This window comes from Streptomyces sp. NPDC016469, from assembly GCF_040632905.1.
Classification (GTDB): Bacteria; Actinomycetota; Actinomycetes; order Streptomycetales; family Streptomycetaceae; genus Streptomyces.
This window is the reverse complement of the sequence record NZ_JBEYCQ010000037.1, coordinates 1-57,671: the sequence shown is the minus strand read 5'-3', so window position 1 is coordinate 57,671 and position 57,671 is coordinate 1. Positions and strand designations below refer to the sequence as shown.

The 57,671-nt window shown below is 72.2% G+C and carries 47 protein-coding genes, 1 tRNA gene and 1 other RNA gene (1 of these 49 running past the window's edge); 33 read left to right on the top strand and 16 right to left on the bottom strand.

Annotated elements, in window-relative coordinates:
* From ABZ565_RS30885 to ABZ565_RS30865, 5 genes are all read right to left on the bottom strand, one after another.
* Nucleotides 1–1,678, bottom strand: partial view of a bifunctional glycosyltransferase family 2 protein/CDP-glycerol:glycerophosphate glycerophosphotransferase gene (locus ABZ565_RS30885; RefSeq protein ID WP_361034136.1) — the 5' portion only. 479 nt of this gene lie to the left of the window's left edge; only the first 1,678 of its 2,157 coding nucleotides appear in the window; the start codon lies at nt 1,676–1,678; its stop codon lies beyond the left edge, outside the window.
* Nucleotides 1,679–1,989: 311 nt separating this feature from the next.
* On the bottom strand, nt 1,990–2,859 hold the full coding sequence (locus ABZ565_RS30880) for a carbohydrate ABC transporter permease (RefSeq protein ID WP_361034133.1): 870 nt from the start codon (nt 2,857–2,859) through the stop codon (nt 1,990–1,992).
* Nucleotides 2,856–4,271, bottom strand: a complete 1,416-nt coding sequence (locus ABZ565_RS30875; RefSeq protein WP_361034130.1) for a sugar ABC transporter permease — start codon at nt 4,269–4,271, stop codon at nt 2,856–2,858. Before ABZ565_RS30875 ends, ABZ565_RS30880 begins: the two co-directional genes overlap by 4 nt.
* Nucleotides 4,272–4,275: 4 nt before the next feature.
* Complete coding sequence (locus ABZ565_RS30870) at nt 4,276–5,643, bottom strand: ABC transporter substrate-binding protein (protein ID WP_361034127.1); 1,368 nt, start codon at nt 5,641–5,643, stop codon at nt 4,276–4,278.
* Nucleotides 5,644–5,923: 280 nt separating this feature from the next.
* Nucleotides 5,924–9,283: an FHA domain-containing protein gene (locus ABZ565_RS30865; protein WP_361034124.1), complete on the bottom strand. Its 3,360-nt coding sequence runs from the start codon at nt 9,281–9,283 to the stop codon at nt 5,924–5,926.
* Between the two features lie 468 nt (nt 9,284–9,751).
* On the opposite strand from ABZ565_RS30865, the gene ABZ565_RS30860 reads away from it, so the two are divergent.
* The 4 genes from ABZ565_RS30860 to ABZ565_RS30845 all read left to right on the top strand — a co-directional run bounded on the left by ABZ565_RS30860 (nt 9,752) and on the right by ABZ565_RS30845 (nt 14,764).
* Complete coding sequence (locus tag ABZ565_RS30860; protein ID WP_361034121.1) at nt 9,752–11,413, top strand: serine/threonine-protein kinase; 1,662 nt, start codon at nt 9,752–9,754, stop codon at nt 11,411–11,413.
* 176 nt (nt 11,414–11,589) lie between these two features.
* The gene (locus ABZ565_RS30855; protein WP_361034118.1) at nt 11,590–12,831 is read left to right on the top strand and encodes a protein kinase; all 1,242 of its coding nucleotides are present in this window, start codon (nt 11,590–11,592) and stop codon (nt 12,829–12,831) included.
* Between the two features lie 58 nt (nt 12,832–12,889).
* Entirely contained in the window at nt 12,890–13,996 is a 1,107-nt protein-coding gene (gene prfB / locus ABZ565_RS30850; RefSeq protein ID WP_361034115.1) for a peptide chain release factor 2, read from the top strand.
* Nucleotides 13,997–14,122: 126 nt separating this feature from the next.
* Complete coding sequence (locus ABZ565_RS30845; protein WP_361034112.1) at nt 14,123–14,764, top strand: LPXTG cell wall anchor domain-containing protein; 642 nt, start codon at nt 14,123–14,125, stop codon at nt 14,762–14,764.
* A gap of 69 nt (nt 14,765–14,833) precedes the next feature.
* Here the strand turns inward: ABZ565_RS30845 and ABZ565_RS30840 are convergent, their stop codons facing one another.
* Nucleotides 14,834–15,031 (bottom strand): hypothetical protein, encoded by a 198-nt coding sequence (locus ABZ565_RS30840; protein ID WP_361034109.1) that lies wholly within the window; start codon nt 15,029–15,031, stop codon nt 14,834–14,836.
* A 268-nt stretch (nt 15,032–15,299) separates the two neighbouring features.
* Between ABZ565_RS30840 and ftsE the strand changes: the two genes are divergently transcribed.
* From ftsE to ABZ565_RS30785, 11 genes are all read left to right on the top strand, one after another.
* The gene (gene ftsE / locus ABZ565_RS30835; RefSeq protein ID WP_026242629.1) at nt 15,300–15,989 is read left to right on the top strand and encodes a cell division ATP-binding protein FtsE; all 690 of its coding nucleotides are present in this window, start codon (nt 15,300–15,302) and stop codon (nt 15,987–15,989) included.
* Nucleotides 15,990–16,012: 23 nt separating this feature from the next.
* Nucleotides 16,013–16,930 carry a permease-like cell division protein FtsX gene (ftsX, locus tag ABZ565_RS30830; protein WP_361034106.1) on the top strand — a complete coding sequence of 306 codons (918 nt, stop codon included), beginning with the start codon at nt 16,013–16,015 and terminating at the stop codon, nt 16,928–16,930.
* Between the two features lie 68 nt (nt 16,931–16,998).
* On the top strand, nt 16,999–18,186 hold the full coding sequence (locus tag ABZ565_RS30825) for a S41 family peptidase (RefSeq protein ID WP_361034103.1): 1,188 nt from the start codon (nt 16,999–17,001) through the stop codon (nt 18,184–18,186).
* A gap of 18 nt (nt 18,187–18,204) precedes the next feature.
* Complete coding sequence (smpB, locus tag ABZ565_RS30820; RefSeq protein WP_361034100.1) at nt 18,205–18,693, top strand: SsrA-binding protein SmpB; 489 nt, start codon at nt 18,205–18,207, stop codon at nt 18,691–18,693.
* Between the two features lie 123 nt (nt 18,694–18,816).
* Nucleotides 18,817–19,203: a transfer-messenger RNA gene (gene ssrA, locus ABZ565_RS30815) on the top strand.
* Between the two features lie 209 nt (nt 19,204–19,412).
* Nucleotides 19,413–19,817 carry a hypothetical protein gene (locus ABZ565_RS30810; RefSeq protein WP_361034097.1) on the top strand — a complete coding sequence of 135 codons (405 nt, stop codon included), beginning with the start codon at nt 19,413–19,415 and terminating at the stop codon, nt 19,815–19,817.
* Nucleotides 19,818–22,016, top strand: coding sequence for a glycosyltransferase (locus ABZ565_RS30805; protein ID WP_361034094.1), 2,199 nt, complete (start codon nt 19,818–19,820; stop codon nt 22,014–22,016).
* The gene (locus tag ABZ565_RS30800; RefSeq protein ID WP_361034091.1) at nt 22,013–23,254 is read left to right on the top strand and encodes an acyltransferase; all 1,242 of its coding nucleotides are present in this window, start codon (nt 22,013–22,015) and stop codon (nt 23,252–23,254) included. The genes ABZ565_RS30805 and ABZ565_RS30800 overlap by 4 nt, the downstream gene beginning before the upstream one ends.
* Before the next feature lie 130 nt (nt 23,255–23,384).
* Entirely contained in the window at nt 23,385–24,716 is a 1,332-nt protein-coding gene (locus ABZ565_RS30795; protein WP_361034088.1) for a nitrate/nitrite transporter, read from the top strand.
* 129 nt (nt 24,717–24,845) lie between these two features.
* Entirely contained in the window at nt 24,846–26,015 is a 1,170-nt protein-coding gene (locus tag ABZ565_RS30790) for a uroporphyrinogen-III synthase (RefSeq protein WP_361034142.1), read from the top strand.
* Nucleotides 26,016–26,035: 20 nt separating this feature from the next.
* Entirely contained in the window at nt 26,036–26,608 is a 573-nt protein-coding gene (locus tag ABZ565_RS30785; protein WP_361034085.1) for a GNAT family protein, read from the top strand.
* Between the two features lie 3 nt (nt 26,609–26,611).
* Here the strand turns inward: ABZ565_RS30785 and ABZ565_RS30780 are convergent, their stop codons facing one another.
* Entirely contained in the window at nt 26,612–27,151 is a 540-nt protein-coding gene (locus ABZ565_RS30780; RefSeq protein ID WP_361034082.1) for a GNAT family N-acetyltransferase, read from the bottom strand.
* Between the two features lie 105 nt (nt 27,152–27,256).
* Between ABZ565_RS30780 and ABZ565_RS30775 the strand changes: the two genes are divergently transcribed.
* From ABZ565_RS30775 to ABZ565_RS30760, 4 genes are all read left to right on the top strand, one after another.
* Nucleotides 27,257–29,635 (top strand): UvrD-helicase domain-containing protein, encoded by a 2,379-nt coding sequence (locus tag ABZ565_RS30775; protein ID WP_361034079.1) that lies wholly within the window; start codon nt 27,257–27,259, stop codon nt 29,633–29,635.
* A gap of 405 nt (nt 29,636–30,040) precedes the next feature.
* The gene (locus ABZ565_RS30770) at nt 30,041–31,474 is read left to right on the top strand and encodes an NAD-dependent malic enzyme (RefSeq protein ID WP_361034077.1); all 1,434 of its coding nucleotides are present in this window, start codon (nt 30,041–30,043) and stop codon (nt 31,472–31,474) included.
* 352 nt (nt 31,475–31,826) lie between these two features.
* Nucleotides 31,827–32,108, top strand: coding sequence for an HU family DNA-binding protein (locus ABZ565_RS30765; protein ID WP_017237029.1), 282 nt, complete (start codon nt 31,827–31,829; stop codon nt 32,106–32,108).
* 206 nt (nt 32,109–32,314) lie between these two features.
* On the top strand, nt 32,315–32,827 hold the full coding sequence (locus ABZ565_RS30760) for a hypothetical protein (RefSeq protein ID WP_361034073.1): 513 nt from the start codon (nt 32,315–32,317) through the stop codon (nt 32,825–32,827).
* Nucleotides 32,828–32,891: 64 nt separating this feature from the next.
* On the opposite strand, the gene murA is transcribed toward ABZ565_RS30760, so the two are convergent.
* Nucleotides 32,892–34,232 (bottom strand): UDP-N-acetylglucosamine 1-carboxyvinyltransferase, encoded by a 1,341-nt coding sequence (gene murA / locus ABZ565_RS30755; protein ID WP_361034070.1) that lies wholly within the window; start codon nt 34,230–34,232, stop codon nt 32,892–32,894.
* A gap of 275 nt (nt 34,233–34,507) precedes the next feature.
* On the opposite strand from murA, the gene ABZ565_RS30750 reads away from it, so the two are divergent.
* The 9 genes from ABZ565_RS30750 (at nt 34,508) to ABZ565_RS30710 (ending at nt 45,403) form a co-directional block, all read left to right on the top strand.
* Nucleotides 34,508–35,068, top strand: a complete 561-nt coding sequence (locus ABZ565_RS30750) for a YqgE/AlgH family protein (protein WP_361034067.1) — start codon at nt 34,508–34,510, stop codon at nt 35,066–35,068.
* A gap of 29 nt (nt 35,069–35,097) precedes the next feature.
* Nucleotides 35,098–35,385, top strand: a complete 288-nt coding sequence (locus ABZ565_RS30745) for a DUF3039 domain-containing protein (RefSeq protein ID WP_026171211.1) — start codon at nt 35,098–35,100, stop codon at nt 35,383–35,385.
* Nucleotides 35,386–35,619: 234 nt separating this feature from the next.
* Entirely contained in the window at nt 35,620–36,924 is a 1,305-nt protein-coding gene (locus ABZ565_RS30740; protein WP_361034064.1) for an extracellular solute-binding protein, read from the top strand.
* A 2-nt stretch (nt 36,925–36,926) separates the two neighbouring features.
* A complete protein-coding gene (locus tag ABZ565_RS30735) occupies nt 36,927–37,889 on the top strand; it encodes a sugar ABC transporter permease (RefSeq protein ID WP_361034061.1) in 963 nt (320 codons plus the stop codon).
* A complete protein-coding gene (locus ABZ565_RS30730) occupies nt 37,886–38,734 on the top strand; it encodes a carbohydrate ABC transporter permease (RefSeq protein ID WP_361034058.1) in 849 nt (282 codons plus the stop codon). The genes ABZ565_RS30735 and ABZ565_RS30730 overlap by 4 nt, the downstream gene beginning before the upstream one ends.
* Nucleotides 38,735–38,738: 4 nt before the next feature.
* Nucleotides 38,739–40,373 carry a beta-N-acetylhexosaminidase gene (locus ABZ565_RS30725; RefSeq protein ID WP_361034055.1) on the top strand — a complete coding sequence of 545 codons (1,635 nt, stop codon included), beginning with the start codon at nt 38,739–38,741 and terminating at the stop codon, nt 40,371–40,373.
* Nucleotides 40,374–40,680: 307 nt separating this feature from the next.
* Nucleotides 40,681–41,577, top strand: coding sequence for an FAD binding domain-containing protein (locus ABZ565_RS30720; RefSeq protein ID WP_361034052.1), 897 nt, complete (start codon nt 40,681–40,683; stop codon nt 41,575–41,577).
* On the top strand, nt 41,574–43,070 hold the full coding sequence (locus tag ABZ565_RS30715; protein WP_361034049.1) for a (2Fe-2S)-binding protein: 1,497 nt from the start codon (nt 41,574–41,576) through the stop codon (nt 43,068–43,070). The genes ABZ565_RS30720 and ABZ565_RS30715 overlap by 4 nt, the downstream gene beginning before the upstream one ends.
* On the top strand, nt 43,067–45,403 hold the full coding sequence (locus ABZ565_RS30710; RefSeq protein ID WP_361034046.1) for a xanthine dehydrogenase family protein molybdopterin-binding subunit: 2,337 nt from the start codon (nt 43,067–43,069) through the stop codon (nt 45,401–45,403). The genes ABZ565_RS30715 and ABZ565_RS30710 overlap by 4 nt, the downstream gene beginning before the upstream one ends.
* A gap of 53 nt (nt 45,404–45,456) precedes the next feature.
* Here the strand turns inward: ABZ565_RS30710 and ABZ565_RS30705 are convergent.
* A tRNA-Cys gene (locus tag ABZ565_RS30705) sits at nt 45,457–45,531 on the bottom strand.
* A 183-nt stretch (nt 45,532–45,714) separates the two neighbouring features.
* On the opposite strand from ABZ565_RS30705, the gene ABZ565_RS30700 reads away from it, so the two are divergent.
* The 4 genes from ABZ565_RS30700 (at nt 45,715) to ABZ565_RS30685 (ending at nt 51,134) form a co-directional block, all read left to right on the top strand.
* A complete protein-coding gene (locus ABZ565_RS30700) occupies nt 45,715–47,178 on the top strand; it encodes an MFS transporter (RefSeq protein ID WP_361034043.1) in 1,464 nt (487 codons plus the stop codon).
* Nucleotides 47,179–47,369: 191 nt separating this feature from the next.
* Nucleotides 47,370–49,151 (top strand): DEAD/DEAH box helicase, encoded by a 1,782-nt coding sequence (locus tag ABZ565_RS30695; protein WP_073964968.1) that lies wholly within the window; start codon nt 47,370–47,372, stop codon nt 49,149–49,151.
* 446 nt (nt 49,152–49,597) lie between these two features.
* On the top strand, nt 49,598–50,239 hold the full coding sequence (locus tag ABZ565_RS30690) for a helix-turn-helix domain-containing protein (protein ID WP_361034040.1): 642 nt from the start codon (nt 49,598–49,600) through the stop codon (nt 50,237–50,239).
* 121 nt (nt 50,240–50,360) lie between these two features.
* Entirely contained in the window at nt 50,361–51,134 is a 774-nt protein-coding gene (locus tag ABZ565_RS30685) for a S16 family serine protease (RefSeq protein WP_361034037.1), read from the top strand.
* 11 nt (nt 51,135–51,145) lie between these two features.
* Here the strand turns inward: ABZ565_RS30685 and ABZ565_RS30680 are convergent, their stop codons facing one another.
* The 7 genes from ABZ565_RS30680 to ABZ565_RS30650 all read right to left on the bottom strand — a co-directional run bounded on the left by ABZ565_RS30680 (nt 51,146) and on the right by ABZ565_RS30650 (nt 56,287).
* Nucleotides 51,146–51,346 (bottom strand): hypothetical protein, encoded by a 201-nt coding sequence (locus ABZ565_RS30680; RefSeq protein WP_361034034.1) that lies wholly within the window; start codon nt 51,344–51,346, stop codon nt 51,146–51,148.
* Between the two features lie 14 nt (nt 51,347–51,360).
* Nucleotides 51,361–51,966, bottom strand: coding sequence for a winged helix-turn-helix domain-containing protein (locus tag ABZ565_RS30675; RefSeq protein WP_361034031.1), 606 nt, complete (start codon nt 51,964–51,966; stop codon nt 51,361–51,363).
* A gap of 78 nt (nt 51,967–52,044) precedes the next feature.
* A complete protein-coding gene (locus tag ABZ565_RS30670) occupies nt 52,045–53,010 on the bottom strand; it encodes a glycine betaine ABC transporter substrate-binding protein (RefSeq protein ID WP_361034139.1) in 966 nt (321 codons plus the stop codon).
* 11 nt (nt 53,011–53,021) lie between these two features.
* A complete protein-coding gene (locus tag ABZ565_RS30665) occupies nt 53,022–53,906 on the bottom strand; it encodes an ABC transporter permease (protein WP_361034028.1) in 885 nt (294 codons plus the stop codon).
* Nucleotides 53,903–55,159 carry a betaine/proline/choline family ABC transporter ATP-binding protein gene (locus ABZ565_RS30660; RefSeq protein WP_361034025.1) on the bottom strand — a complete coding sequence of 419 codons (1,257 nt, stop codon included), beginning with the start codon at nt 55,157–55,159 and terminating at the stop codon, nt 53,903–53,905. Before ABZ565_RS30660 ends, ABZ565_RS30665 begins: the two co-directional genes overlap by 4 nt.
* Nucleotides 55,152–55,799, bottom strand: coding sequence for an ABC transporter permease (locus ABZ565_RS30655; protein WP_018100766.1), 648 nt, complete (start codon nt 55,797–55,799; stop codon nt 55,152–55,154). Before ABZ565_RS30655 ends, ABZ565_RS30660 begins: the two co-directional genes overlap by 8 nt.
* Nucleotides 55,800–55,813: 14 nt before the next feature.
* Nucleotides 55,814–56,287 carry an Lrp/AsnC family transcriptional regulator gene (locus ABZ565_RS30650; RefSeq protein ID WP_330315234.1) on the bottom strand — a complete coding sequence of 158 codons (474 nt, stop codon included), beginning with the start codon at nt 56,285–56,287 and terminating at the stop codon, nt 55,814–55,816.
* A 130-nt stretch (nt 56,288–56,417) separates the two neighbouring features.
* Between ABZ565_RS30650 and hppD the strand changes: the two genes are divergently transcribed.
* A complete protein-coding gene (hppD, locus tag ABZ565_RS30645) occupies nt 56,418–57,563 on the top strand; it encodes a 4-hydroxyphenylpyruvate dioxygenase (RefSeq protein WP_361034021.1) in 1,146 nt (381 codons plus the stop codon).
* Nucleotides 57,564–57,671: the final 108 nt, after the last annotated feature.

Sequence of the window (57,671 nt, the reverse complement as noted above, 5' to 3'; positions counted from 1 at the left end):
GGTTGGTGAAGCCCGCTTCGTAGTCGCGGTGCGTCGGCGCGTAGAGCACGGCGCGCTGGCCGGGGCGGATGCCCAGGTCCTCGCGGATCTTGGCGATCTGCTCCTCGGTGGCCGTCGCGAAGACGTCGTTGCGCGGGTAGCCCGTCTCCAGCGGGCGCGCCGCGCTCGGGTAGGCGCGGGACCACACCTCGGTGGAGTGCGGGTTGGCGGAGACGCTCCAGTCCCAGCGGTCCACGCGCTTGAGCAGCCGGTCGAAGTTGAGCCCCTGGGCGGCGGCCGGATAGTTCTGCTGGTCCATGCCCATGATCTTCAGCGGGGTGCCGTGGTGGGTCATGACATGGATCTGGCCCGGGCGCTTGACCAGGTGGTCCGGGAAGTTGACGTTGTTGAAGAAGTACGTGGCACGGGCCAGCACCGACCAGTAGCGGCGGGTCCCGGGCACCACGTAGTCGATGCCCTTGGGCACCGAGTCCACGTTCTTCTTCGACACCACCCACACACCGTGGATATCGGGCGCCAGCTCCTTCGCCTTGCGGTAGATCGCCTCGGGGTTGCAGCTCACGCCGCGGTTCCAGTAGGCGGCGTACACGGCCAGCTTGGGGTCGAGCGGCAGCTTGCGCTGCGCCTTGTAGTAGCGCTTGGTGAACTGCTTCTTCGCCTTCGCCCGTGCCGTGGTGGGCGCGGCGCGCAGGCTGCGGCGGGTGGCGAGCGCGGTGTCCAGGGCGCCGAGGGCGGTGTACTTGCCGCCGCCCAGCAGCTGCGGGCGCAGGCCCTTGGTGCCGCCGGGGAACGTGAAGCCCTCCGGGCGGTGCGCGCTGTGGAACGCGCCGACCGCGCCGACGTACTGCCGGCGGCGCTTGGTCACCGTCGGGTACGCGGTCAGCAGCTCCTGCACGGCGCGGTCGAAGAGGAGGCCGCGCACCTCCTTCAGAGCCGGGCGCGCCTCCACGAAGGTCATCAGCGCGTCGTACGCCTCGATCAGCTCCAGCGGGGTCGAGCCCGTCCGGGGCTCCACGTCGTCCACCAGGCCGGGCAGGTAGCGCTGCTGGCGGTGCTCGACGCAGGCGGTGCCCAGCGTGGCCACCGACGCGGCGACGGCGACGGTCGCCATCGCGTACATTCGCTCGCCGTGCGGGCCCGGGCCGAAGGTCACGGTCTCGCGCTCCAGGACCGCACGGCGGACCGCGCGGTTCCAGGAGACCGGGGCGATGTCCAGCAGGTCCGGGCGGGTCGCCAGGGTGAACGGTCCCTCGGGCATGCCGTCCAGCTTCTGCAGGGACCGCGTCGTGCGGACCTTGCCGCGGAAGGGGCGCTTCTGGTGGCCGTACAGCAGGACGTCCGGGTCGCCGGTGGCGTCCAGCCGGTCCGCGACGGCCTGGAGTGCGCCGGGCAGGAGGACGTAGTAACCCTCCAGGAACAGGACGTACTCCCCGGCGGCCTCCTCTATCCCGGCGTTGCGGCGGCCGTGAGCCCCGGCGCCCGGCTCCAGGTGGACCGCCCGGACGCGGCTGTCGCGCGCGGCGAACTCGTCCAGGACCAGGCCCGAGCCGTCCGGCGCACCGTCGTCCACCCCGATGACCTCGATGTCCGTGAACGACTGGGAGAGCACCGACTCCAGGCACTCGCGCAGACTTCCTCGGGCGCGACGGACGGGGATGATGACACTCAGCCGGGGCATACGGACTCTTTCTCGGACTGTGCGTACTGGGAGAGCACACAGCGTACTGGGGCGGGCTCCGCAGGGCGGGTCAGGGGGCGGGCAGGCGTACGAAGGCCGAAGAGACGGGCGCGTCGGGCCCGTGAGCGGTCGACCGCGCGGCTGATGAAGGCCCCACTTATCATACTACCCAGGGCAGTAAGTGAACCTTGGGCGATACGGGGCGTGCGGGCCCATGACGGGCGCCCCCGAGGCGCGTGAATCCCGTGCACCGCACGGCTGCGGGGCACCCCCGCCGGCCGGCCGGAGTGCCCCGCACTGTTACGTACCCGCTACTTGACCGCCCCCGCCATCACGCCGGAGACGAACTGGCGCTGGAAGGCGAAGAACACCGCGAGCGGGATCACCATCGAGACGAAGGCGCCGGGCGCCAGCACGTCGATGTTGTTGCCGAACTGGCGCACCTGCTGCTGGAGCGCCACCGTGATCGGCGGTGACCCCGAGTCCGCGAAGATCAGCGCGACCAGCATGTCGTTCCAGACCCACAGGAACTGGAAGATCCCGAGCGAGGCGATCGCCGGACCGCCCAGCGGCATCACGACCCGGGTGAAGAGGCGTATCTCACCCGCCCCGTCCAGCCGCGCCGCCTCCAGGAGCTCCCGGGGGATCTCCGCGAAGAAGTTGCGCAGCAGGAAGATCGCGAACGGGAGCCCGAACGCGGTGTGGAAGAGGACCACACCGAGCGTCGTCTCGAAGATCCCGATCTCGCCGAACAGCTTCGACACCGGGATCAGCGCCACCTGTACGGGGACCACCAGCAACCCCACGACCAGCAGGAACCACCAGTCGCGGCCGGGGAAGTCCATCCAGGCGAACGCGTATCCCGCGAGCGAGCCGATCACCACGACCAGGACCGTGGACGGCACGGTGATCATGACCGTGGAGAGCAGCGAGTCCGTGATCGCCGAATTGTCGAGCAGCCGGGAGTAGTTGTCGACGGTCAGCTCGGAGGGGGCGGTGAAGATCTGCCACCAGCCGGTCGACGCGATCTTGTCCGGGCTGCGCAGCGAGGACAGCAGCAGCCCGATCGTCGGCATCAGCCAGAACAGGGCCACCAGGACCAGGAAGACCCGCATCACGCCGCCGGCGGCCCGTGCCGCGATCCGCGCGCCGAGCGACCGGGTCGCCGGGGGTGTCGTCATCGGCGCCCCTCCTTCCGTATCCGCCTGATGTTGAAGAGCATCACCGGGATCACCAGCAGCAGCAGGAGTACGGCGATGGCGCTGCCGACCCCGAGGTCCGCGTCCGTGCCGAACGAGGACCGGTACAGCTGGAACGCCAGCACATTGGCGTCGTCCTGGGTCGAGCCGGGCGCGATGATGAACACCAGGTCGAAGATCTTCAGCACGTTGATCATCAGCGTGACCAGCACCACCGCGAGGACCGGGGCGAGCATCGGCACCGTGATCCGGCGGAACACCTGCCACTCGTTGGCCCCGTCCACCCGGGCCGCTTCGAGGAGTTCACGCGGCAGACCGGCCAGGCCCGCCGCGATCAGCACCATCGCGAAGCCCGCCCACATCCACACGTAGCTCCCGATGATCCCGGGCGTCACGAGCGTCGGGCCGAGCCAGTTCACGCCGTTGTACGGCTCCCTGAAGTTGGAGGCGGGGAGCCGCAGTTCGGCGCCGTCCGCCGAGGCGGGCAGCGTGAACGTGCCGTCCGCCCCGGCCTTGGCGGTCGCGACCACCTCGCCGTTCCTGACGGCCTCCACCTTCAGGCCCTTGAGCCCGAGCTCCTTGGCGTCGACGACGTTGGGTTTGCCGCCGCCGCCCTTGGTGAAGTCCAGCCACGCGGTGCCGTTGATCCCGCCGTCCCCGGCCGGTGCCGGGGCCTTCGCCGGTTTCGCGTCGCCGGGCATCTTCGCCGGGAGCACCCCGACCAGGGGGAGCTGGACCGGCTGCCCGGCGTGCACGGCCGTCTTGGTCACGAACGCCCCGCCGCCCGCCGCCTTCAGCGGGGCCACGGGCAGCGGATGCGCCTTCGGGAAGCCCGAGGACTCGGCGAACGTGTCGTGCACGCCCACCCACACCGCGTTGGCGACCCCGCGCTCCGGCGCCTGGTCGTACACCAGCCGGAAGATGATGCCCGCCGCCAGCATGGAGATCGCCATCGGCATGAAGACGACCAGCTTGAACGCCGTGCCCCAGCGGATGCGCTCCGTCAGCACGGCGAAGATCAACCCGAGCGCGGTGGAGATCGTCGGCGCGAAAACCACCCAGATCGCGTTGTTCTTGACCGCCGTACGGATGGTGTCGTCCGTGAACAGCGTCTTGTAGTTGTCGATGCCGGCGAAGCCCGTACCCGCCTGGTCGAAGAACGACCGGTAGACGGAGTACACGATCGGGTACACCACCAGCGCCCCGAGCAGCACCAGCGCGGGGAGCAGGAAGAGCGCCGCGATCACCCTGCGGGTGCCGGTCACACTCCGGGGCGCGCGCCCCGGAGATCCGGCCGGAGCGGCCTTCCTGGGGGCGGGCACGCGAGGCCCGCCGGACCGTTGTCCGTCGGCGGGGAGCGCCTCGTCGGCGCCCCCCGCTGCCGCTGTCGTCATGCCGTCAGCTCTTGTACGCCTTGGCCGCGGCGGACTCCAGCTCGGCTTGAGTCCCCGCGATGTCCTTCGGGTTCTTCAGGAAGTCCTGGAGGATCTTCCACTCGCCCTTCCCGGGCGTCCCGCCGAACGACTGCGGGGCCTGGTCGGACATGTCGAACCGGACGGCGTCACCGGCCGCGATCAGCGCCTTCGCCATCGTGCGCTGCACGTCGTTCGGGTACGCCGCGGCGTCCAGGCCCTTGTTCGGCGAGATGAACCCGCCCTGCGAGGCGGCGATCTTCGCCGCGTCCGTGGAGGCGAGCCAGGTCAGCAGCGCCTGGGCGCCCTTGCCGTCCTTCAGCGCGATCGCCGCGTCGCCACCGGTCACCACGGGCGACTCGGCGCCGACCGCGGGGAACGGGAAGACCTTGGCGTCCGTGCCGATCTTCGCCTTCGTCTGCGCGATGTTGACGCCCACGAAGTCGCCCTCGTAGACCATGGCCGCCTTGGGCTGGTCACCGGTGAAGGTCTGCGTGACCGACGCGGGGAACTCGGTCTGGAGCGCGCCGTCCGCGCCGCCCGCGATCAGGGAGGGCTTGCCGAACAGCTGGGCCAGCGTGGTCAGCGCGTCCTTGACGGACGGGTCCGTCCACTTGATCTTGTGCTGGGCGAGCTGGTCGTACTTCTCCGGGCCCGCCTGCGACAGGTAGACGTTCTCGAACCAGTCGGTCAGCGTCCAGCCGTCCGCGCCGCCGACCGAGACCGGGGTGACACCCGAGGCGGACACCGTCTCGGCGGTCGCCAGGAAGTCCTTCCAGGTCTTCGGCTCGCTCGCGCCCGCGTCCTCGAACGCCTTGGTGTTGTACCAGACCAGCGACTTGTTGGCGGCCTTGAAATACACCCCGTACTGGGTGCCGTCCACCGCGCCGAGGTTCTGCCAGACCTTCGCGTAGTTCTTGCTCAGCTGGGCCTTCGCCTCGGTGCCGACCGGCTTGGCCCACTTCTTCGCCACGGCCTGCTGGATCGCCCCCACCTGCGGGATCATCGCGACGTCCGGCGGCTGCCCACCCGCGATCTTCGTACCGAGGAAGTTGACGATCGGGTCCTGCGCCGGGACGAACGTCACCGTCGCGCCGGTCCGCTTCTCGAACTCCTTGAGGACCTTGACGAAGTTGGCCTGTTCCGGACCGGTCCAGACCGCGGCGACAGAGAGCTTCTCACCGTCCAGTTTCGGTAAAGCGACACTCGGCGTCGAGCCCTTGTCCGGCGTGGAGCCGCCTTCGTCCGTCTTCTTGTCCTCGCCGTCACCGTCGCCGCCGCAGCCGGTGAGGGCCAGTGCGCCGATGGCGGTGAACACCACGGCCGCCCTGCGAATCCGTAGGGTTGTGCGCATTCTGCCCCGTCTCTCTGTCCGCGTGCGCCGACCGGGCGCCGGGTCAGGAAGCCAGCGCTGCCGGTCGAGCGTCACGTCGTCGTGTGCGCCCAGTCCTATGCCCGGGGTCCGGGGGCCGCAATACCGCCACCGGCCCCAAATCCTTGATCGTGATGCCCTCGTGACGTGAGGTCAGTACCGGTATCCGGCTATTGGGGGACGATCGGGCCGCCGTGTCCGGGCCCTGCTCGGGGCCTTCGAGCGCGGCTCCGGCGCGACTCGGGCGGGGCTCGGCGGGCTTTCAGGTGGACAGGGGCGCGAGGGGTTGTGCGTTGACGGAACGCGCCGCCCGTTCCAGGGCGCTGGCGAGCAGCGCGAGGTCCGTCGGCCCGTTGCCCAGCTCGCGGACCGGGCGGCGGGTGGGCGGATCCCCCATCCGCTCCCACTCCAGCGGGACGACCGTCGGCCGCAGCGTCGCCGTACGAGGGATGCGGCCGGTCACCCGGCCGCCCTGGAACGGCGTCACCCGCCCGTCCGGATGCCCCAGCCGCCCCCGGCCCGGCGCCGGTTCGTCCGGCGAGGGCGGGACCGCGGGCGGATCGAGCACGATGCGCAGCCGCGCGCCGCGGGCCAGCTCCGTGTCCTCCGTGCGGTCGGGGCGGGCCGAGGCGGCGACCAGGTGGATGCCCAGCCGGCCGCCGTCCCGGGCCACCGCCTCCAGCGCCCGCACCACCGAACCGGCAGCCGGCCGGCCGGGGCTCCCGAGGGCGGGGGCTATGAGCGCGTCGTAGTCGTCCACGAGCACCACCAGCCGGGGCAGCGGCGAGGGGCCCGGGTCCACGGGGCGCCCCGCCCCCGGGCGCAGGCGCAGGGTGCCGCTGAGGGGGGCCTCCACGTCGCCGCGCTGCTCGGGGATGGGCACGGCCGCGGGCCCGTCCTCGTGACGGCTGTGCCACTCGGCGAAGTCGAGTTCGCCGAGCAGCTCGGCCCGCCGCTTCACCTCGCCGCCCAGCGCCTGGGCGAACTCCCGCATCCGGACCGGGTCCGAGGCCACCAGGTGCGTGAACGCGTGCGGCAGCTCCGTACAGGGCCGCAGCGACTCGCCGCGCTCGCCGCCGGCCCCGTCGACCAGCACGATGCCCAGCCGGTCCGGCCGGGCGGCGGCCGCCAGCGACGCCGCGACGGCCCGCAGCAGCTCGGTCCGCCCGCTGCCGCCGGGGCCCTCGATGAGCAGGTGCGGCCCCTCGTCGGCGAGATCGACGCTCACCGGCCCGCGCGGCCCGGCACCGAGCACGACGACGGGCCGCCCGGCGTGGACGGCCGGCCGGCCGGCGGCACGCGTGGCCGTTTGCGTCGTTTGCGTCCCTCCGACGGCCTCGGCACCCCGCGCGGCGACCTGAGGCGCACCGGCCTGCCGGGGCCCGCTGACGCGGGCGGGAGCGGGGTACGGGGTGCGGCCGGAGCCTGTCGTGGTGGTGTCGGGGTAGGGGGTGCGGCCGGAGTCGCCCGTGCTCGCGCCGGGGTACGGGGTACGCCCCGAGTCGCCCGTGCTCGCGCCGGGGTACGGGGTGCGGCCGGAGCCCGTCGTCGTCGCGGCCGGGTACGCCGTGCGGCCCGAGTCACCGGTCCCCGGGTACGCCGTACGGCCCGAGTCGCCCGTGCCCGGGTACGCCGTACGGCCCGAGTCCGGTGCCTCGGCCGCCGTGCGTTGGGGGCCCACGCGGGGCGCCGGGCGGTCGTCCGCCGTGGACGCCCAGCGGGCCATCAGGGAGGCCGGGGTGGCGCGGGCCAGGCCCAGTTCGTCCAGGAGGCGGGCGGACGGGGGGAGCGCCACCGGCACCTGGCGGCCCGGCAGCGCGGCCGAGCCCTCCGCGCGCAGGGGGGCCAGCGCCCGGGCGAACCGCTGGGCCCAGTGCGCCGACACCGCGTCCACCGAGGCCACCGTGCCGTGGCCCGCCGCCCGGCCGCCCGCCGTGCGCAGCAGCCGCAGGGCCGTCGCCACGTCGCCGCTCAGCATTCCGACCGCCCCGCACTCGCGGAAGGCGATCGACGCGTGGCACGCCGCCTCGTACGTCGCGGCGACCGGCGAGGTGGGCGTCGCGGCCGGGGTCTCGGCCAGGCAGATCAGATGGACACCCGCCGCCGCGCCGGCCGCCGCCAGCCGCGCGGTGTTCTCGCGGAGGACCGCCGTGCCGGGGTCGCCGTCGAGGATCACCACCGTGAACGGGCCCTCGTAGCCGCGCGCGGCCTCGGCCACCGTGGCCGCGTCCTGGCTCGCCCAGCCGGGGCCGAGGGGCCCGTCGTCCAGCCGGCGGACCAGCTCGGCGGTGCGGGCGAGCGCCTGGTCGCGGTCGTACGCGAGGAGCAGCCGGCAGTCCTGGCCGTGCATCGGACGCAGATGGGGCAGCCAGCCCAGCCAGGCCCACTCGCGCCGCCGCTCCTCCGTGGTCCGCGTCCGGTCCGTGCTGATCAGCACGATCTCCAGGTCGGCGGGGGAGTGCAGCGCGGCCAGCTGGGCCACGGCGGACCGGGCCAGCCCGGACAGCCGCTCCCGGGGCCCGGCGAGCCCCAGCGAACCGGCCTCCCGCAGGCTCACGGTCACCGGCACGGCGGGCAGGTCGGCCCGGTCGGTGGTGCCCAGCCGGACCACCAGTGCCTCCGGGTGCGCGGGGTCGCGCTCCCACAGCCGGGGGCCCGGGCCGAGCGCGGTCAGCAGCACGGCGGCCGGATCGGGCCAGGTGCCTTCGGGGGCGGTGGGCGGCGAGGTGAACGTGCCGGTGACGGGCGGGACCGGCTCGGCGGGGGCGCTCGGGGGCGCCGGCTCGGTCCGGGCGCCCTTGAGCCGGCGGGCCCAGGCCCCTATGCCGCCGCGCCGGGGCGCCTCCTGCTCCGGGAAGCGGCCGGGATGCCCGGTGGAGGACCCGGGCCGGGCCCCGGCCTCGGGCTCGTCAGGGCTCGGCCGGTCGTGGTCGGGCGGGGCGGCCTCGGGGGAGGGGGCGGCCGGCGGGGCCGGGGCCCGGGCCACCCGGAGGTGGCCCTCGCCGTCCGGGGTCGTCGGCAGCACCGGCGGACGCGCGCCGGAGGCGAGCCGGAGCGTGGACTCGCCGAGTCGCAGCAGCGCCCCCGGGGCCAGCCGGACCGGGCGGTCGTGGACCTCGGCCCCGTCGAGCGAGGTGCCGTTGGTGGAGCCCAGGTCGGCCACGGAGACCCGGCCGTCCTCGGAGACCGTCACCTCGCAGTGCAGCCGGGAGACATCGGGGTCGTCCAGCGGGACATCGGCATCGGCCGAGCGGCCGACGCGGACCGTGCCGCCGTGCAGGAGATGGACCCCGCCCGCGTCGGGGCCGGCGACCACCTGGAGCTGGGCGGGGACCGCGTCGTCCGCGCTCTCGTCCTCGCCGGGCGCCTGGAGCGACAGCACCGCGCCGTCGACCAGGGGCGGCTCGCCGAGCGCGCAGCGCTGCGCGTCCAGCCGTTCCCGGCCCGCGAAGAGCACCACCGCGCCGCTGCCGAGGGAGCCGTCGGGACCGGCGACGGCCATGGCCAGGCCCGACGCGACGGCGGCCAGCGCCGTCCCCGCGGGGGCGGTGACCAGCACATCGCAGGCGCGCGCCGGGGTCTGGCCGCTGGGCGGCGCGAGGACGGTCAGCCGGATCTGCATCGCCGTCAGCGGTCCCTTCTGCGCGCGGCTCCGGCCGGGGGAACGCCCTGTGATTCCCCCCACCCGGCACCGACGCGTCGTCCGGTACAGGTTCGTCACGCACCGCGAGGCTCCCGACCCCGCAGCGGTGCTCCAGGCATCCTCGCACCTGCCACTGACAACACGCCCGGCGGTCATCAGTTAGTGATCTTGAAACGTCTGCTGTGGCCCCAAAAGTGCGGCATGACCGGTTTCCCGGCGTACGGCACTGGCAACCATCCACCCCGGGCGGGCGTCTTCCCCCGGGACCCTTCCGTGCGGGGAACGGAGTGCGCGCGCCGGAGAGCGGCGACCGCGCGTCCGGGGCCCGCAGACCGGAGAAGTCACCTCGCGGACCCGGCCGGGCTCCTCCGTACAGCCTCTAGAGTGGGCCGGAAACTCCGGGGGTACCCGGGACCGATCCACCACGACCAGCAGGGAGCGCATGACGTGCGGCCGGTAGGCAGCAAGTACCTCCTGGAGGAGCCGCTGGGACGCGGTGCCACGGGCACCGTCTGGCGCGCCAGCCAGCGCGAGGCGGCGGGCGCCGAGGCGGCCGTGGCCGGCCGGCCCGGTGAGACCGTGGCGATCAAGGTCCTCAAGGAGGAGCTGGCCAACGACGCGGACGTGGTGATGCGGTTCCTGCGGGAACGCTCCGTCCTGTTGCGGCTGACCCACCCCAACATCGTGCGCACCCGCGACCTCGTGGTGGAGGGCGACCTCCTCGCCCTCGTCATGGACCTGATCGACGGTCCCGACCTGCACCGCTACCTGCGCGACAACGGCCCGCTCACCCCGGTCGCCGCCGCGCTGCTCACCGCGCAGATCGCCGACGCGCTCGCCGCCAGCCACGCGGACGGCGTCGTGCACCGCGACCTCAAGCCCGCCAACGTGCTGCTCGCCGACCCCGACGGCGCGATGCGCCCGATGCTCACCGACTTCGGCATCGCCCGCCTCGCCGACTCGCCGGGCCTGACCCGGACCCACGAGTTCGTCGGCACCCCCGCCTACGTGGCGCCGGAGTCCGCCGAGGGCCGCCCGCAGACCTCCGCCGTCGACATCTACGGCGCCGGCATCCTGCTGTACGAGCTGGTCACCGGCCGCCCGCCGTTCGCCGGCGGCACCGCGCTCGAAGTCCTGCACCGGCACCTCAGCGAGGAGCCCCGCCGCCCCAGCACCGTCCCCGAGCCCCTGTGGACGGTCATAGAGCGCTGCCTGAGCAAGGACCCGGACCGCAGGCCGAGCGCCGAGAACCTGGCCCGTGCCCTTCGTACGGTCGCCGACGGCATCGGGGTCCACGCGAGCTCCGCGCAGATCGCCGCCGCCGACGGGGTCGCCGCCCTGCTCGCGCCCGACCCGGCGCCCACCGCCGTACCGGAGATCCCCGGCGCGGCCGACCCGACGCAGGTGCTGCCGAGCAACGCCGGCTCGTACGACCCGAACGGGGCCACCAGCGTCCTGCCCCACAGCGGCGGCCCCGGGGCCGGCCAGGCCGACCCGACCGCCGTCCTGCCGCCCGTGCCGCCGCGCCCCGACAGCGACCCGCGCCCCGAGGACCCGCACCCCTGGCAGTCCCAGCTCCGGGCCGCCCGCGACCGCAACGAGCAGACGCAGGTCCAGTACCTCGATCCGAGCCAGGACCCGCTGCGCCGCCGCCCGCAGCGCCGGCAGCAGCCGCAACCGCAGCAGCCGCGCGACCGGCAGCCCGGGTACCAGCAGCCGCAGCCCCAGCAGTACCCGCAGCAACAGCGGCAGCAGCAGTACCAGCCGCAACCGCAGCAGCAGTACCAGCCGCAACCGCAGCAGCAATACCAGCCCCAGCCGCAGCCGTACGCGCCCCCGCAGCAGCCCCAGCAGCCGCAGCGCGCGCCCCGCGAGCCGAGGCAGCGCAGCGCCAACCCCATGAAGATCCCCGGGCTCGGCTGCCTCAAGGGCTGCCTGTTCACGCTGGTGCTGCTCTTCGTGGCGAGCTGGCTGATCTGGGAGCTGACCCCGCTCAAGGACTGGATCGGACAGGGCCAGAGCTACTGGCACGCGATCACCGACGCCGTGTCCACGGTGAAGGACTGGATCTCCGACCTGGGCGGCAGCGGCAGCGGCAGCGGCGGCTGACCACGCCGGAAGGCGTGCAACTCTGTAGCTATATCGACTTCCGCGGGCCAATTCCGAGGCAATTCGCCCGCAGAAGCGAAGGTTGGCGCCAACCACGGCACGCGGGCCCCCGATCGCCGCGTAACTTTGTCGACCGGGGGTTGTTGGGTCCATCGCCAGCCGCTGAGGGAGCAGTCTTGGCACGGAAAATCGGCAGCCGGTACACCGCCCACCAGATACTGGGGCGCGGCAGCGCCGGCACGGTGTGGCTCGGGGACGGCCCCGAGGGCCCCGTGGCCATCAAACTGCTCCGCGAGGACCTGGCATCCGACCAGGAGCTCGTCGGCCGGTTCGTCCAGGAGCGCACCGCGCTGCTCGGACTCGACCACCCGCACGTCGTCGCCGTCCGCGACCTCGTGGTGGACGGCAACGACCTCGCCCTCGTCATGGACCTGGTCCGGGGCACCGACCTGCGCACCCGGCTCGACCGCGAACGCCGGCTGGCCCCCGAGGCGGCCGTCGCGGTGGTCGCGGACGTCGCCGACGGCCTCGCCGCCGCGCACGCCGCCGGGATCGTCCACCGCGACGTCAAGCCCGAGAACATCCTGCTGGACATGGAGGGGCCGCTCGGTCCCGGCAACGCCCACCCCGCGCTGCTCACCGACTTCGGCGTCGCCAAGCTCATCGACACCCCGCGCCGGACCCGCACCACCAAGATCATCGGCACGCCGGACTACCTGGCCCCCGAGATCGTCGAAGGCCTGCCGCCGCGCGCCGCCGTCGACATCTACGCCCTGGCCACGGTGCTGTACGAGCTCCTCGCGGGCTTCACGCCCTTCGGCGGCGGCCACCCCGGCGCCGTGCTGCGCCGCCATGTCACCGAGACCGTCGTCCCGCTCCCCGGCATCCCCGACGAGCTGTGGCAGCTGCTCGTCCAGTGCCTGGCCAAGGCCCCCGCCTCCCGGCTGCGCGCCTCCGAGCTGGCGGCCCGGCTGCGCGAACAGCTGCCGCACCTGGCCGGCATCCCGCCGCTGGAGGTGGACGAGCCGGACGAGGAGCCGGAGGCCCCGCAGGGCTACGACGAGCAGCAGTACACCCCGGCCGGCGACGAGCCCCGCAGGCGCGGCGCGGTCCCGCTGGTGCCCGGCTCGACCCCGGACTCCAACCGCGACACCCACACGAGCATGCGCGTCCCGGCCCCCGACGAGCTGTCCGGCGGCCCCCGGGGCACCGCCCGCGCCCCGCGCGCCCCCGGCCGGCCCCGACCCGGCTCGGCCCGCAACAAGTCGGCGGCCGTCCGCAAGCGCCGCCTGACCCTGGGCGCCGCGGCCCTCGTGCTGGTGGCCGGGCTCGGCGCGGCCGGCTGGCTCGCGCTGAGCAGCGACGACCCGGACCCGGGCCCGCAGGACACCAGGAACTCGGCCCCGGCACAGCCCTAGGAAGCGGTGATCCGACAGCCCGAGGAACGTACGCGCCGACAGCCGTTACGCTGGACCCGTGGCAGTCGTCGATATTTCCGAAGAGCTGAAGTCCCTCTCCTCGACCATGGGGTCGATCGAGGCCGTCCTGGACCTGGATGCGCTGAGGGGGGACATCGCCGTGCTCGAGGAGCAGGCGGCCGCCCCGTCCCTGTGGGACGACCCCGAGGCGGCGCAGAAGATCACCAGCAAGCTTTCCCACCTCCAGGCCGAGGTCCGCAAGGCCGAGGGCCTGCGCGGCCGGATCGACGACCTCGAAGTCCTCTTCGAGCTCGCCGAGTCCGAGGGCGACGCCGACGCGCTCGCCGAGGCGGAGGCCGAGCTGGAGTCCGTCCGCAAGGCGCTGGACGAGATGGAGGTCCGCACCCTCCTCTCCGGCGAGTACGACGCCCGGGAGGCGCTGGTCACCATCCGCGCCGAGGCCGGCGGCGTCGACGCGGCGGACTTCGCGGAGCGGCTCCAGCGGATGTACCTGCGCTGGGCCGAGCGGCACAACTACAAGACCGAGGTCTACGAGACGGCGTACGCGGAAGAGGCCGGCATCAAGTCGACCACCTTCGCCGTCGAGGTGCCGTACGCCTACGGCACGCTCTCCGTCGAGCAGGGCACCCACCGCCTGGTGCGCGTCTCGCCCTTCGACAACCAGGGCCGCCGCCAGACCTCCTTCGCGGGCGTCGAGGTGCTGCCCGTGGTCGAGCAGACGGACCACGTCGAGATCGACGAGTCCGACCTGCGCGTCGACGTGTACCGCTCCTCCGGCCCCGGTGGCCAGGGCGTCAACACCACGGACTCCGCGGTGCGCCTGACCCACCTGCCGACCGGCATCGTCGTCTCCTGCCAGAACGAGCGCTCGCAGATCCAGAACAAGGCGTCCGCGATGAACGTCCTCCAGGCGAAGCTGCTCGAACGCCGCCGCCAGGAGGAGCAGGCCAAGATGAACGCCCTCAAGGGCGACGGCGGCAACTCCTGGGGCAACCAGATGCGCTCCTACGTCCTGCACCCGTACCAGATGGTCAAGGACCTGCGTACGGAGTTCGAGATGGGCAACCCGGAGGCGGTCTTCAACGGCGAGATCGACGGCTTCATCGAGGCCGGCATCCGCTGGCGCAAGCAGAACGAGAAGTAGTCCGAGAAGCGACGCAACTCCCCCTGTAGCAAGGCACATGGGCCCGGAACGGCCTTGACGTTCTCGGTGGCTCCCGCGAGGGTGCTGGGGCAGCCCGACGAGAACGGCTACTGGGGGTAGCGGTACATGACGAAGAGGACGCGCATACGCGTCGCGCGGACGGCGGCGGGCGCGGTGATCGCCGCCGGCGCCTCGCTGACCGCCGCGGGCGCAGCGCAGGCCGCCGGCATCGGCGTCGACGTCGCGGGTGTGGAGATCGGCGTGCGGCCCACCGCCGAGCCGGGGGACGAGGACCCGGGCGAGGACGGCGACCCGTGCAGCCCGCTCGACCCGCGCTGCGAGCCGCCCGAGCCGCCCGAGCCGCAGGCCACACCACCGCACCCCTCCGTCCCGCCGACCGGCCGGGCGGACCCGAGCGAGCCGCCCACCGGCCCGGACGACCCGCCCGCGCAGCCCTCAGAGCCCTCGGCGGAGCCCACCAAGGGCCCGACCAGGTCCGCGGACCCGGGCGGGGGGACGGGCAACGGGACGGGCGACACCGGTGACGACGGCGGCGTGGGGCAGATCGGGGTCTCGGGCGGCGGTGGCAACACCGACACCGACTCGGTCGGCAACCAGCCCGTGGAGCAGGGCAAGGGCAAGGACGAGCTGGCCGAGACCGGAGCGGGCCGGACCGTGTTTCTGCTGGTCGGCGCCGCGACGATGATCGCCGGCGGCATCGGCTTCCGCGTCCTGCCGCGCCTGATGGGCAACCGGACGGCCGCGTAGAGCGGGGGGAAGGGCCCGGACCGCGTTCGGCGGTCCGGGCCCTTCCCGTACGTCGGGCGGTGGCGGGCGCTACACGGTCTGGTGGGCCAGCAGGGCCAGGGCGCCCAGGAGCACCACCAGCAGGGCCGCCAGCATCGCCGGACTGATCCCCGCGAAGGGCCCCTGCTCCTGCTCCCGCATCCGCTCGCGGCTCGCCCGGCACACGGGGCAGCGGCCCTCGGTGACGGGCGCCGCGCAGTTCGCGCACACCAGTCGGTCGTAGGTCATGCGCTTTCCTCCTCCCGCGCGGCGGAGCCGCACAAGCCATCTCTCCGCACAACGCTCACGGAAACGCGACCGTTCCCCCTACCACTGTGCCAGCTCGTGGCCCATTCGGCCCGCCCCGCTGCCACACCCGGGCCCCTTCCCCGCCGCACCGCCCCGGAATCGGTGCCGTTTCACCGTAAATCACCCATCCCGGTATGCGTGCCTGCACGGCTCAGCCCGGTTCGCGTATGGTCACGCTCACCTACTCCCGGCCGACCGTGGTGCATCCGTGATCCGATTCGACAACGTCTCCAAGACCTACCCGAAGCAGAGCCGTCCCGCTCTCCGGGATGTGTCGCTCGACATCGAGAAGGGCGAGTTCGTCTTCCTGGTCGGCTCGTCCGGCTCCGGCAAGTCCACCTTCATGCGGCTCATCCTGCGCGAGGAGCGCGCCAGTACGGGCGCCGTCCACGTCCTGGGCAAGGACCTCGCGCGCATGTCCAACTGGAAGGTGCCGCACATGCGCCGCCAGCTGGGCACCGTCTTCCAGGACTTCCGGCTGCTGCCCAACAAGACCGTCGCGCAGAACGTGGCGTTCGCCCAGGAAGTGATCGGCAAGCCGCGCGGCGAGATCCGCAAGGCCGTGCCGCAGGTCCTCGACCTCGTCGGGCTCGGCGGCAAGGAGGACCGGATGCCCGGCGAGCTGTCCGGTGGTGAGCAGCAGCGCGTGGCGATCGCGCGGGCCTTCGTCAACCGGCCCATGCTGCTGATCGCGGACGAGCCGACCGGCAACCTCGACCCGCAGACCTCCGTCGGCATCATGAAGCTGCTGGACCGGATCAACCGGACCGGCACCACCGTGATCATGGCGACCCACGACCAGAACATCGTCGACCAGATGCGCAAACGCGTCATCGAGCTCGAGAAGGGCCGTCTCGTGCGCGACCAGGCGCGCGGCGTCTACGGCTATCAGCACTGAGCACCCAGCACTGAAAGGACGCCATGCGCGCCCAGTTCGTCCTGTCGGAGATCGGCGTCGGCCTCCGTCGCAACCTCACGATGACCTTCGCCGTCGTCGTCTCCGTCGCCCTCTCGCTCGCCCTGTTCGGCGGCGCGCTGCTCATGCGCGAGCAGGTCAGCACGATGAAGGACTACTGGTACGACAAGGTCAACGTCTCCATCTACCTCTGCGGCAAGGGCGACGCGGAGACGGTGGTCCAGTGCGCCAAGGGTGCGGTCACCAAGCAGCAGAAGGACGAGATCGAGAGCGATCTCAACAAGATGGACGTCGTGGAGAAGGTGATCTACGAGTCCTCCGACGAGGCGTACAAGCACTACCAGGAGGAGTTCGGCGACTCCCCGATGGCCGGCAACATCACGCCGGACCAGATGCCGGAGTCCTTCCGGGTCAAGCTCAAGGACCCCACCAAGTACAAGGTCGTCGCCACCGCCTTCGCCGGGCGGGACGGGGTCCAGTCCGTCCAGGACCAGCGCAGCATCCTGGACAACCTCTTCGGACTGATGAACGGCATGAACGTCGCCGCGCTCTTCGTGATGGCGCTGATGCTCGTCATCGCGCTGATGCTGATCGTCAACACCGTGCGCGTCTCCGCGTTCAGCCGGCGCCGGGAGACCGGGATCATGCGGCTCGTCGGCGCCTCCGGTTTCTACATCCAGGCGCCGTTCATCATGGAGGCGGCGTTCGCCGGTCTCATCGGCGGGGTGCTGGCCTGCGTGATGCTGCTGGCCGGGCGCTACTTCCTGATCGACGGCGGCCTCGCGCTCAAGGACAAGCTCAACCTGATCGACTTCATCGGCTGGGACGCGGTCCTCACCAAGCTGCCGCTGGTACTGGCGATCGGCCTGCTGATGCCCGCCGTTGCCGCTCTCTTCGCGCTGCGCAAGTACCTGAAGGTGTGATGTGCGCCCCGTGAGGCGCACACCCAACGTCCCATGCGCCTCCGGGGCGTTGTCCTAGAATCGGCGCCATGTCGGACCCCGAATGTCGCGTCGGGCCCCGCGGTCTGCGCCGCGGGGCGGCCCTGACGCTGGTCTTCGCCGGCGTCCTCGCCACCGGGGCCGCGACCGGCGCGCTGCCCCACGGCGAGGCGAAGGAACCCCCGGTGCACGCCCGGTCCGTCGCCGCCACCGCCGACCGCGACAAGGTCGAGGAGGCCGCCGCCGACGCGGTCGCCGACGGCAAGTCCGGTACGGAGGCGGCCGAGGAGGTCGTCAGCCGCAGCGGCGACCGCTGGGGCGCGGTCTACGACGAGCGCGAGTACCAGGAGTTCGAGGAGGCCCTCGGCGGCACGTACACCGGGGTCGGCCTCGCCGCCCGGCGCTCCGCCGAAGGCCGGGTCGCCGTCGCCCGTGTCCAGCCCGGCAGCCCCGCCGACCGCGCGGGCATCCGCTCCGGCGACCTGCTCCGCACCGTGGACGGCCGCCGTGTCGACCGGCTGCCCGTCTCCGACGTGGTGGCCATGCTGCGCGGCGACCGCACCGGCGCGAAGGCCGGGAGCACGGTCAGCCTCGGCGTCCGCCGGGGGGCCGCCACCCGGACCGAGACGCTGCGCCGGGCCCGGCTCACGGTCGAGTCGGTGACCGTGCGGCGGATCGGGCCCCAGCGGTCGGGTCCGTCCGGGGCGGTGCGCATCGCGGTCGCCTCGTTCACCAAGGGCTCCGGGGAGGCCGTGCGCGAAGCGGTCCGGGACGCGCCCGCGGGCGCCGGGGTGCTGCTGGACCTGCGGGGCAATCCGGGCGGCCTGGTCACCGAGGCGGTCACCGCGGCCTCCGCCTTCCTGGACGGCGGCTTGGTCGCCACGTACGACGTGCACGGAGAGCAGCACGCCCTGTACGCGCGGTCGGGCGGGGACACCGAGCGCCCCGTCGTCGTGCTGGTCGACGGGGGGACGATGAGCGCGGCCGAGTTGGTGACGGGGGCGCTCCAGGACCGGGGCCGGGCGGTCACGGTCGGCTCGCGGACCTTCGGCAAGGGGTCCGTGCAGATGCCGAGCAAGCTGGCGGGCGGCTCGGTGGCCGAGCTGACCGTGGGCCACTACCGGACACCGGCGGGCCACGGGGTCGACGGCAAGGGCATCACGCCGGACCTGGCGGTGAGCGCGCGGGCCCAGGAACGGGCCGAGACGGTATTGAGTGGCCTCGGGGGCGGGTCGTAGTGCGAAAATGGCCGCACTATGGCTAAGGAAAAGGACACCGGGCGCAAGCTCATCGCGCAGAACAAGAAGGCGCGCCACGACTACACCATCCTCGACACCTACGAGTGCGGCCTCGTGCTCATGGGGACCGAGGTCAAATCGCTCCGCCTGGGCCGGGCGTCCCTGGTCGACGGCTTCGTCCAGATCGACGGCGGCGAGGCGTGGCTGCACAACATCCACGTCCCGGAGTACGTCCAGGGCACCTGGACCAACCACTCCGCCAAGCGCAAGCGCAAGCTGCTGATGCACCGGGCCGAGATCGACAAGCTGGAGTCGAAGTCGCAGGAGACCGGCCACACCATCGTGCCGCTCTCGCTGTACTTCGTGAACGGCCGCGTCAAGGCCGAGATCGCGCTCGCGAAGGGCAAGAAGGAGTACGACAAGCGGCAGACGCTGCGCGAGAAGCAGGACACCAGGGAGACGAACCGCGCCGTCGCGGCGGCCCGCCGCCGCCAGCGGAGCGCCTGATCCGGAGGCCGGCACCCGCCGTCGGCCCCTCCGGCAGGAATACGCTGGCATCGGCCCGCGTTGGTCACGTACGATGGCAGCACACCCCACGGAGGGTGTGGCACCACCTTGAAAAATCAACATGGGGATGATCGGTTTCGACAGCGGATGTCGAAGCAGGGGAAGCGAGTCGAGGAAGCGGCAATGATCTCGTAAACCATATGTCGCAACCAATAATCGCCAATTCCAAGCGCGATTCCTCCGCCTTCGCCCTCGCTGCCTAATTAGCAGCTAGCGAAGACTCTGCGGAGTGTCAGCCCGGGGGTGATCCCGACCCGGATCCTGGCATCATCAAGGGATCTAAACTTCTGAGTCCGGTCACGGGTCTCAGAAGGAAATCAAACAGTGACTGGGCCTGTCGGAGGCTTGTCCGCGTGACCTCCGAGGCCGAGAAAAGCGTAGCGGACTGCACTCGGAGAAGCCCTGGTTCCGCACCGTTGGACGCGGGTTCGATTCCCGCCATCTCCACAAATTCCCATGTGGGCGAGGACCCCGCTGCCACCCGGCAGCGGGGTCCTCGTCGTTTCTGCGTCCGGGTGTGCCGGGAGGCCGGGCGTGCGCTACATTCATGGCCCGGGTGCACTGTGGTAGGGGGCGCGGACAGGGTGGGGGCCCGTCCGGCGACGTACGACGGATCAGTTGCGCGCACCCGTTCCTGAGTGGGGGAAGTGCGTACAACAGTGGAAACTTGGCGTGAAGGTGCCCATGCGGGGCACACCCACGAGCCGAACGAAGTCACCATCCAGCTGGACGGAATCGGACGGCAGCTCTCCGAGCTGCTACCGGAACCATCCGCTCCGGACGACTCCGACGGCCCCGTCTTCGTGGACGAGAGCGGCCGGCGCGGCAAGACGCTGCGCCGCCTCGGCTGGGTCCTGGCCGCGGTCTTCGTCTGTTACGCGACGACCCTGGTCGTCGCGGTGCTCGGCGGCAACTCCAGCGCCCCCTTCCTCCCGCTCACCAACCAGGAGCAGCAGGACACGGGCAGCACCGACACGGGCACCACCGATTCGACGGTGACGGATGCCGGCCTTCCCACCGGCACCACCCCGGACCCCGCGCAAGAACAAGAAGGCGCCCACTAGATGACCACCCCTGCCCCCCGGGGCAGGCGCAACTCCCACAGGAAGAAGCAGACCCGCCGGCGCAGACTTCCCATGCGCTACATGCTGCCGCTCCTGTTTCTCGTTGCCCTGCTCGCCATGCTGATGCTGCGTGGCTACGTGCACAGCGAAATCCTCGCCGACCACCGCATCCGGCCCCCCGTCGCGACCGACCGGGTACCCGACCAGGTGCTGGAGGGCGGGCCGGTCATCGACGCCCGGTCCACCACCGAGCCCGCGAAGACCCTGCGCATCCCGGATCACCGGATCGTGCTGACCTTCGACGACGGCCCGGACCCGGAGTGGACGCCGAAGGTGCTGGACAAGCTGAAGGAGTACGACGCCCACGGCGTCTTCTTCGTCACCGGCACCATGGCCTCGCGCTACCCGGACCTGGTCGAGCGCATGGTCGAGGAGGGGCACGAGGTCGGGCTGCACACCTTCAACCACCCCGACCTCTCCTACCAGTCCACCAGCCGCATCGACTGGGAGCTGTCCCAGAACCAGCTGGTCCTCGCCGGTGCGGCGGGCATCCGCACCTCGCTCTTCCGGCCGCCCTACTCCTCGTTCGCCGACGCCATGGACAACAAGTCCTGGCCGGTCACGCAGTACATCGGCAGCCGCGGCTACCTCACCGTCGTCAACAACACGGACAGCGAGGACTGGAAGCGGCCGGGCGTCGGTGTCATCTCCAAGAACGCCACGCCCAAGCACGGCAAGGGCGCCATCGTCCTGATGCACGACTCCGGCGGGGACCGGTCCCAGACCGTGGCCGCGCTCGGCCACTTCCTGCCCAAGATGCAGGACAAGGGCTACGAGTTCACCAACCTCACCGACGCGCTCGGCGCCCCCAGCGCGCACACCCCGGTCACCGGGTTCGCGCTGTGGAAGGGCAAGGCGTTCGTCTGGGCGGTGGGCGTCTCGGAGCACATCACCGATGTGATGGTGGCCGGGCTCGCGGTGATCGGGGTGCTGGTCTTCGCCCGCTTCGGGCTGATGCTGGTGCTGTCCTTCATCCACGCCCGCCGGGTGCGCGGACGCGGCTTCCGCTGGGGCGAACCCGTCACCCGCACGGTGACCGTCCTGGTGCCCGCGTACAACGAGAAGAAGTGCATCGCGAACACGGTGCGCTCGCTGCTGGCAAGTGACTATCCGGTCGAAGTCATCGTGATCGACGACGGCTCCACGGACGGCACCGCGGACATCGTCCAGCGGATGCGGCTGCCCAACGTCCGGGTGGTGCGCCAGCGCAACGCGGGCAAGCCCGCTGCCCTGAACAACGGCATCGCGCACGCCCGCAACGACATCATCGTGATGATGGACGGCGACACGGTCTTCGAACCGACCACCGTCCGCGAGCTGGTGCAGCCCTTCGGCGACCCGCGTGTCGGGGCCGTCGCCGGCAACGCCAAGGTCGGCAACCGCGACTCGCTGATCGGCGCCTGGCAGCACATCGAGTACGTGATGGGCTTCAACCTCGACCGCCGCATGTACGACGTGCTGCGCTGCATGCCCACCATCCCCGGCGCGGTCGGCGCCTTCCGGCGCGAGGCGCTGGAGCGGGTCGGCGGCATCAGCGAGGACACCCTCGCCGAGGACACCGACGTCACGATGGCCCTGCACCGGGACGGCTGGCGCGTCGTCTACGCGGAGAACGCCCGCGCCTGGACCGAGGCACCGGAGACCGTGCAGCAGCTCTGGTCGCAGCGCTACCGGTGGTCGTACGGCACCATGCAGGCGATCTGGAAGCACCGCCGGGCGGTCATCGAACGCGGGCCCTCGGGCCGGTTCGGCCGTGTCGGACTGCCGTTCGTCTCGCTGTTCATGGTCGTCGCCCCGCTCCTCGCCCCGCTCATCGACGTCTTCCTGCTGTACGGGCTCGTGTTCGGGCCCACCGAGAAGACCGTCGGCGCGTGGCTCGGCGTCCTCGCGGTGCAGCTGGTGTGTGCCGCGTACGCCTTCCGGCTCGACCGGGAGCGCATGACCCATCTGCTCTCGCTCCCCCTCCAGCAGGTCCTCTACCGGCAGCTCATGTACGTGGTGCTGCTCCAGTCCTGGATCACCGCTCTCACCGGTGGCCGGCTGCGCTGGCAGAAGCTGCGTCGTACGGGGGTCGTGGACGCCCCCGGTGCGACGCCGTCCCAGCGTGCGCGCACCCACGAGCGGAGGCCCGTCGCATGACGCACCCACAGCAGTCCTACGGAAAGCCGCACGAGGACGAGCGGACCATGGCCCTGCGCGTGGTGCTGCCCGCCCCCGCCGGGCCCGTCCCGGCCGACGCGCCGGCCCCCGCCCCCGCCAAGGCGGGCCGGGACCGCTATCTCGACCTGCTGCGGGCGATCGCGCTCGTCCGGGTCGTCGTCTTCCACCTCTTCGGCTGGGCCTGGCTGACCGTCGTGTTCCCGTCCATGGGCGTCATGTTCGCCCTGGCCGGATCGCTGATGGCCCGGTCGCTCGCCCGGCCCGCGTGGGGCGTGATCCGCTCCCGCGTACGCAGGCTGCTGCCGCCCATGTGGGCGTTCGCCGCGGTCGTCGTGCCCGTGGTCTTCCTGCTCGGCTGGAAGCCTGTGCGCGAGGAGGGCGTCTGGTGGTTCCTCAAGCTGGGCTGCTACATCCTGCCGATCGGCACCCCGCCCTTCCCCTGGGAGAACGGCTCCGAGGGCGGCTGGCTGGAAACCTCCTGGGCCGAGCAGGGCATCGGGCCGCTCTGGTACATCCGCGCCTACCTGTGGTTCGTGCTGGCCTCCCCGCTGCTGCTCAAGGCCTTCCGGAAGCTGCCCTGGGTCACCCTGCTCGCCCCGATCGGGCTCACCGCCGTCATCGGCACCGGACTGGTCACCGTGCCCGGTGCGACCGGTGAGGGCCTGGTGGACTTCGCGGTGTTCGGCTCCTGCTGGGTCCTCGGCTTCGCGCACAACGACGGGCTGCTGAAGACCGTCCCCCGCTACCTCGCGGTCTCGCTGGCCGCGATGCTGATGGCCTTCGCGCTGTGGTGGGGCGCCCACCACCTCACCGAGGAGGGCTGGAACCTGGACGAGATCCCGCTCGCCCAGGCCACCTGGTCGCTCGGGTTCTGCATGATCCTGCTCCAGTACGCGCCCTCCTGGCGGGAACTGCCGGGCCGGCTGGCCGGGTGGGACAGCCTGGTCACGCTCGCCAACAACCGGGCGGTGACCATCTACCTGTGGCACAACATGCTGCTGATGGCCACCTTCCCGATCATCGACCTGCTCTGGGACGTGCCCTGGGTCGGCGACCACCTCGGCACGTACATCGACCGCGCGAACAACGCCTTGGCGCTGATCATCGTCTGGCCGCTGATCGGGCTGATGATCCTCGCCGTCGGCTGGGTCGAGGACCTCGCCGCCCGGCGCCGCCCGAGGCTCTGGCCCAACGGCGCCGCCCGCGCCCGTACGTGACCACCCGCTCACCGGGCCCGGCCCGGCCCGGTGAGCGCAAGGTTGCCCACAGGTTCACCTCGCGGCACGGCACCGAAACGCGCGCTTCCTAGGTTCGGGACGACACCCCGACCACCCGTGGAGGCGCGTGATGGCAGGCCGTTGGATCGAGCACTGGGACCCCGAGGACGAGACCTTCTGGCGGGAGACCGGCGAGCGCGTCGCCCGCCGCAACCTCTGGTTCTCCGTCCTCTCCGAGCACATCGGCTTCTCCATCTGGACCCTGTGGTCGGTGATGGTGCTCTTCATGGGGCCCGAGTACGGGGTCGACCCGGCCGGGAAGTTCTTCCTGATCTCCACCGCGACGCTCGTCGGGGCCGTCGTCCGGGTGCCGTACACCTTCGCGGTCGCCCGCTTCGGTGGCCGGAACTGGACGGTGTTCAGCGCGCTCACCCTGCTCGTGCCGACGATCGCCGCCCTCGTCGTGATGGAGCCGGGCACCTCGTACGGCACCTTCCTCGCCGTGTCCGCGCTCACCGGCATCGGGGGCGGCAACTTCGCCTCGTCCATGACGAACATCAACGCCTTCTTCCCGCTGCGCAGGAAGGGCTGGGCGCTCGGGCTCAACGCGGGTGGCGGCAACATCGGGGTGCCCGTGGTGCAGCTGGCCGGACTCCTGGTCATCGGCACGGCGGGGGCCACGCACCCCCGGATCGTGCTCGCCGCGTACATCCCGCTGATCCTGCTCGCCGCCGGATGCGCCGCGCGTTACATGGACAACCTGGCGCCCGTACGCAACGACACCGGGGCCGCGCGGGAGGCGGTGCGCGACCGGCACACCTGGATCATGGCGGTCCTCTACGTCGGCACCTTCGGCTCCTTCATCGGCTACAGCTTCGCCTTCGGGCTCGTCCTCCAGACCCAGTTCGGGCGGACCCCGCTCCAGGCGGCCTCGCTCACCTTCATCGGCCCGCTGCTCGGCTCGCTGATCCGGCCGGCCGGCGGGTGGCTGGCCGACCGGTACGGCGGGGCGCGCATCACCCTCGTCAACTTCGCCGCCATGGCCGCCGCGACGGGCGTCGTCGTGTACGCCTCCCGGATCGCCTCGCTGACCGTGTTCCTCGTCGGCTTCACCGCCCTGTTCGCGCTGTCCGGGCTCGGCAACGGGTCGACGTACAAGATGATCCCGGGCATCTTCCACGCCCGGGCGATCGCCCAGGGGCTGCGCGGCGAGGAGGCGGCGGCCCGGGGGCGGCGGATCTCCGGCGCCGCGATGGGACTGATCGGCGCGGTCGGCGCGCTCGGCGGGCTCGCCATCAACCTGGCCTTCCGCCAGTCCTTCCAGACCTCGGGCGCGGGCACGGCGGCCTTCTGGTCCTTCCTCGCCTACTACGCGGTGTGCTCCGCGCTCACCTGGTCGGTATACCTTCGCCGGGCCGCGGCCGTACCGGCGCAGCCCCGGCTCGGCCACGCCGGGGTGTGATGATGGACGGGCGGTGCCGGGCGACGTAACGAGCGGGAAATACAGCTGAACCGGGTCTGTCACGCGGCGTTGGCAGGCTCGGTCCTCCGCACCATCGAGCAGCAGCGGGACGAGAGCCGGGTAGACCTCATGCACGACGGACAGCACGACGACCGACAGCGCGACGACGCACCGCACGGACCCCTCGCGGGCTTCACGGTCGGGGTCACCGCCGCACGCCGGGCGGAGGAGCTGGGCACCCTGCTGCGGCGCCGGGGCGCCACCGTGGTCCACGCGCCCGCCCTGCGGATCGTGCCGCTCGCCGACGACGGCGAACTGCTCGCCGCGACCGAGCAACTGGTCGCCGAGACGCCCGACGTGGTCGTCGCCACCACCGCCATCGGCTTCCGCGGCTGGATCGAGGCGGCCGACGGCTGGGGCATCGGCGACCGGCTCCTGGACACCCTGCGCGGGGTCGAACTCCTGGCGCGCGGCCCCAAGGTGAAGGGCGCGGTCCGCGCCGCCGGGCTGACCGAGGCGTGGTCCCCGGCCTCCGAGTCCATGGCAGAGGTCCTGGAACGGCTCCTGGAAGAGGGCGTACGGGGCCGCCGTGTCGCGCTCCAGCTGCACGGCGAACCCCTCCCCGGCTTCGTGGAGTCGCTGCGCGAGGCCGGCGCCGAGGTGGTCGGTGTCCCCGTCTACCGCTGGATGCCGCCCGAGGACCTCGCCCCCCTGGACCGGCTCCTCGACCTGACCGCCGCCCGCGCCCTGGACGCGCTGACCTTCACCAGCGCCCCGGCGGCGGCCTCGCTGCTCGGCCGCGCCGAGGAACGCGGACTGCTCACCGAGGTCGTCACCGCCCTGCGCGGCGACATCGTGCCGGCCTGCGTCGGGCCGGTCACCGCCGTGCCGTTGCAGGCGCGCGGGATCGACACCGTCCAGCCGGAGCGCTTCCGGCTCGGCCCGCTCGTCCAGCTCATCTGCCGCGAACTGCCCGCCCGCGCCCGTACGCTGCCGGTCGCCGGACACCGCGTCGAGATCCGGGGCCACGCCGTCCTGGTGGACGAGGAGCTGCGCGCGGTCCCGCCCGCCGGGATGGCCCTGCTGCACGCCCTGGCCCGGCGCCCCGGCTGGGTGGTCTCGCGCGCCGACCTGCTGCGCGTCCTGCCCGGCAGCGGCACCGACGAGCACGCGGTCGAGACCGCCATGGCCAGGCTCCGCACCGCGCTCGGCGTGCCCCGGCTGATCCACACGGTCGTCAAACGCGGCTACCGGCTGGCGCTGGACCCGGCGGCGGACGCCAAGTACGCGGGGGCCTGAGGGCCCGATAGCGTGCGGGCATGATCGATGAAGCCCATCCGCTCGACGCGGACATACGGCTGCGCCCGACCACCCTGGCCGACGCCGCCTCCCGCGCCGAGGCGCTGACCCGCAGCCGTGCGCACATGCGGCCCTGGGAGCCCGTGCGCCCCGAGTCCTTCTACACCGAGGAGGGGCAGCGCGAGCGGCTGGCCGGACTGCTGGCGGACCGGGACGCGGGGCGTGCGATGCCCTGGGTGCTGAGCGACGCCGAGGACCGGGTGGTCGGCGGGTTCGACCTCAACGCCATCGTGCTCGGCCCGTTCCGCAGCGCCACCCTGGGCTACTGGGTGGACGTGGAGTACGCGGGCCGGGGCCTGGCCACGGCGGCGGTGCGCCGGATCTGCGAGCTGGCCCGCGACGAGCTGCGGCTGCACCGGATCGAGGCGTGCACGCTCCCGTACAACACCGCGTCCCAGCGGGTCCTCGCCAAGTGCGGGTTCGAGCAGATCGGCCTGGCGCCGCGCTACCTCCACATCGACGGCGAGTGGCGCGACCACCGCCTCTTCCAGCGCATCCTGCACGACGGCCCGATGGCCGGGGCCGAGGACTGACCTTCAGAGCCCGCGCGTGTGGCGGTGGCCCTCGCGCGGCCACGGCGGGGACGGCGGCAGCACCTCGGTGAGCGCGTACCCGGCCTTCTCCGCGACCCGGCACGACGCCGCGTTGTCCACCTGGTGCAGCAGTTCGAGCCGTACGAGACCGGCGGCGGCGAACGCCTCGGACGCCCAGCCGGAGAGCGCTTCGAGGGCGCGCGGCGCGATGCCCCGGCCCCGGGCGGGCGCGACCGTCCAGTACCCCACCTCCGCCGAGGGCGCGCCGGGCTCCGGGAACGACAGGGCGACGTTGCCCACCGGGCCGGACCCGAGCTCCGCGTCCACCACCGCGAAGCTGTGCCGCAACCCGGTCGCCCGGCCCTCCTCCTGGGCCCGCAGCCAGTGTGCGGCCGCCTCCTCGTCCGCCACCGGCGCCCGCGAACCGGCCTGCACGGCGGGGTCGCGGTACGCCTCCAGGAGCACTCCCAGGTCGCCCGGCTGCCAGGGGCGCAGCACCAGGGAACCGGCCGACAGACGGGCAGTGCGCGAACGGGCGTTCATCCGCTCATCGTACGAGGCGGGTTCGAACGGACCCCGGCAGGTGCGCGAAGGCCCCCCGTCGCATAGGGTTGACGGCTGCCCAATGCACGTCAGAAGGGGGCCTCGGTGGCCGCGCAGGATGCCGCTGTCGATTCGTTGCGGGACCGGGAAATCGGTGTCGAGCAGGAACATCTCGACCGGGTGTACCACCGCCTTGAGGAGAAGATCCACGAGGCGGAATTTCTCATGGACGACGCCCTCAAGCGCGGCCAGGTCGGAACGCCGGGGGCGCTCGCCGAGCGGGACGCCCAGGTGTTCCGCGCCGGAATCCACCTCAACCGGCTGAACAGCGAGTTCGAGGACTTCCTCTTCGGGAGGATCGACCTCCTGCTCGGCAAGGACGGCGAACGCGGCCCGGACGGCGCCTACACCTCCGTGGAGCCCGCCGACGACGTCGTGCGCGAGGACGACACCGCGGACATCGCCGAGACGCTGCACATCGGCCGGATCGGGGTCCTCGACGCCGACTACGCGCCGCTCGTCATCGACTGGCGGGCCCCGGCCGCGGCCCCGTTCTACCGCTCCACGCCCAAGGAGCCGGGCCGGGTGGTCCGCCGCCGCGTCATCCGCTCCAAGGGCCGCCGGGTCCTCGGCGTCGAGGACGACCTGATGCGCCCCGAGCTGACCGCCTACCTGGACGGCGAGAAGCTCCCGGTCGTCGGCGACGGCGCCCTGATGGCCGCGCTCGGCCAGGCCCGCAGCCACACCATGCGGGACATCGTCTCGTCCATCCAGGCCGAGCAGGACCTCGTCATCCGGGCGCCCGCCGCCTCCGTCACCGAGGTCTCCGGCGGCCCCGGCACCGGCAAGACCGCGGTCGCCCTGCACCGCGCCGCGTACCTGCTCTACCAGGACCGGCGGCGGTACGCGGGCGGCATCCTCATCGTCTCGCCGACGCCCCTGCTGGTGGCGTACACCGAGGGCGTGCTGCCCTCGCTCGGCGAGGAGGGCCAGGTCGCGATCCGCGCGGTCGGCTCGCTCTCCGACGACGCGGCGGGCCCCGAGGGCGCCACCGCCTACGACGAACCCGCCGTCGCCCGGATCAAGGGCTCCTCGCGGATGCTCCCCGTGCTCCGCAAGGCGGCCCGGGGCGCGCTGGAACAGCCCGCGCCCCGGACCGCCCCCGCCGGCGGGCAGCTGGAGTTCGGTGAGGCCGAGGAGGCCCCGCGGCCCGCCGGCACGCCGACCCGGCTGCGCGTGGTCGCCTTCGGCGCCCGGGTCGAGCTCCAGGAGGACGAGCTGCGGCGCATCCGCAACAACGTCCTCGGCGGGACCGCCCCGGTCAACCTGCTGCGGCCGCGCGCCCGCCGGCTGCTGCTCGACGCGCTGTGGAACCGCTCCTCCGGCCGGGGCCGCTACACCGACCCGGAGCTGGCGGCGGAGCTGCGCAGCTCGTTCGACGAGGACGTGTCCACGGAGACCCCGTTCATCGAGTTCCTGAACGCCTGGTGGCCCGAGCTGACCCCGCGCGGGGTACTCGCCGCGATGGCCGACGAGAAGCGGCTCGCCCGGTGGGCGCGGCGCACGCTCAACCAGGGCGAGGTGCGCCGGCTCGCGCGCTCCCTCAAGCGCCTGGACGCCGCCGGACGGGGGCCGCTCTCCGTGCACGACGTGGCGATCCTGGACGAGCTGCACACGCTGCTCGGCACCCCGAGCCGCCCCAGGCGCAAGCGCGAGGCGGACCCGCTGGACCAGCTCACCGGCCTGGAGGAGCTGATGCCCCGGCGCGAGGAGACCCAGTGGGAGCGGGCCGAACGGCTCGCCGCCGAGCGCACCGAGTACGCCCACGTCATCGTGGACGAGGCGCAGGACCTCACGCCCATGCAGTGGCGGATGGTCGGCCGGCGCGGCCGGCACGCCACCTGGACGATCGTCGGGGACCCGGCGCAGTCCTCCTGGTCCGACCCGGACGAGGCGGCGGCCGCCCGCGACGAGGCGCTGGGCAGCCGCCCGCGCCGGAACTTCACGCTGACCGTCAACTACCGCAACCCGGCGGAGATCGCCGAGCTGGCCGCGAAGGTGCTGGCCCTCGCCATGCCCGGCATGGAGTCCCCGGCCGCCGTCCGCTCCACGGGCGTGGTCCCGCGCTTCGAGAACGTACGGGGCGACGACCTGGCCGGGACCGTGCGCGAGGAGGTGCGGCGGCTGCTCGCCGAGGTGGACGGCACCGTCGGGGTGGTCGTGGCGATGAACCGGCGCGCTCAGGCCCGTGCGTGGCTGGCGGAGCTGGGCGAGCGGGTGGTGGCGCTCGGCAGCCTGGAGGCCAAGGGGCTGGAGTACGACGCGACGGTGGTCGTCTCGCCGGCCGAGATCGCGGACGAGTCCCCGGCCGGGCTGCGCGTGCTGTACGTGGCGCTGACCCGGGCGACCCAGCAGCTGACCGTGGTGTCGGGGGAGCGGGACCTGCCGGACGAGAACGGGGTGCCGGACCTGCTCAGGGACTGAGGCGGGGGGCGCGCGGGGGCCGTTTCCGGTCAACCCGCGCCGCGGGAATCGCTTTTCCAGGTGATTTGTTAGCCTGGGGGTGGCACCGGCTCGATCCAAGCCCCCGGGCCCAACCTTAGTCGCTTCGAGCGACCACTTGCCGCGAGGCGAGCATGGCGGGCCGGTGTCGTCAACTGAAGAAGAGGCCCGCGTCACCTTCCGGTGGCGCGGGCCTCTTCGCGTTCCCGGAGAGGGGTTCCGCTGCGCCGCACTCTCTCGTATGGTGGAAAACAGTTTCCGCGCTGCGACAGTCATTAACGGCTACTCGTCGGTAGGTGCGAATATCGGAAGGCGTGTCCGCTGCCGGGCCTGCTCGGGCTTCGGACGCGCATAGCAATGAAGCTAAGGAAAGCGAAGGACTCGGCCATGGCAACGGCGCCCAGCGTCTCGTACTCGATGACGGTCAGGCTGGAGGTGCCCGCGAGCGGCACCGCGGTCTCCCAGCTCACCACGGCCGTGGAGTCCTCCGGAGGTTCGGTCACCGGCCTCGACGTGACCGCTTCCGGCCACGAGAAGCTGCGGATCGACGTCACGATCGCCGCCTCGTCCACCGCGCACGCCGACGAAATCGTCGAGGGGCTGCGCGGTATCGACGGCGTCGTGCTCGGCAAGGTCTCCGACCGTACGTTCCTCATGCACCTCGGTGGCAAGATCGAGATGGCGTCCAAGCACCCCATCCGCAACCGCGACGACCTCTCGATGATCTACACGCCCGGTGTGGCCCGGGTCTGCATGGCGATCGCCGAGAATCCCGAGGACGCCCGCCGCCTCACCATCAAGCGCAACTCCGTCGCAGTCGTGACGGACGGCTCCGCGGTGCTCGGCCTCGGCAACATCGGCCCGAAGGCCGCGCTGCCCGTCATGGAGGGCAAGGCGGCCCTCTTCAAGCGCTTCGCCGGCATCGACGCGTGGCCGATCTGCCTGGACACCCAGGACACCGACGCCATCGTCGAGATCGTCAAGGCCATCGCGCCCGGCTTCGCGGGGATCAACCTGGAGGACATCTCCGCGCCGCGCTGCTTCGAGATCGAGGCCCGGCTGCGCGAGGCCCTGGACATCCCCGTCTTCCACGACGACCAGCACGGCACGGCGATCGTCGTCCTGGCCTCGCTGACCAACGCGCTGCGCGTGGTGGGCAAGGCGATCGGGGACGTGCGGGTCGTCATGTCCGGCGCCGGAGCGGCCGGTACGGCCATCCTGAAGCTCCTCATCGCCGCGGGCGTCAAGCACGCCGTCGTCGCCGACATCCACGGCGTGGTGCACTCCGGCCGCGAGGACCTGCGGTCCGCCGACCCGGACTCGCCGCTGTGCTGGATCGCCGACAACACCAACCCGGAGAACATCACCGGCACCCTCAAGGAGGCCGTGGTCGGCGCCGACGTCTTCATCGGCGTCTCCGCCCCCAACGTGCTGGACGGGGACGACGTGGCGGCCATGGCGGACGGCGCGATCGTGTTCGCGCTCGCGAATCCTGACCCCGAGGTGGACCCGGCGATCGCCCGCCGCACCGCCGCCGTCGTGGCCACCGGCCGCTCGGACTTCCCGAACCAGATCAACAACGTGCTGGTCTTCCCCGGCGTCTTCCGCGGCCTGCTCGACGCCCAGTCCCGCACGGTCAACACGGACATGATGCTCGCCGCCGCGCGCGCCCTGGCCGGCGTGGTCGCCGAGGACGAGGTGAACGCGAACTACATCATCCCGTCGGTCTTCAACGACAAGGTCGCCGGTGCGGTCGCCGGGGCCGTCCGGGACGCCGCGCGGGCCGCCGGAGCCACTGTGACGGCGCCCACGTCCGTCTGACTACGGCGCGTCGCGGGTCGCGGCGCCCCAAACGCCCCTTTAGGGTGGGCGGGCGACGCGTCCCGCAGAGCCCCGCACCCGGTGCGGACGGCTCTGGGGGAGTCGACGGGACGTCACCACGACGAGGCAGTGGTGCTGTTCGCGCGGCTCGCGGAGGGGGCCGGATTGGCTTTCCCGCCGCAGGTGGGGGCAGGATGCTTTCCAAGGACTACGTCCAGGGGAGACCCCACAGGGCGCGAGGTCTACCGGACCCTCTGAAGGGCGGACCCGGGTACGGGGACTGTCCGAGGGCCCTGGCAGCATCGGCTTCGATCTCACGCCTCACAGGCAAGAAGAACACGGGAGTAACAACATGAACCGCAGTGAGCTGGTGGCCGCCCTGGCCGACCGTGCCGAGGTGACCCGCAAGGACGCCGACGCCGTGCTGGCCGCGCTCGCCGAGACCGTCGGTGAGGTCGTCGCCAAGGGCGACGAGAAGGTCACCATCCCCGGTTTCCTGACCTTCGAGCGCACCCACCGTGCCGCTCGCACCGCTCGTAACCCGCAGACCGGCGACCCGATCAACATCCCGGCCGGCTACAGCGTGAAGGTCTCCGCGGGCTCCAAGCTCAAGGAAGCCGCCAAGGGCAAGTAAGACCCCTGGGTACGACGAAGGGCGGCCTCCCCATCCCGGGGTAGGCCGTCCTTCGGCATTCGGCCCGCAGAAGGGCCGCTCCGCGCCTCGTGGGAGGCACACAGGCCGGTTCCGGGCTACCCGCCCGGCGGGCGGCGCCCCTGGATTGGACCGCCGGCCCGGGACAGAGGCCGCCGACCGCTGACGAACCAGCACCCGGGGGGACCGTGCCCAGACACGCCACGCTGCACATCAGGCGCCGGACAGCGCTGCGCTACCTGGCCGTGGGGGCCGCCGCGTCATTCGTTTCGGCCTGCGGGGGCAACGGCGCGGGCGGCGGGCCGAAGCAACAGGCGATCAGGGCCTTCGTCGTCGGCAAGTGGCGCTACCGGGCGGAGGGCACGAGCGCCGACGCCACCCTCACCGTCCACAAGGACGGGACCTGGGAGAGCGACCAATGGGACGGCATCACTGGGACGTGGCGGTCCGACGGCGACGGCGTGTCCGTGGACGCCCCGAACGGCTTCGGGGCCAGCGGTGAGGAGGAGGGGTCCGCGCTGTCGGTCAGCGGCTTCCCCGCGGCGATCCCGTCGGACTACGACGGCGACTGCGCGTACACGCCCGGCTGGGACGGGCTGCCGGTGGACACCCTCCACCTGCGCGTGACGGGACGCGATGTCCGGCTGACGCTGTCCCGGGGCGCGGAGAAGGGTGCCGTGATCAACTGCAAGCGCCTCTGAGAGGGCGGAGCCCCCGACGCCCCGGAGTCCCGCCCGCGAGAGGGGCGGGGACCGGACGCCCCGCTCAGACCAGCGAGCCGCCCGGCAGCTCGACCTTCGCGCCCAGCTTCTCCAGCTTGTCCATGAAGTTCTCGTAGCCCCGGTTGATCAGGTCGATGCCGTGCACCCGGGAGGTGCCCTGGGCCGCGAGGGCGGCGATCAGGTACGAGAAGCCGCCGCGCAGGTCCGGGATGACCAGGTCCGCGCCCTGGAGCTTCGTGGGGCCCGACACGACCGCCGAGTGCAGGAAGTTGCGCTGGCCGAAGCGGCAGTCCGAGCCGCCCAGGCACTCGCGGTAGAGCTGGATGTGCGCGCCCATCTGGTTCAGCGCGGAGGTGAAGCCGAGCCGGGACTCGTACACCGTCTCGTGGACGATGGAGAGGCCCGCGGCCTGCGTCAGCGCGACCACCAGCGGCTGCTGCCAGTCCGTCTGGAAGCCGGGGTGCACGTCCGTCTCCAGCGCGATCGCGCTGAGCGCGCCGCCCGGGTGCCAGAAGCGGATGCCCTCGTCGTCGATCTCGAAGGCACCGCCCACCTTGCGGTAGGTGTTCAGGAACGTCATCATCGAGCGCTGCTGGGCGCCCCGGACGTAGATGTTGCCCTCGGTCGCCAGCGCGGCGGACGCCCAGGAGGCGGCCTCCAGGCGGTCCGGGAGGGCGCGGTGGGTGTAACCGTCGAGGCGGTCCACACCGGTGATCCGGATGGTCCGGTCGGTGTCCATCGAGATGATCGCGCCCATTTTCTGCAGGACGCAGATCAGGTCCTCGATCTCCGGCTCCACGGCCGCGTTGGACAGCTCCGTGACGCCCTCGGCCAGCACCGCGGTCAGCAGCACCTGCTCGGTGGAGCCCACCGACGGGTACGGCAGCCGGATCTTGGTGCCGCGCAGCCGCTGCGGGGCCTCCAGGTACTGCCCGTCCGCCCGCTTCTCGATGGTCGCGCCGAACCGGCGCAGCACGTCGAAGTGGAAGTCGATCGGCCGGCCGCCGATGTCGCAGCCGCCGAGCCCCGGGATGAACGCGTGGCCCAGGCGGTGCAGCAGCGGCCCGCAGAACAGGATCGGGATGCGCGAGGAGCCCGCGTGGGCGTCGATGTCGGCGACGTTGGCGCTCTCGACGTGCGTGGGGTCCAGGACCAGCTCGCCCGGCTCCTCGCCGGGGCGGACCGTCACACCGTGCAGCTGGAGCAGCCCGCGCACCACGCGTACGTCGCGGATGTCGGGCACGTTGCGCAGCCGGCTGGGCCCGCTGCCGAGCAGCGCGGCGACCATCGCCTTGGGCACCAGGTTCTTGGCGCCTCGGACGCGGATCTCGCCCTCCAGCGGGGTTCCGCCGTGGACAAGCAGGACATCGTCTGTGCCGGTCATGAATCTCGCGTTCCGGAGTGGTCGGGCAGGGGGCCAAACGAAAGAGTAATGGCCCCGCACCCCCGTTCCGTAGGGGAACGGGTGGTGTACGAACATCATGAATCCGCCACAACACGCTCTGCTGTACGGGACTTGCGGAGGGTCACCGTCCGGATCGCCGGTCCGGCCGTGCGCTCCTCATGCACCCGTGCGCCCTGAGCTGCGCTCGGGCACCCAGCGCGACGACCGCGTCACTTGGCCCCCGCCGGGGCCCGGAATGCGGGATCATTTCTGCCATGACCGAGGTGTCCTCGCTCACAGGGCGGCTGCTCGTGGCCGCGCCCGCCCTGGCGGACCCGAACTTCGACCGCGCGGTCGTGCTGCTCCTCGACCACGACGAGGAGGGCTCCCTCGGCGTGGTCCTCAACCGGCCCACCCCGGTCGGCGTCGTGGACATCCTGGCGGGCTGGGCCGGGCTGACCGGTGAGCCGGAGGTCGTCTTCCAGGGCGGACCGGTCTCGCTGGACTCCGCCCTCGGGGTCGCGGTGATCCCGGGCGCCGAGGGGCCCCTCGGCTGGCGCCGGGTGTACGGGGCGATCGGGCTGGTGGACCTGGAGGCGCCGCCCGAGCTGCTGGCGGCGGCCGTGGGCTCGCTGCGGATCTTCGCGGGGTACGCGGGCTGGGGGCCGGGACAGCTGGAGCGCGAGCTGTCCGAGGGGGCCTGGTACGTGGTGGAATCGGAGCCCGGTGACGTGTCCTCGCCGCGCCCGGAGGGCCTGTGGCGTGCGGTCCTGCGCCGGCAGCGCAGCGAACTGGCCATGATCGCCACGTATCCGGACGACCCTTCGCTGAACTGATGTCCCGTTCTTCAGTACGCTTGGCGGTTATGAGCACTCTTGAGCCCGAGCGCGGGGCAGGTACCGGAACCCTCGTGGAGCCGACGCCGCAGGTGTCGAACGGCGACGGCGACCACGAGCGCTACGCCCATTACGTCCAGAAGGACAAGATCATGGCGAGCGCCCTGGAGGGCACTCCCGTGGTCGCGCTGTGCGGCAAGGTCTGGGTACCGGGGCGCGACCCCAAGAAGTACCCGGTCTGCCCGATGTGCAAGGAGATCTACGAGTCCATGGGCGCCGGCGGCGACAAGGGCAAGGGCGGCAAGGACAAGAAGTAGCGGCCACCGGTACGGCCCACAGCTGAAGGTCCGGGAGACCCCCGGGGCGCGCATCCGCGTGCCCCGGGGGTTTTTCGTGTGCCGTTGCACGGGCTGCTCCGCCAGGTCACGGAGTGGTGCAGACGTGGTGCAGACCACTTGTCGCCGCCCCGGAGCCCACCTACTCTCCTGCCTGTTGTGCAGAACGAAACACGCGTTGCGTATGTTGCAACGCTGACCGGTAGGGGTTCCCGGATGAAGTTCTCTGCCCGAATCGCCGCGCCGGCCGCGGCGCTCGTCCTGGCGGGCCTCACCGCCACCGCCTGCGCGCCGCAGACCTCCGACACCGGAGCCAAGGGCGACGAGAAGTCCGGCACGCTGCGTGTCTGGCTGTTCCAGGAGGTCGGCAACAAGCCGAAGGAGAAAGTGGTCGACACCGCGGTCGCCGCCTTCGAGAAGGCTCACAAGGGCGCCGAGGTCAAGATCGAGTACATCCCGGTCGAGACCCGCGCCCAGCGCGTCAAGGCCGCCTTCAACGACCCGAAGAGCGCCCCCGACCTCATCGAGTACGGCAACACCGACACCGCCGGGTACGTCAAGGACGGCGGTCTCGCCGACATCACGCCCGAGTTCGGAGCCTGGGCGGACGCCAAGGACACCGACCCGGCCGCCAGGCAGTCCGTGACGGTCGACGGCAAGGTCTACGGGGCCCCGCTCTTCGTCGGCGTACGCGCGCTGTACTACCGCACCGACGTCTTCGCGGACCTGGGCATCGAACCGCCCACGTCACAGGCCGAACTGATATCCACCGCCAAGAAGATCCACAAGAAGAAGCCGGACCTGTACGGGCTCGCGGTCGGCGGCGCCTACACCTACGGCGCGATGCCGTTCATCTGGGCCAACGGCGGCGAACTGGCCGACCAGGACGGCTCCTCGTACAAGGCGGCCATCAACAGCGCGAAGGCCCGCAAGGGCATCGAGGCGTACACCTCGCTGTTCGGCGCCACCAACTGCCCGCCCGCCAAGTGCGCCGCGATGGGCGGCAACGCGACCGTCACCGCCTTCGCGTCCGGCAAGGCCGCCATGGCCATCGGCGGCGACTTCAGCCACGCGGCCGTCGAGGCCGGCAGCGTCAAGGGCAGGTACGCGGTGGTGCCGCTCCCCGGCGTCACCGAGGGATCCGTCGCGCCCGCGTTCGCCGGCGGCAACAACATCGGCGTACTGAAGAGCAGCGAGCACCGCACCCTGGCCGTCGGCCTGATGAAGGAGCTGACCGGCAAGGCGTCCCAGGCCCGCATGTTCGACGCGATGGGCTTCCTGCCGACCTTCACCGACGTCCGCGCCGCCGCGGCGAAGCGCGAGCCGTTCGTCGAGCCCTTCGTCAAGACGCTCGGCGCCGGCGCCAAGTTCGTCCCCGCCTCCCCGGCCTGGGGGCAGATCGACTCCTCGCTGATCCTGCCCACGATGTTCCAGGAGATCGTCAGCGGCCGTAAGGACGTGGCGAAGGCGGCCGACGACGCCGCGAAGAAGATGGACACGGCGTTCGCCGAAGCGGGCTGACGATGACCGCGAACAGCACGGCGTACAAAGCACGCCCCGCACCCACGCCCCCCGCGCGCGGCCCGCGCCGCCGCCCCGCCTCCCCGGCCCGGCGGCCGGGCTGGACCCCCTGGCTCTACCTGCTGCCCGCGCTCGTCCTGCTCGGCGGGCTGCTGGTCTACCCGATCTACCAGCTCGGCCTGATCTCCTTCCTGGAGTACACCCAGGCCCAGGTCAGCGGCGGCGAACCGGCCACCTTCCAGGGGTTCGGCAACTACTCGGCCCTCTTCGGCGACGGCCAGTTCTGGCAGGTCCTGCTCGCCACTGTGGTCTTCGCCGCCCTCTGCGTCCTGGCCACCCTGCTCGCCGGCTGCGCGCTGGCCGTCCTGCTGACCCGCATCCGGGCGGTGCCCCGGCTCGCCCTCATGCTGGCCGCGCTCGGCGCCTGGGCGACGCCCGCCATCACCGGTTCGACCGTCTGGGTCTTCCTCTTCGACGCCGATTTCGGGCCGGTCAACCGGATCCTGGGGCTCGGTGACCACTCATGGACGTACGGGCGCTACAGCGCCTTCACGCTGGTGCTCCTCGAAGTCCTGTGGTGCTCCTTCCCGTTCGTCATGGTGACCGTGTACGCGGGCATCCGGGCGATCCCCACCGAGGTGCTTGAGGCGGCCGCGCTGGACGGGGCCTCGCAGTGGCGGATCTGGCGTTCCGTCACGGCCCCGATGCTGCGGCCGATCCTGACCGTCGTCACCATCCAGTCGGTCATCTGGGACTTCAAGGTGTTCACCCAGATCTACGTCATGACCAACGGCGGCGGGATCGCCGGGCAGAACCTGGTGCTCAACGTGTACGCGTACCAGAAGGCGTTCGCCTCCTCGCAGTACAGCCTCGGCTCCGCGATCGGCGTCGTGATGCTGCTGATCCTGCTCGCCGTCACGCTCGTGTACCTGCGCCTCGTACGCCGTCAGGGGGAGGAACTGTGAGCCTGCCCGTCCGCTCGCTCGTCCGCCGGCCCGGCCGGCTCGCCGCCGAGGCGGCGGCCCTGCTCATCGCCGCCGCCGTCGCCTTCCCGCTCTACTGGATGGTGCTCTCCGCCCTCAAACCGGCGGGCGAGATCCAGTCCGCGCACCCCAGGCCCTGGACCCTGTCGCCGTCCCTGGACTCCTTCCGGCGGGTCTTCCAGCAGCAGGACTTCGGGCGCTACTTCCTGAACAGCCTGCTCGTCGCCGGTACCGTCGTCGTCGCCTCCGCGCTCATCGCGTTCCTGGCGGCCACGGCGGTCACCCGGTTCCGGTTCCGCTTCCGGACCACGCTGCTGATCATGTTCCTGGTCGCGCAGATGGTGCCGGTCGAGGCGCTGACGATCCCGCTGTTCTTCCTGATGCGGGACTTCGGCCAGCTGAACACGCTCGGCTCGCTGATCCTGCCGCACCTGGCGTTCTCGCTGCCGTTCGCGATCTGGATGCTGCGCGGCTTCGTCCGGGCCGTGCCGGAGGCCCTGGAGGAGGCCGCGTACATCGACGGGGCGAGCCGCACCCGCTTCCTGTGGCAGATCCTCTTCCCACTGGTCTTCCCCGGCCTCGTGGCGACGAGCGTCTTCTCGTTCATCTCCACCTGGAACGACTTCCTGTTCGCGAAGTCGTTCATCATCAGCGACACCTCCCAGTCGACGCTCCCGATGGCGCTGCTGGTCTTCTTCAAACCCGACGAGAACGACTGGGGCGGGATCATGGCAGCCTCGACGGTGATGACCGTTCCCGTGCTGGTCTTCTTCGTACTCGTACAGCGACGCCTGGTCTCCGGACTCGGCGGAGCGGTTAAGGACTGACGTCATGGCCATGGAACTGATCCCGGCGCCCCTGCGCGCCGACGACCGGGGGCGCTGTGGATTCGTCCTCGACGCGTCCACCACCATCGCGGCGGCCCCCGGCACCGAGACCACCGAACGCTGGCTGCGCACCACCCTGGGCGCCGCCTTCGGCCTGCCCCTCGCCCCCGGCCCCGAGGACGCCCCGCGCGCCCTCGTGCTGCGCACCGACGACACCCTGCCCCCCGAGGGCTACCGGCTCACCACCCGGCCCGACGAGGGCGTCGTCCTCACCGGCGGCAGCCCCGCCGGGGTGTTCTGGGGCGCCCAGACCCTGCGCCAGCTGCTGGGCGCCGAGGCGTTCCGCCGGGCGCCCGTGGGCGGGGCCGCCGTCCACGGCTTCGGGGCCACCGACATCGAGGACGCGCCCCGCTTCGGCTGGCGCGGCCTGATGCTCGACGTGGCACGGCACTTCATGCCCAAGGACGACGTCCTGCGCTACCTCGACCTGCTCGCCGCCCACAAGCTGAACGTCTTCCACTTCCACCTCAGCGACGACCAGGGCTGGCGCGTCGAGATCAAGCGGTACCCCCGCCTCACCGAGGTCGGCGCCTGGCGCCCGCGTACCAAGTACGGGCACCGCGCCTCCGAGCTGTGGGACGAGACCCCGCACGGCGGCTACTACACCCAGGACGACATCCGCGAGATCGTCGCCTACGCCGCGGCCCGGCACATCCGGGTCGTCCCCGAGATCGACATCCCCGGCCACTCGCAGGCCGCCATCAGCGCCTACCCGGAGCTGGGCAACACCGATGTCGTCGACACCTCGGCGCTCGGCGTCTGGGACAACTGGGGCGTCAACCCGAATGTCCTGGCCCCCACCGACCACGTCCTGCGGTTCTACGAGGGCGTCTTCGAGGAACTCCTCGCGCTCTTCCCGCCGGAGACCTCGCCGTTCGTCCACGTCGGCGGCGACGAGTGCCCCAAGGACCAGTGGAAGCGGTCGCCCGCCGCGCAGGCCCGCATCAAGGAACTCGGCCTGGCCGACGAGGACCAGCTCCAGTCCTGGTTCATCCGCCACTTCGACACCTGGCTCACGGAACGCGGCCGCCGCCTCATCGGCTGGGACGAGATCCTGGAGGGCGGCCTCGCGCCCGGCGCCGCCGTGTCCTCCTGGCGCGGTTACGCGGGCGGCATCGCGGCCGCCGAGGCCGGGCACGACGTGGTCATGTGCCCGGAGCAGCAGGTCTATCTGGACCACCGTCAGCACGGCGGCCCCGACGAGCCGATGCCCATCGGATACGTCCGCACCCTGGAGGACGTCTACCGCTTCGAACCCGTGCCGCCGTCCCTGAGCGAGGAGGCGGCCCGGCACGTCATCGGCACCCAGGCCAACGCCTGGTCCGAGGTCATGCAGAACCGGGGCCGCGTCGACTACCAGGTCTTCCCCCGCCTCGCCGCCTTCGCCGAGGTCGCCTGGTCGGCCCTGCCCGCCCCGGACGAACGGGACTTCGCCGGATTCGAGCGCCGCATGACCGCCCACTACGCCCGGCTCGACGCCCTCGGCGTCGGCTACCGGCCGCCGTCCGGAGCGCTGCCCTGGCAGAAGCGCCCCGGCATCCTCGGACGCCCGATCGAGGGGGCACCCCCGAACGTGTGAGCCCGGCCCCAACCCGCTCTCCCGCCACCACGGCCCCTGCGACCGTGGTGGCGGCGGCCGTTCGGAGGGGCGCCGCACCGGCAACGGAGAAAGCCGTACGGAGATGCGTAAGACCGGCAAAGGGTGCTCACCGGCGAACCGGCGCGAAAACGGGACCATTACCCTGGTCGTGGACGGATACACCCTTCGCGGACCTGCGCGTCGGGCCGGTCCGAAGATGTGCCAGAGTTGCCACGTCCGGGCTTCGAGCACGTACCGTACGGCGAAACAGGCGGGAGCGCCGGGACACCGGGAAGGGGCAGCTGGGTTGACCACGCACGCACCGCAGGCGACGCAGTCCGTAACGCTGCCTGCCTCGCTGGACGAGGCGGTGGCGGCACTCGGCGCCATGCCGGCCGCCGTCCCCGTGGCAGGCGGCACGGACCTGATGTCGGCCGTCAACAAGGGGCTCCTGCGCCCCTCCGGTCTGGTCGGACTCGGCCGGATCAGCGAGCTGCGCGGCTGGCACTACCAGGACGGGCACGCCCTGCTGGGCGCCGGCCTGACCCACGCCCGCATGGGGCGGCCCGACTTCGCCGCCCTGATCCCCGCGCTCGCCGCCTCCGCCCGCGCCGCGGGCCCCCCGCAGATCCGCAACGCCGGCACGCTCGGCGGCAACATCGCGACCGCCGCCCCGACCGGGGACGCGCTGCCGGTGCTCGCCGCCCTGGAGGCCGAGCTCGTCATCGCCGGACCCGGCGGAGCCCGCCGCGAGATCCCCGTCTCCCACCTGCTGGCCGGCCGCGAGATGCTGGAGCCCGCCGAGCTGATCGGCTTCGTCCGGGTGCCCCTGCTGCACGCCCCGCAGGTGTTCCTCAAGGCCACCGGCCGCACCGGCCCCGGCCGCGCCACCGCCTCCGTCGCGATCGTCCTCGACCCGGCCAGGCGCGGAGTGCGCTGCGCGGTCGGTGCCATCGCGCCGATGCCGCTGCGCCCGCTGGAGGCGGAGCGCTGGATCGCCTCGCTGATCGACTGGGACGGGGCGCGCGGCCTCGCACCCGACGCTCTGGCCGCCTTCGGCGAGTACGTCGCGGCCGCCTGCATCCCGGACCCCGAACCACCCGCCGACGGGGGAGAGGCGCCACCGCTGTCCCCCGCCGTACTGCACCTGCGGCGCACCGTCGCCGCGCTCGCCCGACGCGCGCTGGGGAGGGCACTGTCGTGAGCAAGGAGAACCCCGCCGAGCAGCACGGGGGCTGGCAGCCGACCCCGCAGGGCGACTACGACGGCGACGCGACGGCCTTCGTCCAGCTGCCGCCGGAGGACCTGGCGGACATCCCGCTGGCGGCGCCCGGCCACGGCTACACCCCGCCGATGATCCTGCCGCTGACCCCGGCCGCCGGCCTCGACCCGGCGGCCACCGGCAACTGGACCGCCCGGACGCCGGACCAGCAGCCCGCGCCGGACGCGGTGCACTGGCCCGACCCGAACCAGCAGTCCGGCTACGGCTACCCGTACCCGGAGGCCGAGCAGCACACCGGCTCGTACCAGGAGCCGTACGGTACGGACCCGGCCGCCACGGGCCAGTGGCCGGTGGACACCTCGTCCTGGCCGGCCCCGGCCGCCGCGCTCTCGGACGACTCAGGCGAGCTGTACACCCCGCCCCCCGCCGCCGACTGGTACGCGGACCGCCCGGCCACGCTGCCGGGGGGCGCACCGGCGCCCTGGGCGGTGCCGGACGCGGCCGAGGCCGCGGAGCCGGAGGCGCCGGCGGGTGACCCCGCCGATGCCGCGGCCGACGCACGGACGGGCGCCCCGGCCGACGGGCCGTCGGGAGCCCCGGGCGACACCCTGGCCGGAGGCCCCGCCGACACGCGGACCGGCGTCCCCGCCGAGAGCGCTCCCGAGGCGGCGGAGCCCGCCGAAGCCGAGCAGCCCGAGCCGGAGGCCGACGCCCTCGCGGACGCGCCCGGCGCGGTCCCGGACCCCGTCGCGGACGCGCCCGCCGCCGAGCCGGCCGCGGACGCGGTGCCGGGCCCGGAGGAACCCGGGGCGGAGGACGCCGCCGCCCTGCCCGTGGGGGGCCCGGAGGCCCCGGCCCCGGAGGGGCCCCCGTCGCCCAGCGAGCACCCCGCCGCCTCGTACACGCTGCACGTCAACGGCGTCGACCGGCCCGTCACGGACGCCTGGATCGGCGAGTCCCTGCTCTACGTGCTGCGCGAACGCCTCGGCCTCGCGGGCGCCAAGGACGGCTGCTCGCAGGGCGAGTGCGGGGCGTGCAACGTCCAGGTGGACGGCCGGCTCGTCGCCTCCTGCCTGGTCCCCGCCGCCACGACCGCCGGCAGCGAGGTCCGTACGGTCGAGGGCCTGGCCGTCGACGGCGAACCGTCCGACGTGCAGCGGGCGCTGGCGGACTGCGGCGCCGTCCAGTGCGGCTTCTGCATCCCCGGCATGGCGATGACCGTCCACGACCTCCTGGAGGGCAACCACCGCCCCAGCGAGCTGGAGACCCGGCGCGCGCTGTGCGGCAACCTCTGCCGCTGCTCCGGCTACCGGGGCGTCCTGGACGCGGTCAACGAGGTCATCGCGGGCCGCGAGGCCGCCGCCGAGGCCGAGGAGGCCGGGTCCGGCGAGCCGCAGGAGCCCCGCATCCCGCACCAGGCGGCACCGGGCGCCGGTAGTGTGCAGGCCCACCAGCAGGACGGAGGCATGGCGTGAGCAACGACGCGGCCGGCGCCACCCCCACGACGATCAGCATCCCGTCGCCGGCCGGACCGGGCGGACCCGAGGCCGAGCAGCCGCGGCTCGGCATCGGCGCCTCGCTGCCGCCGGCCGACGCCCGCGCCAAGACCGAGGGCACCTTCCCGTACGCCGCCGACCTGTGGGCCGAGGGCCTGCTCTGGGCGGCCGTCCTGCGCTCCCCGCACGCGCACGCCCGCATCGTCTCCATCGACACCTCGGCCGCCGTCGAGATGCCCGGGGTGCGCGCGGTCGTCACCCACGAGGACGTCCCGGGCGAGGCCCTGTACGGCCGCAAGGTCGTGGACCGCCCCGTTTTCGCCTCCGACCTGGTCCGCCACCACGGCGAGCCGATCGCCGCCGTCGCCGCCGACCACCCCGACACCGCCCGGCTCGCCGCCGCCGCGATCGCCGTCGAGTACGAGGTGCTGGACCCGGTCACCGACCCGGAGAAGGCGTTCGAGGCCGAGCCCCTGCACCCCGACGGCAACCTCATCCGCCACATCCCGCTGCGCTACGGCGACCCGGAGGCGGCCGGCGAGGTCGTCGTGGACGGGCTGTACCGCATCGGACGCCAGGACCCCGCCCCGATCGGCGCGGAGGCCGGGCTCGCCGTGCCCCGCCCGGACGGCGGCGTCGAGTTGTACACCGCGTCCACGGACCCGCACACCGACCGCGACCTGGCCGCCGCCTGCTTCGGCCTCGAACCGGAGCGGGTCAAGGTCGTCGTCACCGGCGTCCCCGGCGCGACCGGCGACCGCGAGGACCCCGCGTTCCAGCTGCCGCTGGGCCTGCTCGCCCTGCGCACCGGCTGCCCGGTCAAGCTGGCCGCCACCCGTGAGGAGTCCTTCCTCGGCCACGCCCACCGACACCCGACCCTGCTGCGCTACCGCCACCACGCGGACGCGGAGGGGCGCCTGGTCAAGGTGGAGGCCCAGATCCTGCTGGACGCGGGCGCCTACGCGGACGCGTCATCGGAGTCGCTGGCCGCCGCGGTCGCCTTCGCCTGCGGCCCGTACGTCGTCCCGCACGCCTTCATCGAGGGCTGGGCCGTCCGTACGAACAACCCGCCCTCCGGCCATGTCCGGGGCGAGGGCGCGATGCAGGTCTGCGCCGCCTACGAGGGCCAGATGGACAAGCTGGCCGCGAAGCTGGGGATCGACCCGGCCGAGCTGCGCATGCGCAACGTGCTGGCCACCGGCGACATCCTGCCGACCGGGCAGACCGTGACCTGCCCCGCGCCCGTCGCCGAACTGCTCACCGCCGTCCGGGACCACCCGCTGCCCGCCCTGCCCAAGGACGCCCCGGAGGACGACTGGCTGCTGCCGGGCGGCCCCGAGGGCGCGGGCGAACCGGGCGCGGTGCGGCGCGGCGTCGGGTACGCGCTGGGCATGGTCCACATGCTCGGCGCGGAGGGCGCCGACGAGGTGTCCACGGCCACGGTCCGGGTCCACGACTCGGTCGCCACCGTCATCTGCGCGGCCGTCGAGACGGGCCAGGGCTTCTCCACGCTGGCCCGGCAGGTCGTCCAGGAGACCCTGGGCGTCGAGGAGGTGCACGTCGCCTCCGTCGACACCGACCAGCCCCCGGCGGGCGCGGCCACGCACGGCCGCCACACCTGGGTCTCCGCCGGAGCGGTCGAACGCGCCGCGAAGATGGTCCGCACCCAGCTCCTCCAGCCCCTGGCGCACAAGTTCGGGATGTCCACGGAGCTGCTCCAGATCGCGGACGGCAAGATCACCTCGTACGACGGGGTGCTCTCCACGACCGTGTCGGAGGCGCTGGACGGCAAGGAGCTGTGGGCCACCGCCCAGTGCCGCCCGCACCCCACCGAGCCGCTCGACGAGTCCGGGCAGGGCGACGCCTTCGTGGGCATGGCCTTCTGCGCGGTCCGCGCGGTGGTGGACGTCGACATCGAACTGGGCTCGGTCCGGGTGGTCGAGATGGCCGTCGCCCAGGACGTCGGCCGCGTCCTCAACCCGTCCCAGCTGGCGACCCGCATCGAGGCGGGCGTCACCCAGGGCATCGGCGCCGCCCTCACCGAGAACCTCCGCACCGCCCGCGGCCTGGTCCGCCACCCGGACCTCACCGGTTACGCCCTGCCGACCTCGCTGGACGCGCCGGAGATCCGCATCGTGAAGCTGGTCGAGGAGCGGGACGTGGTCGCCCCGTTCGGCGCGAAGCCCGCATCGGCGGTCCCGGTCGTGACCTCCCCGGCCGCGGTGGCGGCGGCGGTCCGCGCGGCGACCGGCCGCCCGGTCAACCGCCTCCCGATCCGCCCCCAGGCGGCGGTCGCGGCACCGAAGGGCTGAGACGCCCCGCACACGGAAACCGCCCGCCCCCGAAGCGGGGGGCGGGCGGTGCGTGGAGACCGTGACCGGATTCGAACCGGTGTAACTCGAGTTGCAGTCGAGCCCCTGAGCCTCTCGGGCACACGGTCCTGCGTGGTGTCGCTGTACCGACCGTAGGACCGGGCGGAAGGGCGTTCAAGGGTTCCGGTGACCGTGCAACGCGACTGCCACACGCCGTTCACGTTCGCCGCGGCGGGCCTAGGTCCAACGGCCGAGGGCAGGGCCGACCACCGACAGGGTTCATCAGGTGTTTCGCCCCTTACCCTTGGCTCATGACCGCCCTGGAACCGCGCGACGCCGATGTCCCGCGCCTCATCGAAGACGTCGACGCCCCGGCCCCGGCCGGGCCCGTGCTGCCGGAGGGCATTCTCGGGCGGACGTACCGGGCGCTCAGCATCGGCATCGTCTCCGTGGTGTTCCTGATCGCCTTCGAGGCCACCGCCGTCGGGACCGCGATGCCGGTCGCCGCGCGTGAGCTGCACGGCATCCCGCTGTACGCGTACGCGTTCTCGGCGTACTTCACCACCAGCCTCTTCGCCATGGTGCTGTCCGGGCAGTGGGCGGACCGGCGCGGACCGCTCGCTCCGCTGGCCGCCGGGATCAGCGCCTTCGCGGCGGGGCTCCTGCTGTCCGGGACCGCGGGCTCCATGTGGATGTTCATCGCGGGCCGCGCCGTGCAGGGACTCGGCGGCGGGCTGGTGATCGTCGCGCTGTACGTGGTGATCAGCCGCGCCTACCCGGAGCACCTCCGGCCGGCGATCCTGGCCGCGTTCGCCGCGAGCTGGGTGATCCCGTCGGTCGTCGGGCCGCTCGCCGCCGGAAGCGTCACCGAGCACCTGGGCTGGCGCTGGGTCTTCATCGGCATCCCGGTCCTGATCGTCTTCCCCCTCGCGCTCGCGCTGCCCGAGATCCGGCGCATGGCGTCAGGACCGGCGGACCCGGAGGCGCCGGTGGAGGCGTACGACCGCCGGCGCATCGCCCTCGCGCTGGGCATCTCGCTGGGCGCCGGGCTGCTCCAGTACGCCGGCCAGGAGCGGAACTGGTTCTCGCTGCTGCCGGCCGCCGCCGGTGCCGCGCTGCTCGTCCCCGCGATCCGGGGCCTGCTGCCCGGGGGCACGTGGCGCGCGGCGCGCGGGCTGCCCGCGGTGGTGCTGCTGCGCGGGGTCGCTGCCGGGTCCTTCATCGCCGCCGAATCGTTCGTCCCGCTGATGCTGGTCACCCAGCGCGGCATGTCCCCGACCCTCGCGGGCCTTTCCCTGGCGGCAGGCGGCGGCACCTGGGCACTGGGCTCGTACGTGCAGTCCCGGCCCCGCCTCGAACCGCACCGCGAGCCCCTGATGGTCGGCGCCATGGTCCTGGTCGCCCTCTCCATCGCGGCGGCCCCGGCCGTGCTGATCACCTCCGTGCCGGTCTGGACCGTGGCCGTCGCCTGGGCGTTCGGCTGTTTCGGCATGGGGGTGGTGATCGCCTCCACCAGCGTGCTGCTCCTGAAGCTGTCCGCCCCCGAGGAGGCCGGCGCCAACTCGGCCGCCCTCCAGATCTCCGACGGCCTCTCGAACGTCCTCCTGCTCGCCGCGGGCGGCGCCGCCTTCGCGGCCCTGGGCGGCGGCACGATGGACGCCACGGAGACGGCCGCCTCCACCTCCCACCCGGCCGCCTTCGCGGTCGTCTTCTTCCCGATGGCGGTGGTGGCCCTGGCGGGGGCGTGGGTGGCGGGGCGAGTGCGGGAGCGGTGAGCGGGGCGCCGGCCCGGCGCCGTGGGGCAGCCGTTGTGTGAGAGCCGTCGCACTTCCGTGTGGGGCGGCGCGGAACGCGGCGGTGCGGGGCAGCCGCCCCGGTAGGGTGGCCCGGTTGTCGTATCGCGTGCGGAGCCGGTCCGGCCCGCGCGGACAGCGCCCACGTACCCGAGAGACCCGAACCGGAGACCGTGACTACTACCGCCTCCCACCACCTCTCACCCGCCTTCCCCGGCCGCGCCCCCTGGGGCACGGCCGGAAAGCTGCGAGCCTGGCAGCAGGGCGCCATGGAGAAGTACATCCAGGAGCAGCCGCGCGACTTCCTCGCCGTCGCCACCCCCGGCGCCGGGAAGACCACTTTCGCGCTGACCCTCGCGTCCTGGCTGCTGCACCACCACGTCGTGCAGCAGGTCACCGTCGTCGCGCCCACCGAGCACCTGAAGAAACAGTGGGCCGAGGCGGCCGCCCGGATAGGGATCAAGCTGGACCCCGACTACAGCGCCGGTCCGCTGAGCAAGGAGTACCACGGGGTCGCCGTCACCTACGCGGGCGTCGGCGTCCGCCCGATGCTGCACCGCAACCGGTGCGAGCAGCGCAAGACCCTGGTCATCCTGGACGAGATCCACCACGCCGGCGACTCCAAGTCCTGGGGCGAGGCGTGCCAGGAGGCGTTCGATCCCGCGACCCGGCGGCTCGCGCTCACCGGCACGCCCTTCCGGTCGGACACCAACCCGATCCCGTTCGTCGTGTACGAGGAGGGCAACGACGGCATCCGGCGCTCCTCCGCCGACTACACCTACGGCTACGGCAACGCCCTGGCCGACGGCGTCGTGCGCCCCGTGATCTTCCTCAGCTACAGCGGCAACATGCGCTGGCGCACCAAGGCGGGCGACGAGATCGCGGCCCGGCTCGGCGAGCCGATGACCAAGGACGCCATCGGGCAGGCGTGGCGCACCGCCCTGTCGCCCACCGGCGACTGGATCCCCAATGTGCTGAGCGCCGCCGACAAGCGCCTCACCGAGGTCCGCAAGGGCATCCCGGACGCGGGCGGGCTCGTCATCGCCACGGACCAGGAGTCGGCCCGCGCGTACGCCAAGATCCTGAAGAAGGTCACCGGCGAGTCGGCCACCGTCGTGCTCTCCGACGAGAAGGCCGCCTCGAAGAAGATCGACAAGTTCAGCCAGGACGACTCACGCTGGATGGTCGCCGTCCGCATGGTGTCCGAGGGCGTCGACGTGCCGCGCCTGGCCGTCGGGGTGTACGCGACCACCATCTCGACCCCGCTCTTCTTCGCCCAGGCCGTCGGCCGCTTCGTACGCTCCCGCCGGCGCGGCGAGACCGCGTCCGTCTTCGTCCCCACCATCCCGATGCTCCTCGAGTTCGCCAACGAGATGGAGGTCGAGCGGGACCACGTCCTCGACAAGCCCAAGAAGGGCAGCGACGAGGAGAACCCGTTCGCCGAGGAGGACAAGCTCCTCGCCGACGCGGAGAAACTGGAGGACGAGGAGACCGAGGAGCAGCTGCCCTTCGAGGCCCTGGAGTCCGACGCGGTCTTCGACCGGGTGCTCTACGACGGCGCCGAGTTCGGCATGCAGGCGCACCCCGGCAGCGAGGAGGAGCAGGACTACCTCGGCATCCCCGGGCTCCTCGAACCCGACCAGGTCCAGCTGCTGCTCCAGAAGCGGCAGACCCGGCAGATCGCGCACAGCCGGCAGAAGCCCGCCTCCGAGGCCGACCTCCTGGAGAAGCCCGCCCAGGACCGCCCGGTCGTTACGCACAAGCAACTCCTCGGCCTGCGCAAGCAGTTGAACACCATGGTCTCCGCCTACACCCACCAGAGCGGCAAGCCGCACGGCGTCATCCACACCGAGCTGCGCCGGGTCTGCGGCGGACCGCCGAGCGCGGAGGCCACCGCCGGACAGATCGAGCAGCGGATCAAGAAGGTCCAGGAGTGGGCCACCCGCATGCGCTGACCCGCATGCGCCGGCCCGCGTACGGCCCAACAGGCCCCGGAACCCCCGCACAAGGGTCCCGGGGCCTTGTCGATCAATGAATCGGCCGAAAAAAATTTTTACGGTGAGTTAACCGTGGTTCACCTCCCGTCTACGGAGCGTCGCCGGAGAGTCGCCCGACCTGGACGCGCGTAGATCCGCGGTGAACCGCTCGCGCGCCGCTGACCGGCACTTATGCTCGTACGCCGCAACCGGGTTTTCGAGGGCGACCGGATTCTGGACGAGGGCTTCCGCTGAGCGGACTCCCTCGCTACTGTCCAAAAAATGTGAACGCCCCGTGGCAGTGTGGCCGCGGAGCGCAGCCGGTGCCTTGGCCAGGCCGGCGGCCTCTCCGTGCGTCGCCCCGGGACGGGTGGCGCACATCCCACGGGACAGCCGCGGCCGCTCACCACGGAGGAGAGGGCGTCGTGACCGCGGAGACCTCCCAGACGCTCGACAGGGGACTGCGTGTCCTCAAACTGCTCGCCGACACCGACCACGGCCTGACGGTCACCGAGTTGTCCAACAAACTCGGCGTCAACCGCACCGTGGTCTACCGTCTGCTCGCCACGCTGGAGCAACACGCCCTGATCCGCCGCGACTTGGGCGGCCGGGCGCGGGTCGGACTCGGCGTCCTGCGCCTGGGCCGCCAGGTCCACCCCCTGGTCCGGGAGGCGGCGCTTCCGGCGCTGCGCTCGCTGGCCGAGGACATCGGGGCCACCGCCCACCTCACCCTGGTCGACGGCTCCGACGCGCTGGCGGTCGCGGTCGTCGAACCGACCTGGACCGACTACCACGTCGCCTACCGGGCGGGCTTCCGCCACCCGCTGGACCGGGGCGCCGCCGGCCGGGCGATCCTCGCCGCCCGCCAGAAGCCGGTGGGCGAGACCGCCTTCACCCTCACCCACGGCGAACTCGAAGCGGGTGCGAGCGGTGCGGCGGCGGCGCTCATGGGCGTGACCGGGGTCGAGGGAAGCGTCGGCGTCGTCATGCTGGCGGACTGCGTCCCCGAGCGGGTGGGCCCACGGGTGGTGGACGCGGCCCGCGAGGTGGCGGACGCCCTTCGCTGACGGGCCCGGTGCGCCCCGGCGGACCCAGCCCGTCCGGCGTTCGAGGACGGAACCGGTTGGCCGGGGTCCGACGCCCTCGGTGGCCCGAAGCGGCGGGCGGGCCGCACGTTAGATTGGACCGGTGTCCACACAGCGCCTCGCCCTCGCCGCCCTCCCCGTAGTCGCCCTCCTGGGCGTAGCCGCCTTCGCGCCGCTGCCGTTCACGCTGGCGCAGCCCGGGACGACCGCGGACGTGCTCGGTGACGACCACGGCACTCCGGTGATCAGTATCGAGGGCACGCCCACCCGGCCCACCAAGGGCGAGCTGCGGATGACGACGATCGTGGCGACGGGCCCCAAGGCGGACGTCGGCATCAAGGACGTCGTGGACAGCTGGTTCCGTACGGACCGGGCCGTGCTGCCCCGTGACTCCGTCTACCCGACGGGCGGCTCCGAGAAGGAGATCGAGAAGCACAACCTGGACGACATGGCGGAGTCCCAGGACGCCGCCGTCGACGCCGCGCTCAACTTTCTGGGCCGCAAGCCCGGCTCGGTCGACGTCACCCTGCACCTGGCGGACATCGGAGGCCCCAGCGCCGGACTCTTCTTCGCCCTCGGCATCGTGGACAAGCTGGACGGCGACGGCTCGGGCGGCGACCTCACCGGCGGCCGCACCGTCGCGGGCACGGGCACGATCGACGCGGACGGAGAGGTCGGCGCGGTCGGCGGGGTCTCGCTCAAGACGCAGGCGGCCCGGCGGGACGGGGCGACCGTCTTCCTCGTACCGAAGGCGGAGTGCTCCGAGGCGAAGTCCGAGCTGCCGAAGGGGCTGCGGCTGATCCCGGTCACGACGCTGAAGAACGCGGTGAACTCACTGCGGGCCCTGGACCACGGCGGCACGGTCCCCAGCTGCTGAGCTCCGGGACGCTAGGCGGGACGCGGGGCGCGGGCCGGACGGCCGGCGCCCGCGGGGAGGATGCGCAGGCCCATCCCGACGATGGTCCACCCCAGCCTGCTCCGCAGCTTCCGGCGCAGGGCGGCGCGGCGGGCGACGCGGAGGTCGCGGACGTGGAGGCGCATCTCGGGGGAGTGGACGCGGTACGGGGCGAGGTAGGTCTCGGGGTCCATGGCGGTCGGTCCCTTCAGTCGGTGCGGCGTGGGAAGACGTGCAGATGGGTGCGGACGACGGCGGAGCCCTCCGTGCCCTCGGGCACGCGGCCGCGGTAGCTGTTGATCAGTTCGCTGACCTTCTCGGCGAGTTCGAGGGAGAGCTCGGGCGTGAGCCGGACCTTGTAGTCGCGGATGCCGGAGCCCTCGTACCACTCGCGGGGCCACTCGTGCATCGTCCCGAGCCAGGTGCTCAGCTCCTGCGCGTGCATGGTGGCGACCTCGTGCAGGACGACGCCCATGGCACCCCGGACCTCGGGGTCGGCGTGATGCATGAGCTCGGAGTCGAAGGCGGTGCCGGCATGCGCGGCCCGCCACCAGCGTTCGCGGCCCTTGCCGCGCGACGGGTCGTCCTCGACGAACCCGTACGTGGCCAGCTGGCGCAGGTGGTAACTGGTGGCTCCGCTCGACTCGCCGAGCCGTTCGGCGAGGCCGGAGGCGGTGGCGGGGCCGTGCTCCCGCAGCGCGCTGAGCAGCCGCAGCCGCAGCGGGTGGGCGAGGCCGCGCAGGGCGCGGGCGTCGATCTGGAGGAGATCGGGGTCCGTCGCGCTGCGGTCGTCGTTCGGTTCGGTGGGTGCCATGGCTCCACCGTAAAAGAGCAAAGCATCCTTTGCAACGGGTCTTTGCAAAGAATCTTTGTAACTCTTCGCTCCCTGCTCTCAGCCCTCCTTGATGAACCCCTCCTCGATCAGCCAGTCCTTCGCCACGTCGTGCGGGTCCTGGCCGTCCACGTCCACCCTGGCGTTCAGGTCCTGGGCGACCTCCGTGTTCAGGCGCTTGCTGAGCGGGTCCAGCAGGCCCGCGATCTCCGGGTACTTCTCCAGCGTCGGCGTGTGCACCACGGGCGCCGCGTTGTAGTTGGGGAAGAAGTGCTTGTTGTCCTCCAGCACCTCCAGGTTCATCGCCTTGATGCGGCCGTCGGTGGTGAAGACCTCGCCGAGCAGGCAGGAGTCGGACTTGGAGACCTGGGTGTAGATGATGCCCGCGTCCATCTTCTTGATGTTGGACGCCGGCAGGGACATCCCGTACGCCTTCTCCATGCCGGGCAGCCCGTCGTCGCGCGAGGCGAACTCGTTCTCGACGCAGACCGTCACCGCCGACGGGTTCTTCTTCGCCAGGGCCGCCACGTCGGAGAGCGTCTTCAGGTGGTACCTGGCGTTGTTCTTGGCGCTGATGGCGAGCGCGTACGTGTTGTTGAGGGTGGACGGCCGCAGCCAGGTGACCCCGTTCTTCAGGTCCGCGTCGCGCACCGCCTTCCACTGCTCCATCGGGTCGGTGATCGGCTTCGCGTGCCCGAGGTACGTGATCCAGCCGGTGCCCGTGTACTCGTACTCGGCGTCCGCGTCGCCCTGGATGACCGCCTCGCGGGCGCTGATCGAGCTCGGCAGGTTCGTCCTGTCCAGGACCTCCGCCCCGGCCGCCTTGAAGATCAGCCCGATCATCTGGCCCAGGATGATGTTCTCGCTGAAGTTCTTCGAGGTGACGGTCAGCGACGCACCGTCCAGCGGCTGCCCCTGCCCGACCGAACCGGGCACCACGTCGTCCACCATCGGCGACCCGCTCTTCAGCCCGCACCCGGCCAGCACCAGGGAGAGCGCGGCCCCGCCCGCCAGGGCCGTACGCATCCGTCGCGTCCTCATCGCCCCACCTCCAGGCCGCGCGGGGTCAGCGCCACCTCGGCCAGCGAGGCCAGCCAGTCCACCAGGAGCGCCAGCACCACCGTCAGGACCGAGCCGAGCACCAGAACCGGCATGCGCTGGGTCTGGATGCCCGAGGTGATCAGGTCGCCCAGCCCGCCGCCGCCCCCGAAGGTCGCCAGGGTCGCCGTGCCCACGTTCAGGACGAGCGCGGTCCGGACCCCTGCCAGGATCAGCGGCACGGCGAGGGGGAGTTCGACCTTGGTCAGGGTGCCCATCGCCGACATGCCGATGCCCCGCGCGGCCTCCACCATGTTCGGCTCGATCGCCTTGAGACCGGCGACCGTGTTGGACAGCACCGGCAGCACCGCGTAGATCACCATGCCGGTGATGGCGGTGGACGGGCCGATGCCGAGCCAGATCACCAGCAGCGCCAGCAGACCGATCGCCGGGGTCGCCTGCCCGATGTTGGCGATCGCCGTCACCACGGGCGCCGCCTTGGTCAGGCCGCGCCGGGTCAGCGCGATGCCCAGCGGAATGGCGATGATCAGCACCCAGAACGTGGAGATCGCGGTCAGCCTCACATGCTGCCACCAGCGCACCTCGACCGTGTCCCCGGCGATCGAGTTCTCCGCGATCGAGTCCAGGTGCACGTTCTCGATCCAGACGTACGTGAGGACCAGCACGACCGCGAGGACCGCCGGGAGCACCACCAGCTTCTGCCAGGTGATCCGCCGCGCCGGCTTCCTCGCCTGCGGGGCGGGCCGCTGCTCCTCCTCTTCCGCCTCCTCGTCGCGGAAGGCGTGCCCCTTCACCTCGTGCTCGCCCGGCGGCCGGTCGCGGCCCGGTGCGCGGGAGGAGCCGGAGGGGGAGTCGGGGGTCATGCGCCCGCACCGCCCTCCAGCTCCTCGGCGGTCTGGTGGACCCGCAGCTCCTCCAGGTCGTGCTGGTGCTCGATGGCGGCGAGCCGGTCCGCCTCCAGGAGCTCGTGCACCGAGTTCATCAGGGTGTGCATGTCCACGACCCCGGTGAACTCGCCGCGCCGCCCGGTCACCGCGACCCGCCCGCCGCTGTCGGTGAGCACCGCCTCCAGCGCGTCGTGCAGCGTCGCGTCCCGGGTCACCGTGTCGTGGACCAGCTGCCCGGCGCGCGCCAGGGAGCCCCGGGCCCGCATCAGGTCGCCGCGCCGCAGCCACTTGTAGGGGCGGTTGCGTCGGTCCAGCATCAGCAGCTCGTTGTGCGAGCCGCTGCGCAGCTTGTTGAAGATCGACTGGAGCGGGTCGTCCACGGTCACGGTCGGGAAGTCGGCGATCTCCACCTCGCGCACCCGGGTCAGGTTGAGCCGCTTCAGCGCCGCGCCCGCGCCGACGAAACCGGAGACGAAGTCGTCCGTCGGGTTGGTGAGGATGGCCTCCGGGGTGTCGAACTGCGCGATGTGCGAGCGCTCGCGCAGCACGGCGATCCGGTCGCCCAGCTTGATCGCCTCGTCGAAGTCGTGGGTGACGAAGACGATCGTCTTGTGCAGCTCGTGCTGGAGCCGGATCAGCTCGTCCTGGAGGTGGTCGCGGGTGATCGGGTCCACCGCGCCGAACGGCTCGTCCATCAGCAGCACCGGCGGGTCGGCGGCCAGCGCCCGGGCCACGCCCACGCGTTGCTGCTGCCCGCCGGAGAGGGCACGTGGATAGCGGCCGTGGAACTCGCGCGGGTCGAGCCCGACCAGGTCCAGCATCTCCTCGACCCGGTCCTTCACCCGGGACTTGGACCAGCCCACCATCTTCGGCACCAGGGCGATGTTCTCGGCGACCGTCATGTGGGGGAAGAGCCCGGAGGACTGGATCGCGTACCCGATCTTCCGGCGCAGCTTCACCGGGTCGATGTCGGTGACGTCCTCGTCGTCGATCCGGATCCGGCCCGAGGTGGGCTCGATCAGCCGGTTGATCATCTTCAGCGTGGTGGACTTCCCGCAGCCGGACGGGCCCACGAAGATGACGGTCTCGCCGGCCTTGATCTCCATGGAGACGTTCTCCACGGCGGGGTTCGGGTTGCCCGGGTAGCGCTTGGACAGGTTCTCCAGCTGGATGGCGGCGCCGGAGGTGGCCACCGGCTCCGGCACGGTCTCGGTCGCGGTCTCAGACACGGATCCCCCTCGGGATGGTGAGCCGGCCCAGCAGGACGTACGCGGCGTCGAACAGCAGGGCGAGGATGACGATGCCGAGGGTGCCCGCGAGCACCTGGTTGATCGCGTTGGCGCTGCCCAGCGAGGCGATGCCCCGGAAGATCTCGTTGCCGAGGCCGGGCCCGGAGGCGTACGCGGCGATGGCGGCGATCCCCATCAGCATCTGCGTGGAGACCCGGATGCCGGTCAGGATCGGCGGCCAGGCCAGCGGCAGCTCCACCTTGAACAGCCGGGCGGTCCGCGACATCCCGATGCCCTTCGCCGCGTCCACCAGGGCGGGGTCGACACCGCGCAGGCCCACGATCGCGTTGCGGACGACGGGGAGCAGCCCGTACAGCGTCAGCGTGATCACCGTGGGCGCGACGCCCAGGCCGACCAGCGGGATGAGCAGGCCGATGGCGGCCAGGGACGGGATGGTGAGCACGGTCGCCGTCGAGGTGATCGCCACCGAGGAGCCCCAGCCGCTGCGGTAGCTGACGACCCCGATCAGGACACCGAGCACGGTGGCGATGACCATGCACTGGAAGACCGCGCTGACGTGCTGGAAGGCGTCGGTGAGCAACTGCTGATGACGGTTGGCCACGTACTCCCAGAAGCTCACCCGTCCTCCTCGGCTCAGTCGGTGTCCCGCGCCGCCTGTTCCACGAGCGGGATGACGCGCAGCGGTACGGGGTTCTCCATGACGATGGCCGTGGAGGCCCGGACGATGCCATCAAATCCGACAACCCGGTCGATCACCCGCTGGAGATCCGCGTTGGACCGGGCCACGAGCCGGCACAGCATGTCCCCGTGCCCGGTGGTGGTGTGCAGCTCCAGCACCTCCGGTACGCCGCTCAAGTGCGCCCGTACGTCGGCGCCTTGGCCCTGTTTGATCTCCAGCGTCGCGAACGCGGTGACCGGATAGCCGAGGGCCGCCGGATCGACGTCCGGGCCGAAACCGCGGATGACGCCATTGGACTGAAGGCGGTCCAGCCGCGCCTGCACCGTCCCGCGTGCCACGCCCAGCCTGCGCGACGCCTCCAGGACCCCGATCCTGGGTTCACGCGCGAGCAGCACGATGAGCCGCCCGTCGAGTCGGTCGATCGCCATGCCCCGGCCTCCGTCGGTGTGATGGGCACCATGCACAGATGTACCGGCCATCATGGCCAACCGGTGTACAGGTTGACCAGTGAACATGCGAACTGTTGCGCACCTTGCGGAGTGGCGGGAACCTCTGGGCATGACAGAGACGATGCACAGCACCCCCGAGACGTCCCGGCAGGCCGACCCCTTCCCCGTCAAGGGGATGGACGCCGTCGTCTTCGCCGTCGGCAACGCCAAGCAGGCCGCGCACTACTACTCGACGGCCTTCGGCATGAAGCTGGTGGCCTACTCCGGCCCCGAGACCGGCAGCCGCGAGACCGCCAGCTACGTGCTGACCAGCGGCTCCGCCCGCTTCGTCCTCACCTCCGTCGTGAAGGCGTCCACCGACTGGGGCCACTTCCTGGAGGACCACGTCGCGGCCCACGGTGACGGCGTGATCGACCTCGCCATCGAGGTCCCGGACGCCCGCAAGGCGTACGCCTACGCCGTCGAGCACGGCGCCACCGGCATCGAGGAGCCGTACGAGACGAAGGACGAGCACGGCACCGTCGTGCGCGCCGCCATCGCCACGTACGGCAAGACCCGCCACACCCTCGTCGAGCGCTCCGGCTACGACGGCCCGTACCTGCCCGGCTACGTCGCCGCCGACCCGATCGTCGAGCCGCCGGCCAAGCGCTTCTTCCAGGCCATCGACCACTGCGTGGGCAACGTCGAACTCGGCCGGATGAACGAGTGGGTCGCGTTCTACAACAAGGTCATGGGCTTCACGAACATGAAGGAGTTCGTGGGCGACGACATCGCCACCGAGTACTCCGCGCTCATGTCCAAGGTCGTCGCCGACGGCACGCTCAAGGTCAAGTTCCCGATCAACGAGCCGGCCATCGCGAAGAAGAAGTCGCAGATCGACGAGTACCTGGAGTTCTACGGCGCCGCCGGCGTCCAGCACATGGCGCTCGCGACGAACGACATCGTCGCCTCCGTGAAGGCGATGCGCGCCGCCGGTGTGCAGTTCCTCAACACCCCGGACTCCTACTACGACACGCTCGGCGAGTGGGCCGGCGAGACCCGCGTGCCGGTCGAGACCCTGCGCGAGCTGAAGATCCTCGTGGACCGCGACGAGGACGGCTACCTGCTGCAGATCTTCACCAAGCCGGTCCAGGACCGCCCGACCGTCTTCTTCGAGATGATCGAGCGCCACGGCTCCATGGGCTTCGGCAAGGGCAACTTCAAGGCCCTGTTCGAGGCGATCGAGCGCGAGCAGGAGAAGCGCGGCAACCTCTGACGCGTCAGGCATGAGTGAGGGGCGGGCCGCTCGGCGGCCCCGCTTCCCGCAGGGCGTCCAGCACGTCGAACGCGGCCCGGCTGACGCCGTGGCGCGCAGGGCCCGGCC

Excerpts from the sequence above, each read along its gene's own strand:
- ABZ565_RS30880 (WP_361034133.1), bottom strand. The coding sequence starts at position 2,859 with ATGACGACACCCCCGGCGACCCGGTCGCTCGGCGCGCGGATCGCGGCA.
- ABZ565_RS30875 (WP_361034130.1), bottom strand. The coding sequence starts at position 4,271 with ATGACGACAGCGGCAGCGGGGGGCGCCGACGAGGCGCTCCCCGCCGAC.
- ABZ565_RS30870 (WP_361034127.1), bottom strand. The coding sequence starts at position 5,643 with ATGCGCACAACCCTACGGATTCGCAGGGCGGCCGTGGTGTTCACCGCC.
- ABZ565_RS30865 (WP_361034124.1), bottom strand. The coding sequence starts at position 9,283 with ATGCAGATCCGGCTGACCGTCCTCGCGCCGCCCAGCGGCCAGACCCCG.
- ABZ565_RS30845 (WP_361034112.1), top strand. The coding sequence starts at position 14,123 with ATGACGAAGAGGACGCGCATACGCGTCGCGCGGACGGCGGCGGGCGCG.
- ABZ565_RS30840 (WP_361034109.1), bottom strand. The coding sequence starts at position 15,031 with ATGACCTACGACCGACTGGTGTGCGCGAACTGCGCGGCGCCCGTCACC.
- ftsX (WP_361034106.1), top strand. The coding sequence starts at position 16,013 with ATGCGCGCCCAGTTCGTCCTGTCGGAGATCGGCGTCGGCCTCCGTCGC.
- ABZ565_RS30825 (WP_361034103.1), top strand. The coding sequence starts at position 16,999 with ATGTCGGACCCCGAATGTCGCGTCGGGCCCCGCGGTCTGCGCCGCGGG.
- smpB (WP_361034100.1), top strand. The coding sequence starts at position 18,205 with ATGGCTAAGGAAAAGGACACCGGGCGCAAGCTCATCGCGCAGAACAAG.
- ABZ565_RS30805 (WP_361034094.1), top strand. The coding sequence starts at position 19,818 with ATGACCACCCCTGCCCCCCGGGGCAGGCGCAACTCCCACAGGAAGAAG.
- ABZ565_RS30800 (WP_361034091.1), top strand. The coding sequence starts at position 22,013 with ATGACGCACCCACAGCAGTCCTACGGAAAGCCGCACGAGGACGAGCGG.
- ABZ565_RS30795 (WP_361034088.1), top strand. The coding sequence starts at position 23,385 with ATGGCAGGCCGTTGGATCGAGCACTGGGACCCCGAGGACGAGACCTTC.
- ABZ565_RS30790 (WP_361034142.1), top strand. The coding sequence starts at position 24,846 with ATGCACGACGGACAGCACGACGACCGACAGCGCGACGACGCACCGCAC.
- ABZ565_RS30785 (WP_361034085.1), top strand. The coding sequence starts at position 26,036 with ATGATCGATGAAGCCCATCCGCTCGACGCGGACATACGGCTGCGCCCG.
- ABZ565_RS30780 (WP_361034082.1), bottom strand. The coding sequence starts at position 27,151 with ATGAACGCCCGTTCGCGCACTGCCCGTCTGTCGGCCGGTTCCCTGGTG.
- ABZ565_RS30770 (WP_361034077.1), top strand. The coding sequence starts at position 30,041 with ATGGCAACGGCGCCCAGCGTCTCGTACTCGATGACGGTCAGGCTGGAG.
- ABZ565_RS30765 (WP_017237029.1), top strand. The coding sequence starts at position 31,827 with ATGAACCGCAGTGAGCTGGTGGCCGCCCTGGCCGACCGTGCCGAGGTG.
- murA (WP_361034070.1), bottom strand. The coding sequence starts at position 34,232 with ATGACCGGCACAGACGATGTCCTGCTTGTCCACGGCGGAACCCCGCTG.
- ABZ565_RS30750 (WP_361034067.1), top strand. The coding sequence starts at position 34,508 with ATGACCGAGGTGTCCTCGCTCACAGGGCGGCTGCTCGTGGCCGCGCCC.
- ABZ565_RS30745 (WP_026171211.1), top strand. The coding sequence starts at position 35,098 with ATGAGCACTCTTGAGCCCGAGCGCGGGGCAGGTACCGGAACCCTCGTG.
- ABZ565_RS30740 (WP_361034064.1), top strand. The coding sequence starts at position 35,620 with ATGAAGTTCTCTGCCCGAATCGCCGCGCCGGCCGCGGCGCTCGTCCTG.
- ABZ565_RS30735 (WP_361034061.1), top strand. The coding sequence starts at position 36,927 with ATGACCGCGAACAGCACGGCGTACAAAGCACGCCCCGCACCCACGCCC.
- ABZ565_RS30725 (WP_361034055.1), top strand. The coding sequence starts at position 38,739 with ATGGCCATGGAACTGATCCCGGCGCCCCTGCGCGCCGACGACCGGGGG.
- ABZ565_RS30700 (WP_361034043.1), top strand. The coding sequence starts at position 45,715 with ATGACCGCCCTGGAACCGCGCGACGCCGATGTCCCGCGCCTCATCGAA.
- ABZ565_RS30680 (WP_361034034.1), bottom strand. The coding sequence starts at position 51,346 with ATGGACCCCGAGACCTACCTCGCCCCGTACCGCGTCCACTCCCCCGAG.
- ABZ565_RS30675 (WP_361034031.1), bottom strand. The coding sequence starts at position 51,966 with ATGGCACCCACCGAACCGAACGACGACCGCAGCGCGACGGACCCCGAT.
- ABZ565_RS30670 (WP_361034139.1), bottom strand. The coding sequence starts at position 53,010 with ATGCGTACGGCCCTGGCGGGCGGGGCCGCGCTCTCCCTGGTGCTGGCC.
- ABZ565_RS30665 (WP_361034028.1), bottom strand. The coding sequence starts at position 53,906 with ATGACCCCCGACTCCCCCTCCGGCTCCTCCCGCGCACCGGGCCGCGAC.
- ABZ565_RS30650 (WP_330315234.1), bottom strand. The coding sequence starts at position 56,287 with ATGGCGATCGACCGACTCGACGGGCGGCTCATCGTGCTGCTCGCGCGT.
- hppD (WP_361034021.1), top strand. The coding sequence starts at position 56,418 with ATGACAGAGACGATGCACAGCACCCCCGAGACGTCCCGGCAGGCCGAC.